We start from the raw sequence: 56118 nt of genomic DNA, 5'->3' as shown, positions 1-56118 counted from the left end.
ATATCGCTATGTACTGAACCGCCAAACGCCATCACGCGTCGTCGTTGGCGGGCGATCGGCGGGCGGCAATCTGGCGGCGGCGATGCTCCTGCGCGCGAAGGACGAAGGTCTTCCTCTGCCAGCAGGACTCATCCATCGATGTGACCGACTGGGTCTTCAGCCTCACCGACGCAGAGTACCGCGCCTGCTCGAAGGACCACATTGCCGCAGCCGCGACCCACGCGCCGGACGGTCGACGGATGTCGATCAACGTTGAGCATGTCGGGCGGCTCGTCGTGCAGCATTACATCGAGGACATTGCCGAGCGCCATCACTGCCGCCTGCTTTCTCTCAGCGAGACGTTCGGACCCTCGATCGACGAAAGAGGCACCGCCGACGTGATCTGGGAGTTCTACCTAGACCGGATCGACGACAAGACGACGCGCTTCACGAACTACGTGCGGTCCTCGGCGACAGCTGGCTGGGAAGAGGCGCTCTCGCGCGAAGGCGTGACTCTCGATCAGGCTCAAAACCAAGCGCAGAAGGTAATCTCCGCACACAACGAGGAGGAGACCCCCCTCTTCGCTAAAGACATCGAGCGGAAGGCTAAACAAGGGCGGTGGCTGAACCCCGCATAGGCGAGAGGTCGTCGCGATTCTCTGCCGTCACGACCTGTCAATCGGCTTCCAAAAAGGCCCCCTATCGGCGTGCGAAAGGGACCCCTCTGCACAGCAGCGTGAGGGATATGGCAAGTCGCGGTCGTCTCAAGGCGCGCTCTGACCGCAGACCTATTTGCCAAAGCCGTGCGTGGCGAGGTGGCAACGGTTGTTGCCGAGACTATGCCGTTACGCCAGGCGGCCGACGCGCGTCGACGGATCGAGGCCGGAGGCGTGTTCGGTCGTATCGTTCTCACAACACGATGACTGATCCAAGCGTATCGGCGGCGACCTTGCCCGTGAAATAGTCGGTGGGTTGGGCTGAAGGTGTGCCGCCGTTAAGGGTGATGTTGATGGCTAAGTCTCCTGATCATGCTGGCGACTTAGGCGGACCGGGGGCGCCCCGGATTGACTTTCATCAACGCCCCCTTGGCGGTCGCTGATCGCGGCTGGATAGCGTTCGCCCACCAGCTCGATCTGCGACAACGCGTCCTCGACCTCATGAAGATCGTCGGCGGACAGCGTGACGCTCGCGCCCCGGCGAATCTCTTGGAGGCGCTGTAGTTTGGTGCTGCCGGGGGGGGCACGATCCGAGACCTTTGCGCCAGCAGCCAACCTGGCCCAAGGCAGGCCACCAATCGAGGCGAGCGCAGAGCCATTCGTAGAAACTGTCACGCCGCTCCTCGTCTCGAAGTGCAACGACCGGTCGTCTGACAGCACGGGGATCGGACCGATCTGCTTCCGCTGGAAAAGCCGCATGGCTTCCGTTTCGTCGTTGGGAAGGAACGGCCGAAAACGCATTTAGCGGCTTCAAAGCAGACGGGCTGCGATCCACCAAAAGCACCAATCACGTCTGCAATGTGCTATTGCAAACCTGTCGATAAAGGCACTCAAGCAGACCGGCGCCCTCTCAGTCTTAGGCGGCGGCTTACGCCCACATCTTACCGGGTGCGCGAGCGTCAGCTAGGTTCAGGCCATGCGTCAGCCGGCGGAGACCAACTCCCACGTTTCACCAGCTTCTTCGCCCTCGTTGTAGTGGACGCATTGAAGGGGTGGCGGCAAAAGCTGGTAAGCCCGACGCTCAGCGGAGGTGTCGAGCAGGCCCGGCAGCTGTTCGGCATCAGCGAGCGTCGGGCCTGTACCATCTTCAGCTTAGATCGGACGACGGTGCGCTACGCGCCCCGGCGTAGTGATGATGGCGACCTGCGGTCGCTGCGGGAGATCGCGGCTAAGCCTCGACGCTTCGGCTACTGACGACTCGGGATCATGCTGGCTCGCGATGGACTGATCATGAACCACAAGAAGCTGCTGCGGCTGTACCGCAAGGAGACCCGAACAGGCCTCCTAAATGTCGCCGCCGACCTGGCCCGCTTGTCATTGGAATGGTGGCCCGCTGCGCGTCGGATTACCCGGCCCGTCTTCGTTGGAATTCGCAGGTAGGTTATCCAGGCCAAGCAGCTCTGTTCGGGCGCGATCGAGCTTCTCGTCAATCGGCAGATCGCTCTGGAAGACGGAGGTCGGCAGTTCGCCGTCTTCGACAACTGGGCTGCTCGCCAACGTTCCGTTCCCCCAAATCCTACATCTCATTGATAAGCCACGACCGCTAGCGCTCGTTCCTCCAACTCCAGCAATGTAAACATCGCATTGTGCCATTTTGGCCCGTGAATGACGCCCCGACTTTTCGCGCGCTCGGCGTTCTGCCGATGCAGCATGGTTCGTGGAACGACGAGTTTCTAGTTCGCGGTTTCGTCCGACGCGCTCCACCATTCCCTTCAACATTGCCGACGATGCCCGCCCAAGCGAGCTATAGCGCCCTGATCAGCTTGATTGCGGGGGCGATCCAGGGCGGGTTGGTGACGATCTGTTGCCGCATGCCGGGGCCGGGCGGCAGCAGGTGGAGCTTTTCGCCATCGCGACCGATCAGTCGGCCGAACGAAAAGCGCCCGGCAGCGCGGGGGACGAGGACGTCGCGGTTGAGCGCGCGGCCGAAATGCTCCGGCGCCAGCGTTTCAAACCACAATTCATCGCCGCTGCGATATTCGCCGATGCCGGCGGTGACGGTGATGGCGATCGCGCCGGGGGGCGGTGCCGGCGGCGCCAGTGTTAGCGCGCGCTTGGGGGCGTGGATTCCGCTGCCATCGAGGATGGCGGATACAGGGATGCCGGTGCGGGTGGGAAGCTGAACGAGGTCGGTGGCGGTCACGCCGAGCGCGGTGGCGATACGGTTCAACCAGCCGACCGAAACCGTGCGCGTGCCCGTTTCCAGGCGGCCGATCGTCTGCGCCGTGGTGGTGGGCACACAGGCTCGGGCGACGTCGTCTAGCGTCATGCCCTTGGCGCGGCGTACTTCGCGAATGGCGGTTATCATCCAACATTCCTAACCAGATCGGTTTTCCGTCCTGTCCTACAGAAGCTGTGTCGTGGCAAGCGGCCTTGTGCGGCGGGCGAGGAGACGGACATGCAGGAACTGGTGGAACGGCAACTGACGGCTGCGAGCGGACGTCGCGTGACGGTGAAACTCCGCGAGTCACCGCTTGGCTGGCTGCGGTCGCGTGGCATGATTGATGCGCGGCAATTCGAGGCGGGTGAGCGGCTGCGCAGCGATTACGAGATGGCCGAGCTTGGCCCCCGTGTGACCATGCGCTGGGCAGCGCGGGTAGATGGGGGCGGGGCAAGCATCGATCCGAGTACGGCGCAACTCGCCGGCAAGCGCCGCTTCGATGCAGCGACGGCCGCGGTGGGGCCCGGGCTGAACGATGTGCTGTGGCGCGTAGTTTGCGCGTGCGAGGGGCTGCCGGCGACGGAAAAAGCACTAGGGTGGCCGGCGCGTGCTGGGCGAGTGGTGCTGACGCTGGCGCTCGACCGCCTGGCGGATCATTACCAACTGCGTTGACCAGCGGCGACGGCGCATGTTGCCGTGGCGGGGCGGCCTCGGTAGATCTGTCGGCATGCGCATCGACTTCATCAAATGCCACGGCTCCGGCAACGACTTTCCGTTGATCGATGCACGCGCGATCACGCTCGACGATGCAAGCTGGGCAGGCGTGGCACGTGCGCTGGCCGACCGTGCAGGACCGGTCGGTGGGGACGGCATCCTTCTCCTGACGCAGAATGCCGGCGTTCCGATCCGGATGCGGATGTTCAATACCGATGGCAGTGAGTCCGAAACGTGCCTGAACGGCCTGCGCTGCGTGGCGCGGGCCGGGTTCGAGGCGCTGGGGATCGACCATGCGGTGGTCGGATTGATGAACTCGCAAGCCACCGTCGAGCGCGATGCGGCGATCGCCCCCGGCGTGTATACGGTGCGCGAGACGGCTGGGCCGGCGGACCTGGACGTGACGGCCTGGCCGCTCGGAGGCATGGGGCAGCAGATCCTAGAGCAGCCGATCGCGATGCTGCCCAGCGAGCGGCGCTTCACAGCAGTGGCGATGCCCAATCCGCATCTGGTGAGCTTCGACGGGTCGATCGACGAAGCGGAGCTTGTGGCGGTGGGCAACGTCTGTGAGGCTGCGCCCGCCTGGCTGCCGCGGCGCGCCAACGTGTCATTCGTCGAGCAGCGTGGCAGCGACCTGTTCGTGCGTACCTTCGAACGGGGGATCGGGCTGACCGACAGCTGCGGCAGCGCGATGGCGGCGTCGGTGTTCGCCGCCTGTCTGGCGGGCCGGGTGGATTTTGGAAGCGAAATTACCGTATTCAATCGCGGGGGTCTGGTGCGGGCCCAGGCAGAACGCGATGGCATGGTGCGGCTGTCCGGCAATGCGACCTGGGTGTATGCCGGATCGGTCGAGGTGGATGCTGCGTCAGGTACGGCGCGCGACCTGATCGTCACCGAGCGCTATGACGAAGAGGTGACGGCATGGGCCACCGCCGTCGTGCGTGGGATCTGACGGGGCGCAGGGCCGGAAGTGGATCAGGGTGCCGCCGCTTGTGCTATTTTCCGCCACCTAAATCAGCTGCGGGCTCTCACCGATCTGGTACAAATTGCTTGACAGCGTCACGCTGTTCGGGTACATATCAGGAACGATGAAGAATTGCGAGTCGGGCGGTCGGCGGAAAGCCAGCCAGGGGCGCGATCGGAGCTGTCGCGGGTGAGGCTGGCGGTCGTAGCTTGCCGAGCCAGTGTCACTGATCGAAGTCGTTCCTGTTCGGATCTGTGCCGTGCAGCTTCGCCCAGAGGGCGTTTGTGCCGGCTTCCTGCGCTCGGTTGACGAATTGTGAAGCGACCAGCCAGCCCTTGATCGGTCGAAGCGGCAGCAAGGTGCCCAGCGCCATGAAGGGCACCGAGGTCACGAGATGTACCCAGAAGGGCGGATCGAACGCGACTTGGAGCCAGACGACGAAGAAGATTAGCGGCAGGGCGATGATGCACAAGGAGAAGAATGCCGGGCCATCGTCAGGAGCGGCGAAACGGTAATCCAGCCCGCATTGCTCGCATCGGTCCGCTACCTTGAGCCAGGATTTGAACATGCGGCCTTTTCCGCAGCGCGGGCATAAGCCTTTCCACCCACATTTGACGATCCAGCGGAACTTGTCGCCTTCGGGCTGAAGCTCTGGTGACGTAGTGGGTTGGTCTGGCATGTCTTACCATGTGATGCGCCTGTGGAAGGGTTACAATTGGCCAAATTGCCCCAGTGCCTTCAAGCGCTTGGTGGCAGGGTACACCGCACCGAGCGTTAACGTCGTCGTTGGAGAAAGTGTCTAAGCAACAGGTTCGAGTAAACTGGTTCGCGGTTCAGCGAGGGAGATCATCATGCTCAAGTCGCTTCTTCGTCGGATCGGTAACCGGAGCCCGGTCGAGATCGGGCATCTGGCCATCAAGAACGTCCGCCACGCTATCGCCGCGCTCGGGCCGGAAGCGCGCGCGGCACGCGCGGCCGATCTGGCGTTCGACCGGCGCTGGGGCACCGACACCAGTGGCGGGTTGAGTACGCGTGAGCTTGGCTATGGCGATGATCTGGCCGAACGTTGCCGGCGGTACGATCCAAGCAGCGAGGCGATGCTGCGCGCGCCGGTCAGCGCATTGGGGCTGGATCCCGCCGAACACGCATTCATCGATTATGGCGCGGGCAAGGGCCGCGTGCTGATGATGGCGATGGAGATGGGGTTTCGCCACGTCGTGGGAATCGAATTGTCCGAACATCTGTGTGAGATCGCCAAATCCAATATCGCCACGTTCGTGGCGCAGCATCCGGGGATGGATCAGGCCGAAATCGTCGCTGGCGACGCGACGGCATACCGGCCGTCGGGCAGGTCGATCGTCGCCTATTTCTACAATCCGTTCGATGCGTCGATCATGGCGGAAGTCCGTACTCGTCTTGAAGAGGCGCTTGGCGTTGGCGCCGAAGCGGTCACGGTGATCTACGCGAACCCCGAGCATGACGCGGTGTTTCGCGATGCGCCACGATGGGCGGCGGGACCTTTGCTGCCCGGCATTTCCACGTTCAGGCTGACGACGTGATGTTGCTCGATGCGATGGTGATCGCCTGAGCCGGTGCAGCGATCGGGACGTCCGTGCGTTTAGCCCCTGGCTACCAAGGAGAATGTGATGACCGACGAGCGCGACATGGACTTACCGCCTGAGGATCTGCCGGTCGGGTCGGTGGACGCCGCCGGCATGGCGATCGACCCTGAAGAGATCGCCCGGCCCGAGCAGCCGCCAATAGATGACGCTAGTGGCGGCCAGGGCGACGGGGGTGGGGATATCGATGATGTCTCGACCGACGAGTTGAGCGTGCAGGGTGGCGCATGATGAGCGACGATCATGAAACGCGCGCGGGCGAACCTGACATCCCGCCGGAGAATGGCAAGCGTCCATCGTTCAGGAAGCCGATCGACGAGCGGCTGGGTGCGGTTGGCACGGGCGGTGGCTATTCGGGACAGGAATATGACAGCGAGGGGCAGGAGGCCTGGCGCGCGGAGCAGGACCGTCGCAAGGGCGATCCCGACGGCGCCGTCGATGGCAGTGGTGTCGGCGCTGGCGGCGGGCCGGGCGAGGATTTCGACAGCGATGCGCAGGCCGGCGGGGAACAGCCGCCGACCGGCAGGTAAGATGCCCGTGACGTGCGAAGCAGGTGTCCGATCATCGCTTGGCGGAAGCGTCATGCTCGCCTAGGCCGACCGAGGAGCAAGACTATGGCATGGTGGAAGAAGGCCGGGATCACCGCCGCACACCGTGCGGAGCAGTCCCGCGCTCGGTTAGAGCTGGTATGACCCAGGCATTGGATATGGGCGACCGGCGGCAGGGTCTAACGGGCTTGGCGATCGCCGGCGCGTTGGTACTTGCGTGGCTGGTGATCCACATCGGCGGCATCTTCTTCTGGACCTGGCATGCGACGACTGCGCCGATCGCGGTGCTGCTGGTGATCGTGCAGGCGTGGCTCAGCACCGGGCTGTTCATCGTTGCGCACGATGCGATGCACGGATCGCTGGTGCCAGGGCGGCCACGATTGAACACGCTGGCGGGAGCTGTCTGCCTCGGATTGTATGCCGCTTTGTCGTACAGCCAGTTGCGCCCCAAACATGGCGCGCATCACCGGTATTCGGGATCGGCGGAGGATCCGGACTTCCATGCCGGCGAACCGCGCCGGGTGCTGCCGTGGTTCGTACGCTTCTTCAGCGGCTATTACACGCACGGGCAGATCGTGCGGATTACGCTCGTTGCGCTAGTGTACATCTTCCTGCTGGACGCGCGGTTGGAAAATATCATTATATTCTGGGCGGTTCCCGCGCTGCTCGCGCTTGGCCAGTTGTTCTTCTTCGGCACGTATCTGCCGCACCGGCACGGAGATGCGGCGTTCGTCGATCATCATAACGCGCGTAGCTCCGATCTGTCGGCGTCGATGTCGCTGCTGACCTGCTTCAATTTCGGCGGCTATCATCACGAGCATCATCTGAGCCCGGGAACGCCGTGGTGGCTGTTGCCACGGCTGCGTGCGACCAGCGCACCGCAGAAGACTGACATAGGAAACGGATAATGGTGCCGCGCGAATTGATCGATACCGCCGAGGTGCCCGGCGGCGAGCCGCTCAGGCTGTTCCGGCGCGGCGCGGATCATATGATCGTGCTCGATCGTAACGAGCTGATGAACAGCCGGATGAGCGGATCGGAAGAGGCGCTGGCGGTGATGACGTGCGAGCGGCTGGCGGGGCGCGCGAAGATCCGCATGCTGATCGGGGGGTATGGCATGGGCTTTACGCTACGCGCCGCGCTCGGGGCTCTGGGCCCCGATGCGCGGATCGAGGTGGCGGAACTGGTGCCGCAAATACTGGATTGGGCGCGCGGGCCGATGGCAGCGCTGACCGCGGGATGCCTGGACGATCCGCGCGTCGAGATCCGCATCGAGGATGTCGCGGCGCCGATCTCGGTCGTGTCCGAGCGCGGCGGGCTGGGGGCGTATGATGCGATCCTGCTCGACGTCGATAACGGGCCCGACGGGCTCGTGCGGTCGGACAATGGCCAGCTATATTCCGCGCGCGGGTTGAAGGCGGCCAAGGCAGCGCTGACGCCGGGCGGCGTCCTTGCAGTGTGGTCGGCCGCGCCCGATCCGCGCTTCGCCAAGCGGCTTGGCGATGCTGGTTTTTCGGTCGATGAAGTGGTCGTGAAGGCGCGGGCCAACGGCAAGGGGCCGCGGCACGTGATCTGGTTCGCGACGCGAGAGTGATCGTCCGATCGTCGAAGAGTTTGGAATCGAGGTCGGCTTCCGACCTCGCGGGACGGCGTTTGTGGGCTTGTAGGGCAAGTGCGGTCGCCGACGCGCCTCAACCTCGATGAATGGCGCAGATCTTGTTACCGTCGGGGTCGCGGACATAAGCCAAATCGACGACGCCCACGCTGCTATCGCGGGGCCCTGGTGCATCCTCGATCGATGTGCCGCCGTTTGCGACGGTAACATCGTGGAATTCGCGCACTTGCGCGGGGGAGTGACATTTGAATGCGATCGTGGTGCCGTTTCCGGCGGTCGCACCTTCGTCGTTGATCGGCTGGCTGACGGCAAACGTGCTGCCATTATGGCGGTAGAACAATCGGATATGGCCGCTGCCCGCTTCGTTTCGGATCGCCTGGCCTGCTCCGAGGACGCCGAGCACCGCATCATAGAAGCGCTTGGAACGCTCCAGGTCGTTCGAGCCGACCATGATGTGATTGAACATGCTTCCTACTCCGTTTTGCACGAGGCTATTGCATTGCGCTGCGCATGGCAGACTCTGAGGGATAACGCCTGTCTCGGCTAAAAGTAAGGGCGCTCGGGTTGCCCCAAACGCCCTTCACCGCGAGCCGCATTGTGGCGGCTCGATCGACCGATGGCCGAATTACATGCCGTTCGACAGGTTGGTGTCCGCGTCGTTGGTGCGCATGTCTTCTGCCTGGTTCTCGCCGGTGGCGCGCACTGCATCCGCCTGGTTCTCGAGCGTGTCGGCAGCCGCCGAGCTGTTCGTGTTGTCGGCCATGTCTTCCATATTGTCAGCCATGGCTTCGCTGTTCGATTCGATGTTGTCGGCAGCCTGTTCGCGCGGGCTGGAGTTGCATGCGCTGAGCGAGATCAAGCCGGCCCCAAGACCGAGAACGAAAATCTTCTTCATTGTGGATCACCCTTTTTATTCCAGAGGCTCGCAAGCCTAGCGGAATAATTGCCGGCCGTCCGCTTTGTTCCGGAAGGCGAACGACGCTGGCGGAGCAAGCGTGCGATCGCGGCGCGCCATCGTCTGACTGCGCAGATACCTTGTTACGGGGACATGAGATGAAATTGTTCGGCTGGAAATCGGCCGGGCGCGAGGAATCGCGGCCGGCATTGTCGCGCGTCGGTGGCACGCGGATGGTGGGAGATGCGACGGGTGGCTATGCAGCGCAGGTGCGTGCGGCCTACCTTGGCAACGCCATTGCGCAGCGTAGCGTGCGGCTGGTGGCGGATGGCCTGGGTGAGGCGCCGCTCACCACATCGTCACCCGAGCTGGAGAGGCTGGTGCGGGCGCGGTCGGGTGGCCAGGCTTTGCTGGCGACGCTGGCGGCGCAGTTATTGCTGCACGGCAATGCCGATGTTCAGGTGCTGTGCGATGCCGCTGGGCAAGTGGCGGAGTTGTTCGCGCTGCGGCCCGAACGGGTGACGGTGGAGCCGGACGCGGGGGGCTGGCCGGTGGCGTACAGCTACCGGGTCGGCGAGCGCGCGACACGGTTGATGGCGGACGATGGCGGCGGCCGGCCAGTGGTGCTGCACATTCGCGGTTTTTCGCCGATCGACGATCATTATGGTCTCGGTTGTCTGGGGGCGGCGCCGGCAATCCCGCCCAGTCGGCCGCCAGTCCCGCCTCGAACGTTACCGACACCTGCCCCACAGGCGCAGTGAGCGCGGGGCACAGTCGAGGACAGCGATCGAGAACGTCCCACGAAGCGTGACCCTGGCGCATTACGATCCGGCGCGCGATTATCAGAGCGGGCTGCAACGCGCGCAGCGTCCAGGTGCCGGGCGGCGCGAGTTGCGGATCGAGATGCCGGCCGCCTTGTCGGCGGACGCTGCCAAGACGATGGCCAAGGCCTTGGTCGCGCGGGGCGAAGCCGCACGCGAGAAGCGCACGGTAACGCTTGGCTGGAGCCACCTGCACGTCATGCCCGGCGACGTCGTGACGATTCGAGGAATCCCCGGCGTGTTCCGCGTTGCCGACTGGTGGTTCGAGGCGATGGTGGTGAAGCTGGAGTGCGTGCGGCTATCGGCGACGACCGCCGCCGCGAGCGCGACTTCCGGGCGCGTGCTGGCCGCACCGGATGCCGTGGCTGGCCAGAGGGTGCTTCACGTGTTCGAGATGCCGCCGCTCGATGACACGTTATCGAGCTCGCCGCGGATGTTCGTTGCGGCGGCGGGCACCGGCGCCGGCTGGCGACAGGCTGCGTTGCTCTATCGGATATCGGGCGAAGAACGGTGGACGCCGGTGGGGCGAACGGCGAGTGCCGCGACGCTTGGAACGTTGGCAAGTCCGCTTCGGGCCGGAGCGACGAGCGTCAGCGACCAGATGAACGACCTTGTAGTCGATCTCGCGCATGAGAACATGGTGCTAGCGGGCGCAGGCTTGGCCGCGTTGGTGGCCGGCGCGAATGTCGCGATGGTCGGCGATGAACTCCTGCAGTTTGGCAAGGTCGAACAGGTTGGCCGGGTCCGCTGGCGATTGTCGAACCTGCTGCGTGGACGACGCGGCACTGAAGGAGCAATGGGACGGCAGGCCATCGGCGACCGCTTTGTCCTTGTCGAGCGCGACACCCTCCTCCTTCCTATCGACCTGCCGCTGTCGGCGGTCGGTGGAACGATCCGCGACATCGCTTCCGGCATTGGCGATTTGGCGGGACCCGCCCAGATCGATGCTGCAGTGCAAGGTATTTCGGTGCTGCCGCCGTCCCCCGTCCATCTGATCAGCCGCGTGTTGCCCAATGGTGACGCGCTGGTCAGCTGGGTTAGACGAAGCCGGAGCGGCTGGCGCTGGGTCGATGGTGTCGATGCGCCGCTCGGCGAGGAGCGTGAAGGCTATCGAGCGACGATCATGCCTGGCAGGGGACCGGCCAGGACGGTGGATGTCGCCGTGTCCGAGATCGTCATTCCTGCAGTCGACTATCTGCCGAGCGCCTGCGTCATTTCTGTTCGTCAGGTCGGCTCGAACGGCGAATCGGCAGCGGCGACGATCGAGCTTCCCATGGTGCAGGAGATCATATGAGCGAGGAAACGAGCGCCCGGCTGCAATTGCCGTTGCTACGCGCGGGACAGGCCCAGAAAGAATTGTTGCATAACGAAGCCCTAACGTTGGTCGACCTTCTGGCGCAGCCCACCGTCATCGGCTTTGCGGCCGAAACCCTTCCGGCAGACCCTGAGCCGGGTGAAGCTTGGATCGTTGGTACCTCGCCTGGCGGCGCATGGTCTGGGAAAGCCGGCTGTATCGCCGGCTGGTCAACGGGCGGCTGGCGGTTCGTCGATCCCGTGGAAGGCATGTCAGCTTGGGTCGCCGAAGATCAACAAATCGCACGATATTCTCGTGGCACATGGTCGATGGGCCGGCTGCAGGGAACGAGCGTGACGATCGATGGCGTTGCCGTTCTTGGCGCTCAACAGCCCGCGATTTCGGATCCCTCAGATGGCGAGATCATCGACGCAGAAGCAAGGGTTAGTATTGCGGCGATCGTGGCGGCTTTGAGAAGTCACGGGCTTATTGCCAGCTAGAGTCAGCGGGCATATTGTTGCCGTTGAGCAACACCTTCTCAGCATTTGTGCGCTTGCGTGGAAACCATCCTTTGGGTAGGGAGTTTGCGCTGTCCGAGTGACACTGACGAAAGGGGATTTTTATGCGGAAGCTTGCCATCACCATGGCGCTTGCCTCCACTGCACTGGCCACACCTGCCCTCGCACGCGATAATTCGTGGTACGTGGGCGTCGAGGGTGGTGCGATGATCGTGGAAGACATCGACTACGACATCACTGGCGCGACTGCCGCTGCTTCGGGCGGCGCTACGGTAGACAGCCACTACGGCTATGACGTCGACGGCGTCATTGGCTACGATTTCGGCCCGGTCCGGATCGAAACCGAAGTTGGCTACAAGAGCGCACGTCTCGACGAATATCAGTCGAGCGTAACGACCCCGGTCTTCTCGGGTGGTGGCGTTCTGGGTGCACGCCCGGCCGGCACGTATGATGCACGCGGCAAGACCACGGCACTCAGCTTCATGGTCAACGGCCTGCTCGACTTCGGTGAGGACGACGGCATTCAGGGCTTCGTCGGCGGCGGTGTCGGTGTCGCTCGCGTCAAGGCAGACGGTTATCGTCTCGCAGGCGGTCCTTTCCTCGATGACTCCGATACCGGTTTCGCTTGGCAGGGTCTTGCTGGTGTTCGCGCGCCGCTTAGCGATCACGTCGATGTATCGCTGAAGTATCGTTTCTTCAACGCAGACAATGTTCGTCTCGTCGACGTCACGGGCCGTCAGTCGGAAGCTCGCTTCCGGTCGCACAGCATCCTCGGTGGTCTGACCTACAACTTCGGCGAGCCTGCTGCTCCGCCGCCGCCGCCTCCTCCACCGCCTCCTCCTCCTCCGCCGCCTGAAGTAGTGGCAACGCCGGAAGTGGTTTGCGCTCCTGGACCGTACATCGTGTTCTTTGAGTGGGATAAGTCGGACATCACGTCGCAGGCAGCATCGCTGCTCGACGGTGCGATCTCGCAGTACCAGAATTGCGGCAACACGCAGGTCATGTTGGCCGGCCACGCCGATAAGTCGGGTTCGGCATCGTACAACGTCGGTCTTTCGCAGCGTCGCGCTGATGCGGTGAAGGCATATCTTACCTCGCGTTCGATCCCGGACAGCGTGATCTCGACTTCGGCATTCGGCGAAAGCCGTCCGCGCGTCGAGACCGCCGATGGCGTTCGCGAGCTGGAAAACCGCCGTGTGGAAATCCAGTACGGTCCTGGTTCGGGCAGCTAATCCCGAATTGGCTGAGTAAGAGAAGGGAGGTCAGCATCTGCTGGCCTCCCTTTTGTTTGTCTCGCGATGATCGTTTTTCGTCGGGCACATCGTGTGCAGCACGGCGGGTATCGCAGCGAGCTACAACCAGTGTCGCAGCAACTCGTCTAATTGGGTGCGCTGCTGCGATCCACAAACCTGCCGAGCTTACAAGCCTTGGTCCCGCGGGTACGCGCAGACGCGCTCCGGCGGTTTGATGGTAGGTCGTGGATAATGTTAGTCCGCGGCCACGCACTACGCGCCCGATCCGCTATAAGCTGGCAATCGACCACGGTTTGGATAGAGCGTCGCAGCTTGAGCGATAATTTCGACTGATGGCGGGTACAATTTCACATGCGCATTACCATGATCGGTTCTGGTTACGTCGGCCTGGTATCGGGGGCATGCTTTTCCGACTTCGGCCATGACGTGATCTGCGTGGACAAGGATGCCAGCAAGATCGCGGCGCTCGAGAGCGGCAAGATGCCGATCTTCGAACCCGGCCTCGACAAATTGGTGGCAGCGAACGTGGCCGCCGATCGGCTGAAGTTCACGACCGATCTCAAGAGCGCTGTGGCCGGTGCGGATGCAGTGTTCATCGCCGTCGGCACGCCTTCGCGTCGCGGTGATGGTCACGCAGATCTGTCCTACGTCTTCGCCGCGAGCCGGGAAATCGCCGAGGCGATTACCGGGCCGATCGTGATCGTCACCAAGTCGACCGTGCCGGTCGGGACGGGCGACAAGGTCGAGGATATCATGCGTGAGTTGGTCGAGGGCCATGAGGTCGCGATCGTCTCCAACCCCGAATTCTTGCGTGAGGGCGCAGCGATCGGCGACTTCAAGCGTCCCGACCGGATCGTCATCGGCACCGAAGATGCCCGTGCCATGCAAGTGATGCGCGAAGTCTATCGCCCGCTCTACCTCAACCACAGCCCGATCCTGTTCACCGGCCGGCGCACGGCCGAACTGATCAAATATGCCGCGAATGCATTTCTCGCGACCAAGATCACCTTCATCAACGAGATCGCCGATCTGTGCGAGGCGGTCGGTGCGGACGTGCAGGATGTCAGCCGCGGCATCGGGTTGGACAATAGGATCGGCCCGAAGTTCCTGCACGCAGGACCAGGTTATGGCGGGTCGTGCTTCCCCAAGGACACGCTGGCGCTGCTCAAGACGAGCGAGGATTACGAGACGCCGGTACGGATCGTCGAGGCAGTCGTGCAGGTCAATGACAACCGCAAGCGCGCCATGGGCCGCAAGGTGATCAAGGCGCTCGGCGGGACCGGCAGCGACGGTGTGAAGGGCAAGACGGTTGCCGTGCTCGGCCTGACGTTCAAGCCCAATACCGACGACATGCGCGATGCGCCGAGCCTGTCGATCGTACAAAGCCTGCTCGACGCCGGCATCAAGGTGCGGGGTCACGATCCCGAAGGGATGGAGCCAGCCAAGGCGCTGATGCCCGACATCACCTATTGCGGTGACGCCTATGACGCCGTGGCGGGCGCGGACGCAGTGGTCATCGTCACCGAGTGGGACATCTACCGCGCGCTCGACCTCAAGCGCGTTGCAGCGGCGATGACGACGCCGGTTATGGTCGATCTGCGCAACGTCTATCCGCCCGAGGATGCCGCCAAGGCGGGCTTCGCCTACAGCTCCATCGGGCGGTAGCTACAAAGCGGCGTTCAGCCAGTCCGGCAGGATGGCATCGCCCAGCGCCTCGACGCGACGATGCTCCACCATCAGGCCAAGCTCCGGATACATGGCGCGCGTACGCTCTCTTGGCTCGCCCAGAGGCGCGACGACGAGGCGGCGATTGACCTTGCTGCGATGATGCATGCGCGCGGTATTTTCCTGGCCGACATAACATCCCTTGGTGAAGCTCACGCCGTGCAGTTCACCCGCATTGCATTCCAGCCAGAGTGTCTTGTCCTGGCCAAGCTCACCAGCGCCTTCGGTGACACCGAGGCGGAGCCGGTGCTCCAGCCAACCTGCTGCCGGCTCACTCGGGGCGGCCAACCAGCGCCAGCCCAGTTCCGGTAACCGGGGGTCGGGAACGCCGCGACCAGTATCGCGCGACCAGTGAACGGCCAATGTCTCCTCGCGGGTGATCGTTATCGCTCGACGCAGCTTGTAAACCGATAGGCGCCTCAAAAGCGCATCCGCGTGGTCCGCCTCGCAATCCACCAGGATGTCGCTGCCGTCCGACCACAAAATGAAGTCGAACAGCGCCTTTCCTTGGGGGCCGAGCAAAGCCGCCCAAGCTGGGAGTGATCCGTTCGTGTCCGCGGTGACCAAGCCTTGTAGGAAGCCACGCACATCCTCTCCCGTAATGCGGAGTACGGCACGGTCGCTAAGGGTGGTTTCGAGCATCATCAACAGGTAGGAACCGGGAGATCTTTTGTCACCCATTGCCCAGCGCTTGCCGCAGGGCCGTCTTTCTCCGATCGGCGCGGAGCAAAGCGGGAGTCGGCAAGCTCGGCCGGACGGAGTGTATATCGTGGCGACCTTCGATCTGATCCTGACTGGTGGCATTGTTCATCTGCCCAGCGGCCCGTCGCAAACGAGTGTCGGCGTGCGTGATGGACGTATCGCGGCGATCGGGGTGGCGGGCGATGCCGGGGAGACGATCGATTGCGCGGGCTTGGACATCCTGCCGGGCGTGATCGATACGCAAGTGCATTTCCGCGAGCCCGGCCTGATGCACAAGGAAGATCTCGAGAGCGGCGCCCGGGCAGCGGTGCTTGGCGGCGTGACGGCGGTGTTCGAGATGCCCAATACCAAGCCCAACACTGATTCCGCAGTCGCGATCGAGGACAAACTCGCCCGCGCCCGCCACCGCATGTGGTGCGACCATGCCTTCTATGTCGGCGCGACGAACCACAATGCGAGGGATTTGGCCGAGCTGGAACGTTTGCCGGGCACGGCGGGGGTCAAGATCTTCATGGGCGCGTCTACCGGCGACCTGCTGGTGTCCGAAGATGCACGGCTGGCCGAGGTGCTCGCCTCAGGCCATCGACGCGTTGCAATCCATGCCGAGGACGAGGATCGCATGAACGCGCGTGCGGGCGAGCGTGTGCCGGGCGATGCGAGTTCGCACCCCGTATGGCGCGACGATGAGAGCGCATTGCTGGCGACGCGCCGGATCCTCGGACTGGCGCGGGCAGCGCGGCGGCGCATCCATGTACTGCATGTGACGACGCCGGCCGAACTGGAGCTTCTCGGCCAGCACAAGGACATCGCAACCTGTGAGGTGACGCCGCAGCACCTCACATTAGCGGGCGAGGACGCTTATCCGCGGCTCGGCACGTTCGCGCAGATGAATCCGCCGATCCGCTCGGGTGCGCATCGTGACGGTCTGTGGCATTGGTTGGGGCAGGGTGTGCCCGACATCCTCGGCTCCGACCATGCGCCACACACGCTGGAGGAGAAAGCCAAGCCGTACCCGGGCAGCCCAAGTGGTATGCCCGGCGTGCAGACGCTGCTGCCGCTGATGCTGAACCACGTCGCCGCGGGAAGAACGACGCTCGCACGTGTGATCGACCTGACCAGCGCCGGCCCGCAACGCGTGTTCAACATCATCGGCAAGGGGCGGATTGCAGTCGGCTATGACGCCGATTTTTCGATCGTGGATCTCAAGGCACAGTGGACGATCCAGGATGAATGGCTGGCGTCGCGCTCAGGTTGGTCGCCGTTTACCGGCATGGAGATAACCGGGCGGCCGATCGGCACCATCGTTCGGGGTCACCGCGTCATGTGGGACGGTAGCATTGCCGACACTGCGGTCGGAGAACCGATTCGATTCGAGGGCATAGCGTTCGGATGAGCCTACGCCTTCAGTGGCAGCCCAAGACTATTCACCGGTGGGAGAGGGTGCAGGCGCTAGGGACCTACCGGCGAACGGCCATGACGTCACATGCCCTGCGAACAGAGCCCACCAGATGATCACCGGCTGAAACAGCAGCCGCGGCACATGATACCACAAGCTATGGATCTGACCGGCCACGAGCAGCTGGTCCGACGCGTGTTTGATGTTGGCCGGATAGACGCACAGCGCGTAGGCCGCGAGCATCACACCGGCCCACCATCGCCATCGCGGTCTGAGCAGCGCGACGGCTCCGGCAATTTCGCAAATACCGGTGACGAAGATGATTCCGGCGGGGAAGGGTACCCAGGGCGGTGTGATCTTCAGAAAAGGCGCCGGTATCGTGAGATGCGCCGTGCCAGCGATCAGATATGCCAGAACGAGGAGCCAGCGCAGGATTACGCGACTGCGCTCAAGCCGGGGTGACAGCATCATCGTCCACCGTGCGCAAGGCGCAGGTCGGCCAGGCGCACCGGTCGCACCGAGCCTAGAACGGGAACCACTTGGATGTGTGGCTGAACTTCATATAGCCGACGTTGACGCCCTGCCGCCATCCTACGCCCAAGCGGATCGGGATCACGACCTTGTCGCCCATCCGCAGGTAGGTCGCTGCAACCCCACCGATGAAGAACAGGCGCCCTTCACCCGCGGCGAAACGCTTTCGGTACAGATCCTCTGTGTCGTAGAGGTTGTACACGAGGACGAAGACCTTGCTCGCGTCCCCGCCGACATCGATGCCAAGCGACGGCCCGGTCCAATAGACTGGCTGACGGCCCTCGATCTTGTGGAACATCTCGCCTTTACCGTAGCGCAATCCAACCACGAACGCGCCGCCGGCCTCTCGCCCCGCAATGTACGCATTCGGCTCGCCCTGATCCTTGAGAATTTTCTCCAGCATGCCGGCAAGCCCGGACGTCCCCTTGCCCAGCGTGGCCTCGGCGGCACTGAGCAATTCGGTTCGGCTAAACGTCTCGCCGCTCGCAGCTTCGGTCTCGGCGCCCCGGCGTGCGACCTCTTGCTGTGTATCGTTCTGCGCCGTGGACGGTGCCGCCGCCGGGGCGGGGCGCTCGCGCGGCGGCGTATAATCGGGATAAGTGGGCGCTTGCTGCGCCGGAGGACGGGCGCGTTGTGCGTCGGAGGGGGCAAGATCGGCATCGACCGCCTGGTTGGGATCGATCGTTCGAATACTGTCCTGTGCCACGCCCGCCGACGAACCCAGCAGGAGAGCCGTCAGCACGGAGATGGAGAGTAGCCGATGCATGATTGTTCTCCGCAGGTGCCCGAAGGACGCACTAACGCGCACCAAGGTTGCCAGGCAATGAACCATGCAGGCGCACAATGCCAACGCGCTTCGATCAATGATGTTAGATCGGGCCAGATCGACCGTTGATCACGGCGCAGTGCCCCGCTATAGCGACCGCTTGCCGCCAGGTCCGGAGACGTGGGTGAGTGGCTGAAACCAACGCTTTGCTAAAGCGTCGTACCTCTTAAAGGGTACCGAGAGTTCGAATCTCTCCGTCTCCGCCACCTAGTCGTAACCCCGTGATATTGACCGATAATTTGAGCCAATCGGGCTCGAATTCGCGGGAATCCGCGCCGTTCGAATCTCGTTCGGTACTGCGGAGAGCCAGGGAAAAACCAAAATTACCCAGTTCTCCGAATTTTTCTCCGGGGCCATTTCGTCTGGTACCGAATGAAAGAGTACCGAAGGTTCAAGCGACTTGCCGCCCACTTCCCGTACTACGAAGGAATTTCGCCAAGCCTTCTGGCGGGCAATAGTGCGCGCTTTCTCTGCAACGATGTGGCGTAGTACCGTTACGCTTTTTGAGAAAGCCATGCCTCATTTTCCCTGCCGCTCCTCATCTGACAGCGAACGAGGGCAGATATGGCCTTAGCTGGACCTTTGCTCTGCGAGTTATGCGTCCCTTTCTAAAGGGTTGGGGTGTTTTTTCCCTGCGCGCCCGGCAGGGAAACGGCAGGGAAACCGCAGTGAAGTCCAAGCACCGCATCGCTGATGTTAAAATGTAATCTTAGACAGGTGAAGTTGTGCCCATCGGAGATCACGCTATCGATGTTGACAATGAAAGTTAGCCAGCCTCGCTGAAAGCAAACACTAAAGATGTGAGTAATGACTGTTGACAATGAATAATCGTGTTGACTACGAAAGTGGTGGGCGTCATTTGGGAAACGTGCACCTACCAGAATCAGTGTTGCCATAGCCATTCGCCGTGTGTATCGATGCGCTGTCGAGAGCGTGTTTTAGGTCTACTTTTAGTGGACCGCTGCTTCTCGACGCAGGCACTCTCTCCGACGCTCAACAGTGCAACGAATGCACCTGCGCGGAGAATAAGCAATGGTACTGCAAGCAGCTGGATCGGACGTCGGACAGGCGTCTCCCGATCTACAGCAACTTCAACATAACCTGAGGATTGGCATCGTTTACCGTCCGGTGGACCAGATCCACGGGCACGCACGGAAACTGCGCAAGCGGTCAAGGCGGTGGAAAGCTGGGATGCAAGCGTCGATCAGTCGCTTCGGACTGATTCTACCGATCCTGATCGACCAGGACGGTACCATAATTGGCGGCGAAGGCGTTTTCGAAATCGCTAAGGAATGCGGCTTCACCGAAGTGCCGACCATCCGCATCGATCATCTGGACGAAGTGAATACTCGTCTGCTGCGGCTCGCCCTCAACAGGATTGCTGAGGAGAGCAGTTGGGATACGGTCGAACTGACTGACGAGTGGCGTGAATTGCAGCCCCTTACTATCGACCTTAATTACGAGGTGTCGGGTTTCACAACGCCCGAGATCGACAGTCTGCTGCATCAAGCACCGAGCAAGGAGCAGGATGACGCGGATGATCAGCAGTTCGAGGTTGGCGCGCCCGGCAGCGAGGTCTCGCAAGTGGGCGACCTCTGGGAGCTTGGCGACCACCGCGTGCTCTGCGGTTCATCGCTCGAAATGGAAAACGTGCAACGCCTGATGGGCGATGACCTGGCACGCATGGTGCTTACGGATCAACCGTACAACGTGAAGATACAGGGGAATGTTGGGGGCTTAGGCAAGCACAAACACCGAGAGTTCGTTCAAGCCAGTGGAGAAATGAGCGAGGCGCAGTTCACCGAGTTCCTGACAACGAGCATTGCCACGCTTTCCGCCTTCTGTCGAGACGGTGCGCTACTTTATCTTTTCATGGATTGGCGGCACGTTCACGAGATCATGTCCGGTATTCGGTCCGCCGATCTGACGATGATCAACATGGCCGTATGGGCAAAAACTTCGCCTGCACTCGGCGCCTTTTATCGCTCGCAACACGAGCTTTGTTTTATCGCAAAGAAGGGCAGGGCGAAACACAAGAATAACATCGATCTGGGTCGATGGGGCCGCACGCGCTCGAACGTGTGGTCGTATCCCGGCATGAATAGCTTTGGGGCTGGCCGAGACGAGCAACTTGCAATGCACTCCACCTGCAAGAACGTTTCGATGCTGGTGGACGCAATCCGCGACGTATCTGATCGCGGCGAAATCGTGCTCGACGGCTTTTTGGGCAGCGGTTCGACGTTGATTGCGGCTGAACGAACTGGGCGTTTTTGCCGCGGGCTCGAACTCGACCCACTTTATGTGGACACCATCCTTCATCGCTGGGAGCGCGCAACGGGCGGCACCGTCAACTTGTACGGCACCAATGAGACGATGGATCAGGTCGCGCAACGCCGCGCCTTAGCGAAAGTCATTGTCTCGCCCCGGGCCCGCACGCGCCCCGCTGCCTAATCCGACAGCCCTGTCACCAGCTTTCGAGGTTCATCCAATGCCTTTCATTCCTATTCGGCCGGCCAGTCCTTCGGCCCCAGTTTCGCCGCCCGCGCGGAAGCGAATTGTTCAAGTCGCAGACCCCGGGTCGTCGCCGTCTATCGACAGCACGTCGGGCAAAAAGCGGCCCCATCACAAGGTGGATCCCGCTAGTTCGAACCTCGATGAAAACGGCGATTACATCATTGGCAAGAACCGTCCGCCCAAGGCTACCCAGTGGACGAAGGGGCAGTCGGGAAATCCGCGAGGTCCCGTGAAGCGGGAGACTCTGAGTGCGCAAGCACGGCTTGAGCAGACCGTTCTAGCGCCGTTCACCGCGACGGTTAACGGCGAGGCTGTTTCACTCACCCTGGATATGTTTGCGGTCCAGTCGCTAAAAAGCGCGGCTGCCAAAGGATCGGTTAGGGCCGCGCAGATCCTATTAGACTTCTATGTCACGATAATTCGGAAGGTCGCTGACCACGAGCCCGGGCCCGAGATTGAAAGTTGGGAGCGGGAAGCGATCGACCAGCTGCTGGCAGAGCTGGATCTGCCTAAGAGGCCCGTTATCCGTCAGACTAACCGAACGGACATGAATTGAAGATACTTCCTGACCTTTCGCCCCTGGCCCGGCGCGCATTCGCCCAGGACGTCACGCGTCGCTCGCTCGGACACTTCCACGCCGAGGCGTTTCGCATCCTGCATGGCGGAGAAGAGATTTCCCCTGGCAATCATATCGATGCCATGGTGCATTGCCTTGAGCAGCTTGCGTCCGGCAAAATTAGAAAGCTGATCATCACACTGCCGCCGCGACATGGCAAATCCGAGTTAGTCTCAGGTGCGTTCCCGGCATGGGTGCTCGGCAACGATCCTAGCTCGAAACTGACCATCGTAAGTTATGGCTCGGAGCTCTCGAACAGCCTGTTCAATAATGTTCGGACCATCGTCAAGGATGACCGCTATCGGCGCCTGTTCCCCGATGTGTTGATACGCAAAGGTCAAGATCGCGCCGATCATTTTGTGACAGCAGGCGGCGGCGGGGTCCGCGCGACTTCCAAGGCTGGCGCGATGACCGGGTTGGGCACTCATTTTCTTATCGTGGACGACTTTCATAAAGCCAATGAAAGCATGTCGGCGGTCGAGCGGGATAACGCTATCGAGACGTTCCGCACGACCTTCTTCAACCGCTTCGATAATTTGAACGACAGCCGCATCGTTATCGTTATGCAGCGAATTCACGATAACGATCTGGTCGGCTGGGCGCTGCGCACGCCCGGCTGGCATCATTTGAACCTGCCTGCCTATGCGGTTGAAGACGAAGTCATTCCGATCTCGCGTGGTCGGGTATGGCATCGTCGCAAGGGCGACGTACTGGCACCACTCCTTATTTCTGCGGAAGAACTGGAGCGCAAGCGCGCCGAGATGGGTGAACGAGGGTTCGGCGCGCAGTTTCAGCAAGATCCTACTATCGCTGAAGGTGCGCTGATCGATTGGAACTGGTTCGGCCAGTATGGCGTCCGCCCTCCGCGCGGCTTCTTCCACAGGATCGTACAGAGTTGGGACCCGGCGACCAGCGACCGGATCACATCGGATTACTCGGCAGGTCTGACCTGGGGGTACCGTGACGGTGAGTGGTATCTGCTCGATGTCATCCGCGCGCAATTGCGGTTTAACGAACTTACCGATCGAGTTATCGCGTGGCACAAGTTTTGGAGAGCAGATGCCCTCGTTATCGAAGGCGCGTCCATCGGCATCTCGCTGTATCAAGTAGTGAAGAAGGCGCGACTTCCGGGAATCATAAGAGCGCCTACGCCTAAGGGAAGCAAAGAAGACCGGCTCGCTAAGGCGACCGTCCAGCTTCAGGCAGGTAATTTTTTGTTACCGGAGGCGGCGCCATGGCTCGAGGCGTTGCGGAAGGAGCTTCTTGGCTTCCCCGATGCGACCAATGATGACCAGGTCGATGCACTAAGTCAGTTCGTGGAGTTCGCCTTTCAAACAGAAGCTTGGGTCAGGGCCGAACATGATCGCTCCGGCCGAAAAATGAACGTGACGCGCACAGAAAGGCGGCCCCGCTACTACGATGGTGATGTTCCTTCCCCTGGATCATCTTATCCGCCCGCAGAATAGCGGGCGCCGCCATCAGGTCAGCGGCGCTACCTGCGAAATGGCCGCTTGAGGGGATGGCCGCTGTAACCGGTCGAGCGCGACGACCATCGCTGTCGTATCCCGCTTACAATAATCGAGCAGACCGCGCCGCAGCTCTTCTCGGCGTTCGAGCGTCGTCATCTGCTCGATTGCTTCCAGATAGGCGTTCTGCGCCTCGACCCCGGACTGCGCGCCGGTCAGCGATCTGTAATCGAGTTCGGGGGCTAGCGTTGGCAGCACAGCCTTGATCGACCAGCTGCCGCGCATGTCCCGGTGATAATAGTGCCGGCGGGCGACAGGCAGCAGGTCGACAAGCCGATCTGCAAGGGAGCGAAGCGCGTTTTCATATGCCGGGAAAAGACTTGCGAGGTTTAGCAGGCATGAGCGTTCGAAGCTCGCGTTCCACGCTACTACGGCACCAGTGGATGGCAGCATCGCTAATGCTGCGGCACAGGCTCGTCTGGGATCGGTGCCGTCGGTCGACAGAAACTCGCGATGCTCCACTTCACTATCACCTCGGTCTACATGCGCCGAGAATTGAAACGTGACCTGCTGATATGGGCTGGTGCCGACCCAGCGCGGGATCGCTAACGCGATCGTCTCGAAATCCAAAAACGTCCTCGGAAAAGCCCAGTCACCGGTATCGCGGCAAACTCCTTCGGCATCGTGGTATGCAATGCCGGTCACGGTTGCAGCCCGAACTCGCTCAAGCAGCGGTTGAGAAATCCGATCCTTGCCGACCAGAAGCAAGTCCTCGATTCCTTCGCTCATCAGCACGCGGGCAAGTGCCTTGCCGCCAACTCCGGGCAACAGGCTGGCTGGCCATTCCGGTGCTTGCGGCAGGTCGCGGTAACAATACGCCTCGAACGAACACTGGAATGGATCGCTGCAGTGCGCGCCAACAGTAAGCGCGGGTTCGGGGCCATCCAACGTCATGTTCGCCGCCGTGACAACGCCATCTCGGCTATCGATGATCGCGCTAACGATCTCGCCGGCCTGCTCGTCGATAAACAGTCCGTGGTAATTTCCCTGCTCAAGCAAAACAAAGTGCGTGTCGATCACGCGGATCGATGCCTTCGATACGGGCACGCCGCATCCACGCATGACCCACAGCTGGGTCGCAAGATCCGACCGTTGGTACGGCTTCACCCTCGTTGTGCTTTTCACTTCGACGACGTGCCATCCGTCACCGTCCGGAATTAGCAGATCGACCCGGACCACCACACCTTCATGGATGAAGGTTGCTTCAAACAGCGGCCTGCGCTCGGATGCTAAGAGCGCCGCGCGCGTTGCATCTGCGGCTGCCGTCATTCCGCCAGCGCCGTCGATTATGACACCATCGGGCAGCAGCGCGCACGCGACATCGCCAACGTCATGCCCGACGCGAAAAACATGCCTCATGCTATCGCTTTCAAGCGCCGCTTCCGGCTTGAACACGGATAGCCAAAGCCGCTTGGGACATTGCTCGAAGATAGCGATCCTTGACTTCGATAGGCCGGACCGTCGCCGTGGTTGAGGCCCCTTTAGGGTCTCGTCTTCGACTGTCATGAGCTGGTAAGCTGCTGAGGGGGGCGCCCCACTGTGGGGGCTTTAGTCGCGTAAAGGCCTTTCAATCTATGCGGACGCACTAGTGCCTTCGCCGCGCCCGTCTCGGATCTCGCCTTCATCAAGCTGCTATAGCCTGGCCGGGTGCTGTCAAACCAAATGCACCGCTGATTTCCTATTTGGTTAGAGCGACAAATTGATCAGCTTCACTGTCGATTTGTTCCGCCTAAGGCCGGCCTATGTTCTCACTGTGGCACCGGCTTCGGATCGAGTTTACGACCGGTCGCCGCCCAAACGAACCAGATTCTGGTTAGTCTGACAGTACCCGCAGCGGGCTTTCGGTCCCGTACTATTTCCGGCCTGGAAATTCCAAGGAAAGCGCGGCGCCGCGCTCCGAGGCCCAGTCGGTCGTCGCCCTGATCTGGCGCGCAAGACCCGCGATCAGGGCCATGCCCGTTCCGAACCCGGGAGCGGCTGCCTGCCCCTTTGCTGGCAGCCCCTTTCCGTTGTCCCAAATCCTGACCTGAAGCCGGCCATCGTTCTTCCTGGCCGTTACAACGATCAACGGCCCATCGGACTGGCCCTCTCCTAAAAATGCGTATTTTAGGCTGTTGGTGGTGAATTCGTTGAGAATAAGCCCAAGTGGGATAGCCATGTCGCTGTCGATTTCTACATCCTCGATCTGTACGTCCAGGCGGACGGCCGCTTCCTCGTGGAGCGCGAGCAGCCCTTCCAGGAGCTGGGTGACGTAGGGTCGCAGCGGCAGTCGGTCGGCGTTCCTCGCCGCATAGACCTGCTCATGGACTAGCCGAAGCGCATCAATTCGACCCTTTATAACGGCGAGTTCGTTGCGAACTTCCTCCGAAGACGCCTTGCTCATCCTCAATCGGACGAGGCTGGTGATGGTGGCGATATTGTTCTTGATACGGTGCTGTAGCTCGCGAAGCAGTGTCTGATTTTCGTCGGTCGCTTGTTTCAAAGCATGAAGCTTGTGGAGCCGATCGATTACTGGCCCGAGAATGGTGGCGTAGGTACGCAGGAACTCGGTATCATGCTCGTCAGGGCTCCAGGGCTGGCGGCTGTCCACCTGTAGTAGGCCATACGCTTTGCGACCGAGCAGGAAAATTGGTACGTTGACGACGCCGACCACGCCGGCCTCCTTCATGAAACTGGGAAACTCGAACCGGGTCTCCGTGCTCATGTCTGGCGTGATGACCGGTACACCCTCCTTGATCGCGAAAGTTTCCGAGGAATGTTCTCCCATTGGCAAATGAACCTCGCCGACGACGCCGGGCTGCCAACCAACGCCCGCCCGGACGAGCAGTGTCTGGCTATCCGTTTCGATCTCCAGAACCTTCGCCAGGTCGGTGCCGAGCGCGTCGCCGATCAGGCGACAGGCCTCCGTCAGCACCGCGTCCAGATCTTCGCTTTGTTGGGCGAAGTCCCCGAAATCGGCGAGGATACGCTGTCGCCGCTGCATCTGCTCGAAGTCAGCCATAAGATCCGTTCATTGTTTGATCCGACAATCGCCACTCAATACAGGCAACGCGGAAACTTGCGGGACGCTGTGGGGTTGGAAGCTGTAGGATCAGTGGCTTGGGCTGCCGATGACAGGTCGGAGTTCCAATGTCGAACAAAGCATTAAGTGGCCGCAGAGTTCTAGTGGTCGAGGATGATTTTCTCCTAGGGATGGATTTGACCTTCGCCCTGGAGCAGGCCGGCGCCCAGGTTGTCGGGCCTGTAATGAGTGTGGAGGAGGCGCTTGCTGCGCTCGATCCCTTGCCCGATATAGCGACACTCGACGTACGACTGGGGGATAAAACATCGTTTCCCGTCGCCGATGAACTGACGCAGCGCGGGGTACCGTTCGTATTTGCGACGGGAACGGCCAGCATGATCCCCGACGTTTATCGATCCCGACCGCTGTGCCAGAAACCTGTTTCTCACGCTGCTCTTATAAAAGCGCTTACCGACGTGCTCGACACGTAGGTATGAGCATTCTTGCGCTCCGAAGTCGGTCGTATGTTGAACGACGCGATGAGGGGCAGGCGCATCACTGGTGCGTGAACAGAAGATCGTGCAACGATCCACCCAAATCTTCACGTCCATAAAGAACATCAGGTGGATGGCAGCTATCCACCGCCCATTCCTGATAGCTGCCGGTCCGCTCACCAGCACGCATTGCCGTTCCTGATGGTTCAGTGTGCCTGAAAGCTGACGCTCGGCTGATTTAAATCGGTTGCAGGTTTTCGGGAAGCCACAGTGTGCCTAACCGTCGTCTTATGGGTCTAACCCAACGAAGAAGGCCAAGCGGTCTTACCTTGATCAGCGTTCAAAGAGTCGTCGTCGAAATTGCCAACTGTTAGCCGTTTCGACACCGCTAACCGTTCCTGAGTGCAGGCGGGGGAGGCCATGGCGTCAATGACCCCGGAGGGCTTGGAGCAGCGTTCCTTCATTGCTCGCCGGGCGGTAACAACCCGATCGCCATACAGGACTGTCAGCGATGCATGGACGGCTTTAGAGCAGACGTTCGTCGCCGAAGCCGACGCTTGCCGCTCAGCCCTTTCGCGCTTTTTGCTGTAGGCGAGATCATGATCGTAAACTTGAGACATGGTAGGCACCTCGCGCTGCGCGCGGAAGCTAATCCCAGCGTTCTATCGTCACTGTGCTCGCGGCATGGGTAGTAGCGACATGGCAGCCTACTTCGATACCGGTACGGGAGATACACCGTTCGGGCCGCCCTGGTCCGCGCAATGATCAGCTCGGCGCATCTGACCAAACGCGGGCTATAGAACCATACGTCACTTACATCAGGCTTCGATCCGGTCTTGTCAGACTAACCAGAGTCTGGACGGCCACCGGTCGTAATCTCGACTCCCGGCCGGCCGCAAAGCGAGAACATGCCGGACCTTTTGCTGAACGAATCGACAGTGATGCTGATCATCTTGCCGCTCTAACCAAATAGGAAATCAGCGGTGCATTTAGTCTGACAGTGCCATGTCCGTCGAACAGCGCGCCGCCTAGTGGGCAGTCAGTGCCGCAGTTAAGGTGATGGATGCGCATTTTGATTGTCCCCTTGTCCGCTGTCATGGCATTCGTGCTGTAGGATAGAACCGATCGTGGGCGGTAAGTTGTTGCTTGGAAGGCAAAAAGTCTTGAAGTTTTTTCAGTAATCTAGGTTGGCATGTGTGCATCGCGCCGCTCCTTTCGTAATCGCGCTTAAGACCCACTGCGTTTTACTCCGAGCCAGGCGTCACCAAGAGCTACATCCCTTCCTGAGCGGCACGCTGCCAGTGTTAGTCCCGCACGACTCGGCTGCAACGCCGGCTTTAATTTCTCGCTGGAGCCATCATCGACGGTGCCCAGCGGAGAAGCTTATCCAGCGGTTGTAGCGGTCTCCCCCTCGCGAATTATCAAGAAGACGGCCTGATCGAAGATGGTTCCAAACGGGACCTTGAATGTGCTTGTATCTGCAAACGCATGGAACAGCATCGCCGGTCATTGGGTTCTTCGCGCGAAGCAGGGAGCCATCCGAATGATCGTCTTGAAATGCAAAGCATACCATCTCACAACGCCGCTGCAGCATAACGTTGCACGGCATAGCGCATGAGCGCGCCACGCTGGCCGAGCACGCTTTGGATCGTTCGGCACGGGGAGAGTGCGGGGAACGTGGCGCGCGATGAGGCGCACGCCCGCGGCGCCGAGCGTATCGAGCTGTCCGCGCGGGACGTCGACATCGCGTTGTCGCCGCGCGGTAAGACGCAAGCGCGCTTGCTCGGCGAATGGTTCGCCGCGCGGAACGCGGATGATCGTCCCGAGATCTTGCTTGCATCACCCTATGCCCGTGCGCAGGACACTGCGCGTGTGTTCCGCGACAGCCGCGGCGCCGCTGGCGACGAACCGATCTGCATCGACGAGCGCCTGCGCGAGAAGGAATTCGGCGTCCTGGACGGCTTGACGACGACCGGCATCGCATCAGTCTTCCCCGAACAGGCTGAGTTCCGACGCGTCCTCGGCAAATTCTACCATCGCCCGCCTGGCGGCGAGAGCTGGTGCGATGTCATCTTCCGGCTGCGCTCGCTCATCGACACGATCACGCTTCATTATGCCGAGCGCCGCGTGATGATCGTCGCGCACCAGGTCGTCGTGCTGTGCCTGCGCTACATCCTTGAGAACCTCTCCGAGGAAGAGATACTCGCGATTGATCGGGAGGGCGACGTCGCCAATTGCTCGGTGACAGAATACCGCTTCGACCCCGGCAGGGGACGCGAAGGGAAGCTGGTCTTGGAGAGCTACAATGTCGTGACGCATCTCGAGGAAAGCAGCCCCTCGACCGTCACCGCCGAGTCCGATGCAGCCGCCGGAGTCCGAGGATGACACACGAAGCTACCCCGATCGACAGCGCCTGGATCGCGGCCAATCCCGTGCCCGTCCACAGCAGCGGCACCACCAAGAACAGTCGTGGCCGCGTGCTCGCGATCGGCGGATCGCGGATGGTGCCCGGCGCGCTTCGTCTCACCGGGGAAGCGGCGCTGCGCGTCGGTGCGGGCAAACTGCAGATGGCAACGGTGGGCTCCGCGGCGGTAATGCTCGGCCTCCTCGTGCCGGAGGCTGCGTCGATCGCGGTTGACGAAGGTACTGGCGGTGAAATCGCTCCCACGCTGGGCCCAGAGCTCGCAAAAGCATTGTCCGAATGCGACGCGGCGGTGATCGGTCCAGGCATCGGCGACGCCGATGTCGCCGCGGAGCTCTTGCGACAGGTGATGTCTCAGCAGCGCGACGATCTGGTGCTGGTAATCGACGCCATGGCGATCGGCGGCCTGCGCGACCTTCGCAGTGAAGCGGCGCATTTTTCCGGCCGCCTTGTGCTGACCCCGCATTATGGCGAGATGGCCGTGCTGTCGGGCCGGGATGAAGACGCCATTGCCGCCAATCCGGCAGCCGTCGCGCACGATGCTGCGGTCAAGTTCAGCGCTGTCGTCGTGCTCAAGGGCAGCAGTACGGTGATCGCCGATCCTGAGGGTGCCCTGCTGCACTATGCGGGCGGCGGGACAGGTCTTGCGACCGGGGGGTCGGGCGACGTCCTGGCAGGGGCGATCGCCGGCCTCATCTCCCGCGGCGCGCGCCCGCTGGTCGCCGCCGGCTGGGGCGCCTGGCTGCATGGGCAGAGCGGCCGGCGCGTCGCCACGACGAGCGGCCCGATCGGCTTTCTCGCGCGCGAATTGCCCGACGAGTTCCCGCGCCTCCTGCCCCAGTGACCGGCAACGGCCTTCACCGACATCGAAACGGTCTTATAACCACGGCTTCCGCCTTGATCCGATCGTCCGCAGCCTGCTCGACACATGCTCTACAACCTACTGATGCTGCAGATGATCCGGCATCTCCACGTGGACGTGCAAGCGACCTTGGCCCTGATCAATCGGGCCACGACCGTGCGCATCGCCGATGCCATCGACGAGGGCGAACTTCGCGCCCAGCTCGACCATGCGCGCACGCTGCGCTTTACCAAGAAGGAGCTGATCTGGCTCTGTCAGACCAAATACACCGCTAATTCCCTGTTTGGTTAGGGCGGCAAGTTGATCAGCATCACTGCGGATTTTTGTAGCTAAAGGTCCGGCTCTGTTCACACCGTAAGCCGGCCCGGTGTCGAGATTACGACCGGCCGCCGTCCAAAGGAACCAGATTCGGGTTAGTCTGACAGTACCGCGCAACGAAGTGGGCAAGGGTTCCTTTGCCTTCACCAAGGAGCGGAAGGAGCCGCTCAAAAATGCGAGCCACGTGCGAAATGCCATCGCGCGCTTAAGCAGGTCAAGGATGTCACTGACGAGGAGCGCGACGCCGCGTGAAAGCGCATCAAGGCGGCGGCGAAGAAGTTGGCATGGGCGCGTCGGAGAAGAGTTGGCGCGAGATCGGAAAGTAAGCGGTTGAGGAGTGTCCGAGGAGATCGGCACTGCGCGTCCAGCTTCAATTTGGCATTAGTGAGGCAGCCGTTGTTGTCGCGCTTGGGTGGGTAGCGGCCTGTCCGCTTTTTTGGCGGCGATCGGCGATAAGGAACCGTTCGTTCAGGTGGCCGGGTAATGGCGCACGAACATATTAACATAACGCCGGTTCGGGAACTGTCGTCGTCACCAGTCGTAGAGCTGGCAGCTTGACGGTGAGGACGCAGACGATGGCGAGAAGTGCAAATCGAACCTCGGGGAGGCTATTCGGGCCCAGAGCGCATCCGATGTATCCAGCACTCTTGCCGATCCCGATCATCTGCTTCGTCGGCGCGCTGATCACCGATTTCGCCTATATCGCCAGCGCCGAGATGATGTGGCTCGACTTCTCGTCCTGGCTCCTGCTCGCCGGCTTGATCGGGGGCGGCGTTGCGGGTTCCTTGCTGATCGTCGAGTTGGTCCGTGCGCATGATCGACGCGCGCTTTTGCCACACTTCTTCTTCCTGCTCGCCGCTTGGATGGCGGAGGTCTTCAACTCGTTTGTTCACTCGCGTGACGGGTGGACCGCCGTCGTACCGACGGGATTGTCTCTTTCCATTGTCGCCACCGTGCTCGGCCTGCTTGCCGGGTGGTTCTGGCAATCCGCTTACCGCCGTTCGCCGGAGATCGTAAGATGACCCGCAGCTTTATCGTAACCCTTGGCCTCCTGCCCCTTGCTGCTTGCGGCAGCGGTCAAACGATCAACCCGAACAGCCAATATGGTGCCAATCCGCTGCTACCTGCGCCGCACGAGCAGCTCATAGCGGACGTTGGTGTGTTCGAGACGGTCGGCTGGCAACGCAGCGAGACGCCAACCGTCCCCGCCGGCTTCCGGATTGCGGCAGTTGCGCAGGGCCTGTCCAACCCACGCAACGTGCTGGCGCTGCCAAATGGCGACGTCCTAATCGTCGAATCGCGCAATGAGGGCAGCGAGCCGGCCCAGCGGCCAAAGGACCCGATCCGAGACTGGATCATGTCGCGGGCGCACTCGCAGACCAAGAGCGGGCAAGCACCACAGGCGAGCAATCGGATCACACTTGTCCGAGATGCGAACGGCGACGGTCGGGCCGAGCTCCGCTCGGTGCTCGTTGATCATCTGAACGCGCCGTTCGGTATAGCGGTGCTTAACGGTGCCCTATTTGTGGCGAACACCGACGCGATCGTCCGCTACCCGTTTACTCCGGGCGAGACGCGGATCACCGCACCTGGCGTAAAGCTGGTCGATCTGCCCGCAGGCTCGATCAACCACCATTGGACTAAGAGCCTGACGGCAAGTCCGGACGGATCGAGGCTCTTTGTCAGCGTTGGCTCCAACAGCAATGCGATGGAGCGCGGGTCGGATGCCGAACGGGATCGGGCAGCTATCCATGAGGTCGACCCGCAGACCGGACTAATGAAGACGTTCGCGACCGGCCTCCGCAATCCTAATGGCCTCACTTTCTACCCGGGATCTAATACCCTGTGGACGGTGGTCAATGAGCGCGACGAACTCGGCCCCAACCTCGTTCCCGACTACATGACGTCGGTTCGTCCCGGAGGCTTCTACGGCTGGCCATATAGCTACTATGGCCAGCATGTGGATCCGCGCGTGCGACCGCAACGTCCCGACCTAGTTGCCCGCGCAATCCGGCCAGATTATGCGTTAAGTTCGCATGTTGCCGCGCTCGGGCTGACCTTCTACACGGGCGCTAGCTTCCCGGACCGTTTTCGCGGCGGTGCGTTCGTCGGCGAGCACGGCAGTTGGAACCGCACCGATCCTCACGGATACAAAATCGCCTTTATTGGCTTTCGTGGGGGGCACCCGACCGGCATTCCGCAGGATTTCGTGACCGGCTTCCTCAAGAATGGGAAGGCTCACGGCCGGCCCGTTGGCGTCGCAGTCGATCGGACTGGCGCGTTGCTGATCGCAGATGACGTTGGCAACACCGTCTGGCGCGTGAGCTACGCCGGCGATCGAGTGGCATCGCATTCGCCGCCTGCATCGGGCGCTGGTAGGCTGTAGCGAACTACGGCGGGTGCATCCGCGAAATGTTCGTTGATGAATCGTAGGCCAGATGACGATAGCGGAGCGCCTTGACGCGCCGACCTATCCCGCCTCTGCCAGATATTGCCTGTCAACCTCCCTGAAATACTTTAGCGCGGGTGTTGGACGAACGACGCCAGATATTGCACCGGCGTGCCGGGCATCGACGGCGACAGTGCCTCCAGTGCCAGCGTATCGTACCGCAGCGGCCGCAACCGCGTCGCGGTCGACGTGCTGAATCCGCGATGCTCCGACCGCTCGTGGCTCTCAGTAACAATGACGATCGACGTCTGCCGCGCGCGCTTCTCGATCTCGGCCGGGACGTCCGAGGCCGCCTTCATCGGGGCGCATCCGTTGGCTTGATAATCCGTACTGGTCGCTGCGATCAGGATTTACCCGCCGAACAGACTCAACGTTTGCCCGTTGCTTCCGTCGCCCAGCGTATGTCTGGGATCGATCGCTGCCAGCTGTTCCAGGTTAGACGATAGCTCGGCCAAGCTGGCGGCGGTCACTCATTCTAGCTGCCTCACGAAGCGGACGCTCCGCGCCCCCTGCGCGTCCTTTGCCGTTCCCGAGGCCCCAGCGTCCCATGGATCAGCAGGAGAGCGATGCGCGTGGCGGTGGCGGTAGGCATGAACGCTGCTATCAAGCGACGCGTCAGCTTTCCACCGACTATCGTGGTTCAGAACGCTGCCATGGCAGCTATTCTCGTATTCTATCCGAAACCGGGCAGTCCGCAATCGGCCTACGAAGCTATTGTCGGAACCCGAATGAACGACAGAAGTCGCGAGGCGGCGAGAGCGCGCAAATGGCGGAAGTTGTGAGGTTGTTAATAGGCGTAGGACAGGCTCAGAGTAATATAGGGCTGAACCGTGCCGTGATCTGCGCGATCTCCACCAAGAGCGCGCAGGCGGTTGTCGCGGACGACCGCGAGCGCCTCCGCACGCGCAGACCAGTGACCGCCTCCAACGGCAAGCGGGGCTTCGATGGCAAGGCCGGCACTACCATATACGCGGCTCCCGCTGTCACTTTCGTAGAAGCTGTTCCAGCCTACTCCGAGCGCCGCAGGGATCGACAAGCGCGGCGCATGTTCGGCTTTTCCTAAATCCCATCCCGGTTCGATCGTCACCTGTGTATAGAAGCCGCCGCCGCCCTTCGGGCGCCAAGTCGCCGCAAAACCAGGCTTGAGTGACCCCAAACCTGCGGCACGATCCAGGGAGAAGGCTGCGCTCACCTCGTGCGTCGTGTCGGACACGCCGTTGGGGCTCGTCTTTACCGTGTAGGTGGCGGCACCGCTTAGCCCGGGCGCAAGTCGCGCAGCAAGGCCAACAAGATTGTTGCTTTCATACCAGGCGTGGGGCGATGTAGTTTCGTCGCTTACCGGCGCATGGAAGCCGTTCGAGCTACGCAGCATCAACAAGGTCGTCGCGTTTCCGCTCGGATCGCGTGCGAGTTCGTAAACGAGTCCGATCTGCGCGTGGATTGGCACTCGATCGAGACTGACCGCATCGTCGTCGTAGCTGCCGCGCACGAAGTCGCCATTGCGAACATCTAGCCCGATCACCGGGTGCAGCCGGCCACCGCCCACCGTGACCGAACCGAGGCTGGCATCTTCGGTGTCGGGGATCGGTACCTCGCGGTTGTCCTGTGCAAAGGCGGGTCCCGACATCAGGCATGTGGCGAGGATGAGGTGTTTCATCATGTCTCCTGCAGGGGTGTCCGGAAGTATTTCCGGTGGTTAGGTCGTGGCCACGAGCGACTCGCACGTCGAGCAGGATCGCTCCGATGACTTAGACTAGCGCTCCCCACCCCCCTGTTCCGCGGAGCGTTGCGGGCCGTGGCGGCCAGGCGGCGGGAAATCCATGGCGTTATCGACGCCCTTCTTCCAACCACCAGCCGAATTCGCAGGGACGTTGATCAGAGGCATATCCGCGGGGACCGCGTGCGCCGAAGCCCTTGATCAGACCCTCGCTCCCTCGGCTTGGAGCTCTCGTGCGTTCCTGCGAAACCACAGCAGCTCCGCGGCGCCGAGTAAGATTTGAGAAAAGGCGAGACCGAGGCCGGCCTTCTTGAGGCCATGATCATTTCTCCGATGAGGTTAGGCGTCGGCTGATCCCGGCTTTGACAGGCCGCGGTGGAGCTGCGCGTCCGTCGTATCAGGAAGCGCGTCGGCCATTGCGCCCATCAGCTTGTTCTTGAGGTTTGGCAGGACCTTGTCCTTGTCCGCCATCAGCGCGTCGAAGGCCGCTTTTGCGACGTCGGCCGGATCGTCCTTGTTCTCGGATGCGCCTGCCTTGGTGTCCATCATGTCGGCACGCTCGAAGAAGTTCGTCTGGGTTAGGCCGGGCATCAGCACCGTCACGCCGACATTCGTGTCGTTGAGTTCGTTGCGTAACGCCTCGCCGAACCAGCGCAGGAACACTTTGGTAGACCCGTATACCGCCTCGAATGGATCGGGCATCGTCGCCGCGATCGATGAGGTGAAGAGCAGCTTCCCGCTATCACGCGCGACCATGTTCTTGCCGACGAGCTTGGTGAGCTGCACCGCGCTGCGGCAGTTGAGGTCGATCATTCTGAGCTCGGCCTGAAGGTCGGTTTCGACAAACGCGCCGCCCAGCCCAATGCCAGCGTTGACGCAGAGCACGTCCACGGGCCGGCTCCCGATCGCCCGGTACAGGCTGTCGACTCCGTCCTCTTTCGACAAATCGGCGGCGTGCGTGGTCACCATCGCGCCGCTGTCGCCCGGCAGGCTACGCGCGGCACTCGCGAGATGCGCCTCGTCTTCGGCGGCGATCAGGACATCGTAACCGTTGTCAAGAAACTGTCTCGCCAGTTCATAGCCGATGCCGTTGGAGCCTCCAGTAACGACGGCGAACGGACGGTTGTCGGTCTCGAACATGATTGCTCCTCAGGTCAGGCGGTTGGTGTTAATGTTCAGGCTGGCATTTGCGCAATGCTGGTGGGCTCGGTCGTCGGGCGGCTAGGCGAACGTCTCAGGAGGGAAGCATCGTGAACGCAGTGGTCGCGATGCCGTTCCGAAATAGTCGATGTTTATCAATAGCTTGATCTGTGTTAATAGGCGTAACTTGGCTGGATTTAAAAGCGACATCAGCATCCAATTGGCGGATCGCTGACGCTTATGGGGCGGTTCGCCCACGCGGAGAAATCGAGGACGCCCACGCTCTCTCGTCCGGCGCCGGGCGCAACGGAAGACACGATTCGTCTGACTAACGCGGAGCGGAATACGATCCTCGGCAACAACACTGTGGAGAGTGCCGCCACAGCTGGTGGAGAGCAGGGCGTGTCGTTGAGCCGCGGGCGGGCCATTCACGGCGAGATGGGCGTCATGCTCGGCTCCAACGGCGCGCGCGGCGTCTACGGGATCGCTGAGGTTCCGCTGGGCGACAACGCCGGGGCTGTTGTGTCTTTTGAAAGTAGTCGCTTCAGCCGGGTGCGGCGTTAGTCCTTGTTGGAGAGTGCGCAGACTTCGTGCCGCCGGTGTCCGCTTCGCTGACGTGCAGCGCAAACGACCGCCTAACTGATTTGGCGACCAACTTCGAAATGCCGCAGCTGCTCGGTCCAGCTGGTGGGCAGGTCAGCGGTAAACGCGAGCCGTCTGGCATCGAGCGTGGCGGGCTGCCGACCAGCTAGCACATCGTCGATGATCGAAGGTGCCAGGAACGCCAGGCGGACGATGCGGGTGACGTAGGATTTTACGACCCCCTCGGCTTGTGCCAGTTCCTGGACGGTGATCTCGCCGCGTTGAAGCTGCGTCCACCAGCGCTGCGCCTTGACCAGAAGCTTGATCATCGAGGCGTCAGGTGGTGCGGCTGCGATAGCGCGACCATCGTTCTGCACAATCCGAAGCCTGTGGCCTGTCCGCGTCAGCCGTGTCGGGCAGGTGAGAAGCAAGGTAGCCTCGTCCTCGGCGCTCGTTGCCACCGACAGGTGTTTCGCCATCGCCGCGGTCACGAGCTCGATCTGCAGCATGGTGGGATGCACGATCACCTTGGCGACCAGCGCGCGCAGCATCTCAGGATCGCGGCACCGTATCGCCGCAGCAGCGGTACATGCGGCGCCGAAAACGCGCGCCAAGTCCGCCGGCGCGAGCGGGATCGACGCGCGCGCCATAAGTGCGATCGGATCGTCGAACGCGGCGGCCAGAGCTTCGACGGTTGCCGTCTCGATCTCGCGTGCCGGGATACGCAGCGCCTTGCTGTCGCTGACCCCGTGGTGCGTCGAGTGGCTGACGTAATAACGGTAGCGCACCTTACCCTTGCAGGCATGCGCCGCGATCAGCTTCTCGCCAGCATCGTCGACGATCAACCCGGCAAGCAGGCTGCCGCTCGCCGTGTTCACAGCCCGTCGCAAACCCGGCACATGGCCGGCGAGCATAGTCTGTGTCGCGTCCCATACATCCTGACCGATGATGGCCTTGTGCAATCCCTTATGGCGCTGGTCACGGTGCGGGATGTCCCCCACATAGATCGGGTTCTTGAGGATGGCGTAGATCTGCCCGCGGCTGAACGCACAGCCACCAAAGTCGCGACCGTTGGCCATGCGTCGGACAGGCGTGTGGATCCGCTCGGCAGTGAGCTGGTCAACTACCAGACGGACGTTGCCGAGATCCAGGTAGCGTCGGTAGATGTCGCGCACGATGTTGGCATGAGGCTCGACGATCTCCAGTGTGCGTCCGTCAGGCCGGTAGCCAAGTGGCGGGACGCCGCCCATCCACATACCCTTTGCCTTCGATGCCGCGATCTTGTCGCGGATGCGCTCCGCGGTCACCTCGCGCTCGAACTGCGCGAACGAGAGCAGCATGTTGAGCGTCAGGCGTCCCATGCTGGTGGTCGTGTTGAACGACTGAGTGATCGAGACGAACGATACGCCAGCCTTGTCGAACACCTCGACCAGCTTGGCAAAGTCGAGCAGCGAGCGGGTCAGCCGATCGACCTTGTAGACAACGATGATGTCGACACGACCAGCGGCAATGTCGGCCAGCAGGCGCTGCAGGGCAGGGCGCTCCAGCGATCCGCCGGACAGGCCGCCATCGTCATAGATATCGGGCAGGGCACTCCAGCCTTCGCTGGCCTGGCTCAGCACGTAGGCGGCACAGGCCTCACGCTGCGCGTCGAGCGAGTTGAACGCCTGCTCCAGCCCTTCCTCGCTCGACTTGCGGGTATAGATCGCACAGCGCACCCGGTTCATGCCGCCAGCCTCTTCTTCAGCCCGAAGAAGGCTGGACCCGACCAGCGCGTCCCGGTGATCTCGCGGGCGACCTCCGATAGCGAGCGCCACGCGCGGTCATTCCAGCGGATCACGCCATCCTCACCGATCGTCACGATGTGCGCTGTGCCATCCCACTCACGGATCAGCCGGGTGCCGGGCCGGGCTGCCTGGGTGACGGTCTTTGCGCTCCCGAGCTGGGCGAGCCGCTGCTGACTGACACGCGAGAGTCCACCCAGCGCTTGCGCCTGCAGCTCGTACCCGAGCGCCAGCCGCAACATGCTCGGGCTGATCAGTGGCACGGGAGATGCCTTCAACGCGCGCCACGCGTCACGCAGTTGCGCTGACGACATCGTCGTCAGCGCAAGCATCTTGTCTTCCAAACCCGCCATTACGCGGCCACCGCCGCGATGCGGTAGCAGGTTTGGTCACCGCGCTTGGACTTCTCGAGTGTGTGCCCTTTCTTGCGCAGGCCGGTCAGCGCTGCGCGGGTGGTGTGCGGTAGCCATCCTGTGGCCTCGATCATGTCGGCAAGCGTTGCACCTTCTTCGCGCCGGAGCAGCGCCAGCACGGAACTGGCCTTGGTCACCCGCGGCGTGTCCGGCTGGGTGGGGCCAGTGACCTCGGCTTCACCCCCGTCGTTGCTTCCATCGCCGCCGGCGATGCCGATCGCGGCATCGCCGCCGGCGATGCCGATCGCGGCATTGCCGGCGTCAGTGATGAACACGCCGTATGCTATATCAGCCTCGGTGCGGCGTACCGCTATCTTGTCGCGGGTCTCACGTTCTTCCGCCAGACCGTGCTTGATCAGCCCGGTAATCGCCTTGGTCATGCGTGCACCAGCACCGCTTACACTTTCTGGGACAGGCAGCAGGCTGCCACTGTCGCGCTTGGCAGCGCCTGACAGAAGAATGGCGTCGAGATCGGTCAGTTTGGTCATGGAGGGTGGTCCTTGTTCAAGGTGAGCAGCACCTTGCTGCTCCCACCATCATCAGCCCCGCGGATCTTCATCGGCGGGGCGGGGCGGCTCCATCCGGGCCGCGATCCAGTACGCCGACATTTGCTCTGCATGCAGCGCAAGTCCAGTGGTTTGTGAGTGATCGACGCGGTTAAGGCCGCCGGGCTTTGTCGCATGATCTATACTGGGCCGCAGCGTCCCAACGATAGCATCTTCATCATGCCACAGGTTATGAAGTGGAGGACGGCGACGGAGCTATTGCCCATAGACTCCTGCATTCCCAGCGTCCTGCGGGCAGATTGGCCGGGTATCGTAGTCGACCTTTTACGTCGACGTCTCGCTTGGTAGCCATGCTCGTGGGTCAGCGCGATCGAGCGTCACGTGGAAGACAGAGCTTTGTGCTCCGTTGGGCAGCACTAGCTCGACATGGCGCGGGTTGTAGGCGCGCCCCCGTCCCGTGTGGCTAACTATGATCGTCAAAGGGATCGCAATGCCCGATCGCGAGGATCGGGTATGGTCATCTGCTCTAACTCATACCGATATCCGGTACTGACAGACTAGCCAGAATCTGTTTCGTTCGGACGGCAACCGGTCGGAACCGCGATTCCGGCCCGGAGCCACAGCGAGAACATAGGCAGATTTTCACTGAACAAAGTGACAGCGACGACGATCAACTTACTGCCCTAACCAAATAGGAAATAAGCGGTGCATCAGGTTTGACAGTGCCCACCAGGGCGCCGCGCTAGCACCCATCGGAGCGTTCGCCGATACGATCATGGAGCGAGTTGCAGTGCCGGTGCGTTATTGAAGAGACTGGAAAACGATTTTGCCGAAGACGATGTCTCCCAATGCGAAACTCCGGGCTGTCAGCCCGCATATCTTGGCCATGCAACGGATGTGTCAGGATGGCCGTGCTGACAGGGTAACTAGCTTCGATCTGGGCGAGCTAGGCGTAGAATTGTGTGCCGCCGGTGATTCGGTCTGGCTCTTCGCGCGCCGGCCAGCAAAAGGCGGAATTGCGCTGCGCGCTGCTTATTTGGCAGGGAACTTTACCTGCAAGAACGTTCAGCCGAAACCCGGCGAGCTGGCGCGGGTGGTTGTTCAAAGCGCTGCGGGAAAACATCTGATCATTGTGCGCAAAGGCGGCGATGCGCTGGAGCATCTGCGCGTTACAGTGACCCTGACGCCCGCCGTGCCGCTGCTGATGCCGTTCTCTCCGCGCGATCTCTATCCGCTGGATGCGAATGACGACCCCCTTGGCGCACATGGCACGATCGAGGCGACACAGCGCCGGCTCAACACCGCATTCATTTATTTCCGCCTGGACGAACCAGCCTTTGGCAACGTCCTCTATGTTCAGAACCTGACGGCGCTTAACCCTTATTTCCTAGCCACCGATACCAAGCCCGAAAGCGTAGTCGGCGGCGAGTGGCCGGAGCTCGGCTATTTGCTGCCGTCCGCTACCTCCGCCGATCATCCGCTGCCTGCGGGCGAGCCGGTCACCTTGTCCGACGCGATCCTCGTATTCCGGCACGATGCGCCGCCGCACGAACGCGAATCGGCGCGCCAGTTCCTGCAAATGCTGGGCGTCGTTTACCGCATGCTCGAACTACCGCACGTCGCGTATCGCGACTGGATCGATCGCGCCGAACGCACTCTGCGCGATCTCGACGGCGCGCCTGAGGCGACGATCGAGCATTACGGCCACCGCTACGTCCATCCCTACACCGCCGCCGAATACCCCGACATCATGGTGCAGATGTCGATCATCACCACGATCCATGACTGGGGCAAGTGGTGGGGTGAGCCACATCCGCTGGAGGCCGCGTTCAAGGCGGGGCTGGAGAAGTTCTACGATCCCCAGCTGAAGTCGCTGCGCCGCTATCTGCCCAATGTCGGTGCCAACAAGGATGCCGATGCGGTCGACAGCTGGTATCTCTATCATCCGATGATCAATCTCGGGCATCTCGCGCTCGACGGCGACGAGGAGGCGCGCGCGCTACTGCTTAAGTCGATCGACTTCGGCATCGAGGCGGCACATCATTTCGACTATAAATGGCCGATCCAATACAGGGTGACCGATTTTTCTGTAATCACCGAATGCGCCAAGGACGGACGCGGCCAGACCGATGTCGGCGGCATCTATGCCTGGTCGATGCTCCAGGCCTTCGAACTGACTGACGACAAACGGTTCCTCGACGAAGCGCGTGCCGCGATCGACGCCGCCATGGGCCTGCGCTTCGATGTCAATTACCAGGCCAATCTCACCGCTTGGGGAGCCGCTGCCTGCATGCGCCTGTGGCGCATCACCAACCAGCGCGTCTATCTCGAACAAAGCTACGTCTATCTCGCCAGCTTCTTCCACAACAGCGTGATGTGGGAGAGCGAGCTGGGCCATGCCGCGCAGTACACCAATTTCATGGCCGTCACCTGCTTGCAGGACGCGCCCTATATGGCAATCTACGAATGCTTCGATTCGTTCGCCGCGTTCGAATGCTATCTCGCCGATAGCGGCCCCGATCTTGAGCCCGCCGCGCGCATGCTGATCTCCGAATTCTGCCGCTACGCGCTGTATCGCGCCTGGTTCTATTATCCCGATGCGCTCCCGGCCGAAGCAGTCTCGCCCGAGCAGCGCGAGAGCAACGGACATATCGATCGCAAACTTTCCTTTCCGGTCGAGGATCTCTATGTCGATGGCCAGCAGGCCGGGCAGGTGGGGCAGGAAGTATATGGTGCCGGCGCCGCCTTCGTGTTCGCCACGCGCGCCTTCCACCATGTCCAGGACTCGCCATTTCGGCTCTATTGCGACCACTTCGTGCGCAGCATGGAGCGCACCGGCGATCGCACGCTGACGCTGACGCTCGATGGCGGCGACACCTGCACGGCGGGACTGAGCGTCGTGCGGCTCAAGCGCCGCAAGCTGACCGAGATGCGCTTGGCGACTGCAGGTGGTGACGTGCTGCGGCCGCATGCCAGCTCCGATGATCGCATTGATTTCAACGTGCCGGCCAATGGCCGCATCGTGCTGACCTGGGAGTGAAGCCATGACCGACCGTAACAGCGTAGCCGGCAAGCGCGTGCTGGTAACCGGCGGCACCGCCGGCATCGGCCGGGCAACCGTCGCTATGTTCGCCAAGGAAGGCGCGCACGTGATGACCTTCGGGCGCCATCAGTCGAGCCTCGATGAATCGCTGGCCGACGCGGCCGGTGTCGCTGGCAGTGCAGAGGGCCTGATCGCCGACGTCGCCACTGCCGAGGACATGGACCGGGTGTTCGCCGCGGTTGACGATAAGCTTGGTGGCATCGACTTGCTTGTCACCTGCGCTGCGATTGGCGCCGAGCCGCTATATGAAATGGCCGAAGATGATTGGCGCCGGGTGATCGAGACCAATCTGATCGGCACCCTCGCCGCAGCGCGTCGCGCGATACCGCGGATGGAAGCGCAGGGCGGCGGCCAGTTGATCTTCGTCGGATCGATCAGCGTCGACATCAAGAAGCCCGGCGAAAGCGTTTATGCCGCGACCAAGGCGGGCATCCAGGCCTTCGCCGAAACGCTGCACAAGGAAGTGGCCGACAAGAACATCAAGGTCAGCGTGATCGAGCCCGGATCGGTCGCCACGCCGATGCAGGAATGCAGCGACGACGAGAAAGCGAAGGCGATCGCTGATCACGAGATGCTCTTTGCCGATGACGTCGCCGAGGCGATCCTGTTCGCCGCGACGCGTTCCGCCGGCGCCGATATCGTCAATCTGAGGATCGAACCCGTGCGTCAGAAAACGCACTGAGCGGGCACCTTTCCGACAAACCAGAAAGATTTTTGGATGAAGGCTGCACTCAAAACCGCGGGTGGACGGTTCGAGGTCACCGAAGTCGAACGCCCGATTATTCCGTCGCGCGATTTCGTGTTGGCTCGGGTGCGCGTCGCCGGCATCTGCGGCACCGATCTGCGCCACTGGCAAAAGGCCGAGCCCGAACTCGAATGCCATATCGTCGGTCATGAGCTGGCCGGCGAAGTGGTAGAAGTCGGCGATGGCGTGTCGCGCTTCAAGCCGGGCGACCGGGTGGTCATCGAAACCGTCATGGGCGACGGCATCTGCGATTATTGCACAGTGCAGCGCTACAATATCTGCGAGCATCTGTACGATGTGCGGACCAAATATGTCTCGCGCGCGTACGGCGAATTCGTCTGTGGGCCGGAAAGCAAATTCTATCATTTGCCCAATCATGTCAGCTTCGAGGAAGCGGCGCTGATCGATACCTTCTCGGTGTGCCTGCACGCGCATCACCGCGCCGCAGTTGAGGTCAATCAGAAGATCGTCGTCATCGGGGCGGGGCCAATCGGGCTCGGCCAGTTGCAATTGGCTAAGCTCGCCGGCGCCGATGTTCTGATCGCCGATCCCGTCGGCAGCTCGCTCGATCTGGCGCGCGAGCTGGGCGCCAACGAGACGGTTGACAACGGCCAAGACGATCTGGTGTCGCGCGTAATGGCGTTCACCGGCGGGCGGGGCGCCGATGTGGTGTTCGAATGCGTCGGCGGCGAGCATATGCCGGAAACGCTGCCGCTCGCCACCAAGTGCGTGCGGCGGGGCGGTGCCGTGGTGGTCGTTGGCGGCTTCGACAAGGGCGAGATCGCCATCCCTCTCGAATGGCAGCGCGTCCAGATGTCCGAGATCCGCATCATCATGAGTGCGAGTTTTGCGTATCACGATATCTATCCGGAGCAAGGGACGGTGCTCGAATTGCTGGCGAGCGGGAAGCTGAACGCCAAGAAGCTGATCACCCACCGCTTCGACCTCGACCATATCAACGACGCGTTCGAAACGGCCGCGGCCAAGGAGCAAACGGGAGCGGTGTTCGTCGCGATCACGATCTCGTGACCGCACGTTTTCGCATCGGCACCTATGCCAACGGGGGCGGGGCAGGGCTGTGCACGCTGCAACTTGGCGAGGATGGCGGCTGGACCGTGGGGGCGGCGGATGACGGCGTGCCCAACGCCTCCTTCGGCACCCATTCCGCGCGTCATGGGCTGTATTATTTTGTCGATGAGCAGTTGGTGGGTGCGGTCGGCGTGTACCGCCCGGGCGCAAACGGGCTCGTACCGGTAGCGCGTGTCGCGACCCTTGGCATCGACCCCTGCTATATCGCGCTCGACCGCGACGAAAGCCTGCTCGCCATTGCCAATTATGGCAGCGGCAGCATCGTGGTGTTCCGTCTCGATTCTGAAAGCGGCCTGCCGCTCGAGCACCCAGCGCTCCGCGAGAACCTTGGCAGCGGACCCGTTTCCGAACGGCAGGAGGGGCCCCACGCCCATTGCGCGTGCTTCAGTCCGGATGATCGCTGGTTATTCCATGTCGATCTGGGCACGGATCAGATCCTGTCCTATCCGCTCAACCCGCGCACTCGGGCGCTCGGCGAGCGCAAAATTGCTTTCGCCGCGCCCCCTGGCAGCGGCCCTCGGCATCTGGTCTTCCACCCGATCCTACCGCTTGCGCTGCTCGCCAGCGAGCTCGCCAGCACGCTCATCGTGTTGCAGGTGGCAGGTGGCCGGCTGATCCCCCGGGAGACGATGTCGACGCTGCCCAGTGGGTATGGCGGCGCGAACATCTGCGGGCATCTCTCGCTGAATGCGGCGGGCGACCGGGCTTATGTCACCAATCGCGGGCATGACAGCGTCGGGGTCTATAGCTGGAACGAGGCCGGTATCCTCGCGCCGCTCCAGCACGTGCCAAGTGGCGGCCCCTCGCCGCGCGCCTTCGTGCTGCTTGAGGCCGAGCGGCAGATGCTGCTCGCCAACGAGCAGGACGGGACGGTCACGCCGTTCGCGCTGCAGGCTAACGGGACGCTGTCCGCTGCGGGCGCACCAATCAGCGTGCCGGGTGCGGCTTTTCCGTTCGTGATGGCGCACTGACGGCGGATGGCCGCCACCACCCGGTCGATCTACACGCTCAGTCCACAGGCCGATGTGAGCGCGGAGGAGTGCGAGCGTGGGATTCGGTTGCTGGTAGTCGAGGCGGCATTTTCCGGCGGCGCGACCGCGCTCACCACCGGCGTCATCCTCACCGCCTTCGCGCTGCATCTGGGCGCTTCCAACGTGATGGTCGGAATCTTGGCCAGCGCACCGTTCCTCGCGCAATTGCTGCAGCTGCCCGCTATTCTGCTAGTCGAACGGCTGCGCCAACGCAAGCGAATCGCCGTGCTGACCAGCATCGGCGGCCGCCTCATGCTGGGAGTGATGGCGGTGACGGCATTCTATACCGGCATGGAGCCATTGCTGGTGTTTTTGGCCGCGCAGTTCACGTTGTGCGGCCTGGGCGCAATCGGCACTTGCGCCTGGAACGCTTGGCTGCGCGATCTCGCGCCCGAAAACCGCCTCGGTCAGGTGTTCGCGAGGCGCACCGTGTGGCTCACCGCGATCAACCTCATCTTCGGGCTGAGCGCCGCGCTGGCGCTCGATTGGACAGGCGAAGGCTCGCGTGCACGAAGCCTGGTCTTTGCCGGTATGTTCGCGGCCGGCTGCGTGACTGGGCTGCTCAGCGCTCGCGTCGTCAGCGGCATGCCAGAGCGGACGATGCCGCCGCCGCCCGCCGAGCGCGTTCGGCTTGGCGAACTGTTGCGCCAGCCGCTGCACGATCTGAATTTCGTCCGGCTGCTGGTGTTCGTCGGCAGCTGGCAATTCGCCGTCAATCTCGCCACCCCGTTCTTCACCGTCTTCACCGTCCGCCAATTGGGGCTCGATATCAGCTTCGTCATGGTGCTGAGCGTGGTCAGCCAGATCGCCAATATCTTGGCGCTGCGCTCGTGGGGCGCGCTCAGCGACCGCTTCGCCAACAAATCGGTGCTCGCGGTATGCGCGCCGGTCTATATCCTGGCGATCGTCGGGATGATCGGAGCATCGCAGTTTGGCGATCGCGATCTGATGAAGGTCTGGCTGGTCGTGCTTCACCTACTAATGGGCGCTTCGGTGGCAGGCGTCACGTTGACCTCGAACAACATCGCGCTGAAGCTCTCGCCGCGCGGCAGCGCCACGGCCTATGTCGCGGCGAGCGCCACCGTAACCGCGGTGGCGGCTGGGCTGTCGCCGATCCTGGGCGGGCTGCTCGCCGACTTCTTTGCACTGCGCAGACTCGAACTGCTGGTGCGCTGGTCGGGGCCGCACAACGTGGTCAGTCTGCCGCTTGTATTGACGAGCTGGGATTTCTATTACCTGATCGCCGGGCTGCTCGGGCTGTACGCCATCCACCGGCTCACGTTGGTCGCCGAACATGGCGAAATCGAGCCGCGCGAGATGATGAGTGCGGTGTTAAGTGAAACGCTGCGCAGCGTTCGCAACATCTCCAGTGTCGCTGGCTTGCGCGATGCGACGGCGGTGCCGGTCTCGCTGCTTCGTGATGCGCGAATCAGGTTACGGCTGCGCCGTGTGCAGGGTCGCAGGTCGGAAGACTGACGACGGGGCAGGTTCACCCTTCCGGCATCCAGCGTTTATGTAGAAAATGGCGTGTGCCGCCGGGTGGGCGATCGGCGATGGGGGTGATCACAGTCCGCTCCGCCGATCCCATCACAAACGGCACAATCTGGTGGAAAGCGGATGGGCCGGCCTGATCGTCACGTCCGGGAGAAATTGACATCCTCGATCGGTACCGCCTCGAGCCGCCATCGTACAAATGCTACCGCATCAGCACCGATGAGTTCTTGCACTTGATGGACGTTCCGGGACGTGACGTGTAGCCCGCTCCGCCGGCGGGAAGCCCTCGGTTCTGCGCATGAAGGCCAGTGACCTCCGCACATGGTGCAGGGAACTGATGATGTCTCCGATGGTCCACCGAAACGGCGGCGCCGCTGTAAGCACATCTAATCGCATCTTTTGTCTCCGGGACCGATGAACGTCGGTTCTTCAAGCCGAGTGCATCGTTATCTTCTGGCGCCCCTTCGAAATCGCGCCGCATTATCCCATTGCGGACATGGATGGGTCCTTTCGGCTACTTCGCCCGTTACCCCGAAAAGGACCTAAAAGATCATGGCGAGCGTTGCAAAGAAGGACATCATCGCTATCGGCGGCTCCGCAGGCAGCGGGGCGGTCTTGAAACGGCTGTTGAGCGATCTCCCGCGCGACCTGCCCGCAAGCGTGTTTGTCAGCACGCACATTCCGGCCCATGCCACCAGCTTCCTTGCCGAGATGCTGGACGGAAGCGCCGCCATGCCCGTCACCCGTGCAGTAGACGGACAGCCGATCGAACGAGGCCGCGTCTATGTAGCCGCGCCCGACCGGCATCTGCTGTTGATCGATGGCACCATCCGTTTGGGGGAGGGGCCGCGCGAGAACATGGCGCGCCCTTCCATCGATCCGTTGTTCCGGTCCGCAGCGCTCTCCTACGGACCGCGCGCAGTCGGTGTGGTGCTTACGGGTATGCTCAACGATGGTTCGGCCGGGCTTCATGCCATCAAGGCATGCGGCGGAACGGCGGTCGTGCAGCACCCGCTTGACGCGGAGGCCGATCAGATGCCCCTCTCAGCGCTTGAGGCGACCGAGGTCGACCACGTTGCCTCGGCAGCGGACCTCGGCCACCTGCTTTCGAATATTGCGCAATCGGATGCTGGTGCAGGGATATCGCCATCTGATGGCCTCCGGCTGGAAGTGGATATCGCGGCGGGCGTGCGCCTGGGCAGCCACGCGCTAAAGCAGATTGCAACTCCAAGCCCGCTCTCCTGCCCGGAGTGCCAAGGCGTGCTGTCGGAGGTGAACGGTAGCCGGCCGCTGCGCTATCGCTGCCAGATCGGGGACGCTTACACGGCCGAGACCCTGGCCGCGAACATCGACGAGGTGGACGAGGCGATCCGCGTGGCGATGCGCGTCATGGAGGAGCGAGTGACGCTCGTGGAGCGCATGGCTCTCGATGCGCGTGAGAGCGGACGCAGCGCCGTCGCCGAGCTCTATGAAGCGCGCGGCGAAGAGTACCGCCGCTATGCCACGACGTTGCGTGACGCGGCCATCACTTCCATGCGACTGGGCCACGTGCCGCGCGACCGGAGTATATGATTGAATCCGCTTCATTAATGGCCACTCAGCGCCTACGTTGAACCGCCTAACGTGTGAGGTTTGAATGGCAGGCGTGAGCGAGGTCGCGGAGATCATTTCGGAGGCGGGCCGGACCGACCTAGAAGAGACGTCGATTCCGGTCGTAGGCATCGGGGTGTGTATCAGGTCACTCCGATCGCTCGAAACGCTGTTTGCCGGCATAGAAGCCGATGTTGGCGCGGCCTACCTCATCGCCGTGCGCCAGCAGGAGGGGCTGGACGTCGGAACCGTGGTCGACGTGCTTTCCCGCCAATCGCGGCTGCCGGTCACGATTGGGGCGGGCGGCGAGCGGGTCGAGCGCGACCGCATCTATGTCGGCGGCCCCGACGACATGATCACACTTAGCAACGGATATCTCGGCGTCCGTCCCGCCGCAGAGCCAGTGGGACATCGGGGCACGATCGACTCGATGCTGATTTCAATCGCCGAGCATGCCCACGACCGGGCAGTCGCAGTGATCCTGAGTGGCCTCGGTGGCGATGGTACGGCAGGCGTCACCGCGACCAAGAAGTTCGGCGGTCTTTCCATCGGCGAGGCAGGAACCGGTGACGACCACGCCGGCGCGCAGGGCGGGATCGGCCCGTTTGGGGCGGTTGACCTGCACGTTCCGATCGGCCGCATCGCAAGCGAGATCACGCGCTATCTCGGCAACGTGGCGCTGTTGGAGCGGGAAGGCCGTGAGGTCGCACCCGAGCAAATCGAGGCGCACGTCGCCCAGATCACGACCATCCTGCGCAACGTCACCGGCCACGACTTCCACGGCTACAAGCGCGGTACGTTCCTGCGCCGCGTCCACCGCCGGCTGCAGGTGCTTCATCTCGAGAATATCGAAGCTTATGTCGGCAGGCTGCGCAGTGATCGTCAAGAGGTACAGGACCTTTTCCAGGACCTGCTGATCGGGGTCACCCAATTTTTCCGCGATCCGCAGGAGTTCGAGGTCCTTGAAGGAGAACTGCCACGCCTGTTCGAAGGGAAGGGAGCTGACGACCAATTCCGCGTGTGGGTACTCGGCTGCGCGACGGGCGAGGAGGCCTACTCACTGGCAATCCTGCTGCGCGAGCATATGGCGACGCTGGCCCAACCGCCGCAGGTGCAGATTTTCGCGACCGACCTCGACGCGCGAGCACTAGGGCTCGCCCGCGCCGGCCGATACACCGACACGATCGCGAACCATGTCCGTGCCGACCGGCTGGAGCGCTGGTTCGTGCGCGAGGGCGATACCTATTGCGTCTCGAAGGAGCTGCGAGAGATGTGCATCTTCTCGCCCCATAATATCGTAAAAGACGCGCCCTTCTCGCGTGTCGATTTGCTGTCGTGCCGCAACCTTCTCATCTACCTGAATGCGGATCTGCAGAATCGTGTAATTCCGATTTTTCATTTCTCAATTAGACCCGCGGGCGTGCTGTTCCTGGGTTCTTCAGAGAATATCACCCGACACCAGAAGTTGTTCGCGTCAATCGATCGTCGCAGTCGCGTGTTCCGAAGGTTGGAGACAGCGACCAGGGTCATCCCGGACTTTCCCCTCAGCCTGCGCCCACGCGCTGCTGACCTTGGCGACATCGCGCGCGCCGAGCCGGCCGCTGCCTCACGGCTGACTGCTGCCGTCAGCCGGCAGGCCGAGGTTATCGCCGAGCGCTACGCCCCCGCTTATGTCGTAGTCGACCGTCAGTTTGACGTTCTGCATTTCTCCGGGCGAACCGGGCGCTTCCTTGAGCCAGTCGCAGGGGTAGCGACGCTCAACCTGATCAGCCTGATCCACCGTGACCTGCGAACTGAACTCCGTTCCGCGCTGCACCGAGCCCTGTCCAGTGGACAGCGGGTCGAGACGCCGCGCCTCCTCATTCAACAGGATGACCGGGCTACCGGCGTGAACCTAACTGTCGAGCCCATCGGCGGCGGAGACGTGACCTCGCTCATCGTTCTGTTCCAGGATTTGGGCGCGTTGCCGCAGGGCGTGGCTCACAGCGAGGGAGGGGCAAACGACGAGCATGTCGAACGGCTCGAGAGCGAGTTGCGTCTCACGCGGGACCGGCTGCAGGCGACGATCGAGGAGCTGGAATCGACCAATGAGGAACTCAAATCCTCAAACGAGGAGTATCAGTCGATTAACGAGGAGCTGCAGTCGGCCAACGAGGAAATGGAGACTTCCAAGGAGGAACTGCAATCGGTCAATGAGGAGCTTCAAACCGTCAACGGCGAACTCGGGCACCGTGTCACGGAACTCGGCCGCAGCAACTCTGACCTCAAGAACCTGCTGGAGGCGACCCAGATTGCGACCTTGTTCCTCGATAACGATCTGCGCGTCCGCAGCTTCACGCCGTCATCCATTGAGATCTTCCATCTGCTCGAGACCGACGTCGGCCGTCCGCTCGACCACGTGGTGTCGCGGGTCGCCTACCCCAACCTTCAGGAAGATGTCCGGCGTGTCCTGAAGACGCTGGCCCCGATTGATCGGACAGTGGTCGATCCTCTCACTGGGCGCCACTTTGCCGCGAAAGTGCTGCCTTATCGCAGGGTCGATAACTATATCAGCGGTGCGGTTGTGACCTTCACCGACCTTACCGCGGTCCACCAGGCCGAAATGGCGGTGCGTGAAAGCGAAGAGCGGCTTCACTCGCTCGTTGAAGGACTTACCCAGCTCGTCTGGCGCGCGGTTGACATAGGCAACTGGACCTGGGCGAGCCGGCAGTGGCAAGAATATACGGGCCAGTCCGAGGAGGACAGCCACGGGCAGGGCTGGATGGTGCCATTGCACCCCGATGATCGGTTGCTTGCTAAAGAGGCGTGGAGCGCGGCGGCCGAGCAGGGCGGCTTTCAGGTAGAGTACCGGATCCGACGTACGAGCGACGGAGCCTATCGCTGGTTCCAGACCCGTGCCACGCCAATTCGGGACGAACATGGTGAAACAGTCGAATGGATCGGCACCTCCACTGATGTCAATGACCTTCGGGACTTGCAAGGAAGGCAGGGCGTGCTGGTGGCAGAACTCCAGCACCGCACCCGTAACCTCATCGGCGTAGTGCGTCAGATGGCGCAAAAGACGGCTCGCGGCAGCAGCAGCCTTGACGACTTCCGAGACCGGTTCCGCGACCGACTGGACTCGCTGGCGCGGGTTCAGGGACTGCTCTCGCGGCTTAACGAGCATGATCGTGTCACCTTCGATGAACTAATCCGCACCGAACTAGCCGCGCACGGGGTTGAACCGGGTCAAGACGGCCGTGTCACCATCGAGGGTCCGAGCGGGATCCGACTACGCTCGACCACGGTCCAGACCCTCGCCATGGCGCTGCACGAGCTGGCAACCAACGCAGTCAAATATGGCGCCCTGGGACAGCCGGAGGCGGAACTTGCGGTCCGGTGGCGTATCGAAGTCGATGCAGCGGGGGCGCCCGGCGATCAGCCGTGGCTGCACATTGATTGGCGCGAGAGTGGGGTGAAGATGCTGCCACAGGCAACTACTTCCCCGGGGGGCGGGCAAGGCCGCGAGTTGATCGAGCGGGCGCTACCCTATCAACTAGCAGCGCGTACAACCTATGTCCTTGCAGGCGATGGCGTTCACTGTTCCATATCCATGCCTGTATCGGCGACTAACGAAGCTAATGAGGTGGACAATGGCTGATCGAAGCCTGCAGGCGTGCCGTATCCTCGTTGTCGAGGATGAATATCTGCTCGCCGACGAACTCGCGCAGGAACTGACGGATGCAGGCGCGGAAGTACTTGGGCCAGCGCCGACGATCGAACTGGCGCTACAGGCGTTGAAGGAAGGACCGGCTCCGGACGGCGCGATACTCGACGTGAACCTGAGCGGCGTGTCCGTCTTTCCGCTTGCCGACACTCTGATCGAGCGCGGGGTGCCCGTGGTCTTTACCACCGGCTACGACCCCGATAGCTTTCCGGTACGTTTTGCAAACGTGCCGAAGTGCAACAAGCCGATCAACATTTCCCGCATCACTGCGGCAATCGGACGCGCAATCCATCCGTAGATGGCGTTGTAGGCGAAATGTCGATCAGTGATCAAATATTGTCCACCGGCTTCTCGGCGACCGGCACCGTGCGAAGCAGCTCGGTGAGTTGCTCAGTATGGATCGGCTTTCGAGCCGGGCCACCGCTGCCAAACCAATTGGCAGCGCTTCGCGATTAAAACCGTCACAAAGGTGAAGAAGACTCTTCGTTGCTACCGCGCATCGGCTACGTAGAAGGCCAGTTCCCCGCGGATTTCTCGTCGAGCAGCACGCAGTCGATCGCTGGATCCTGTGCGAGCCGGCCAATATCCCGCCATCGATGTCCATTTCAATATCGGTTCCGTACGTCGCGTTAGGGCGCCCTCCGCGACGACGCACGTCTTGTTGTGGTGAGTGCAATCAATCCCCGCCAGCATCAGGATTGATGTCACGGCCCGCCTTGGTCAATTTCTCAGCTTTGTTCGGGTCGTCCTTACCGACGATGTCGGCGGTCGTCTTTTCGTCCGGGTTCTGCTTCTGAATGTCGCTGGACGGGTCTGCACCTTCGTCGTTGATGGCGGGTTCCTCGGCGGTCACGGGCATTCCTTTCGAATTGTGATCAGGCGTCCTATGGTTCGATTGGACGCCCGGGATAAACGCCGCTCAGCCCAAAGTGGGTCCACAGCCTTCGGTGGGCGCGATGGCTGTTGCAGCTTCGCCGAAGGCAAGTGGCACGCGTTTTCTCAAGCGGCAGCCCACAAGGGCTTCTGCCGCTCAGCGAAGGTGTCCCCCACGAGGTACGTAGAGTCGAAGTCGCCGATGCGGGTAAGCTTCACCCAATCGTGTATGTGCACCATTCCATTGGTTAGCGTCACAACGTCGCGAAGCGCCTTCAGGGTACGGTTCACGTGTACTCCTGTCAGCGAGGCGGCATCACCAAGCTGCTCTTGCGTGATCGGGAAGGCGTATGCCTGCAAGGCTTCGCGGTCACGACCTGATCGGATCGACATCTCGCAAAATATGTGAGCAATCCGGGTTTGAGCGTTACGTCGACCCACATTCACGACCCATTCCATCAGGATGGCGGCATCAAGCATGCAGTCGCGCCAGAATGCCTCGGCGATTGCTGGGTAGCGAGCGGCCACTGCCCGAAGCGCGGAATGTGGAACTCGCAAGATCACCGTTTCGCAGAGGGCATTCAGCCCGCCGATACCTAGTGGCCGCACAATGGAGAGCAGGTCGGCCATGTCGCCTGGCACATGAAAAGCGGTGATCTGCCGCGTGCCGTCGGAGGTTTGCCCAAAGCGACCGATCATGCCCTCGATGACGAGGCAGGCGTATGATGTTTTTTGACCGATGTGCAGATAATCCTGCCTTGAGCGCAGGACCACTTCCTGGGTCGGCAATGCGAGGATTGCCTGCTCCTCCTCCTCCGTGAGGACCGAGCGGGTCATTAGGCGATCTACGAACGGCTGTAGGCATGTGGTTGAACGATTCATAGCCACTCTCCCGGTTTGCAAACGGGAGCTCAATAAAACATTGAGTCTTTACCGCGTGCGACTCTTCTGACGGTTAACGCGTTGTAATAACATAGATCACGGTTAAGTTCTAACCTGGCAACCGTCAGCTGATCTCAACGATCTGCCGCACCAGTCCAATAGCTAGCCTCGCTTGATCAGCCGCGCCATTGTGGCGACCGCACTGCCCGACGAGACGGGCTTTTCCAAGCGCTCGACATTCGCGAACTCGGCGGGAATGCTTTCCTGATCGTACCCTGTGACGAAGGCGAATGGGACGTTCGCCGCAAGCAAGGCACGGGGCAGATCAAACGAGCGACCTGAGCCCAGATTGATGTCGACGAGCGCGCAGTCTGGTCTATCTCGGGTGAGCATCACGATGGCATCCTCCGGCTCGGGGCAAGGACCTAGTACCGTGGCGCCAGACTTCTCCAACACGCCTTGGAGATCCGTCGCGAGATAATAGTCGTCTTCCAAGATAAGGACTCGGGCTTCCGCCAAGATCAGTTTGTTTGTCATCGGTGTCATGGCTTCAATCCGCCCGTCTCAAGGATGCTTGCCCCCTGCATAAGTGGGAACGCGATATGGCAGGCTATGCCTCCCGGTCTGAGCTCGATTGAACCCGTACCTCGCAGTTCATATGGCACGCGTCGCGAAATCAGATCGGTGCCAAAGCCTTGCCGCAGAGGTGCCGCTCCTAATACTGAAACCCCGGATTCGACCCATGAGATCGAAAGCCATGGTCGCGATTCGCGCTCTTCCGACTGCCAGCTAATTGCAATACGGGCCCCATCACGTGCGAGCGCCCCAAATTTTGTCGAGTTAGTCGCCAACTCGTGGATAGCAAGGGCGAGGACCTCGGCTGCTTTTGGGGCGAGTTCTACGTCAGGTCCGGCAATACTGATCTGATCCTCATCAACGGCGTGCACTAGGAGCTCATCTCGGATCAAGGCGTCCAGATCGACCCCCGCGTCGACCCCGCGCGTGAGCAGGACCTGTGTACGTGCAAGCGCGCCGATCCGACCTTCCAGATGCTGGATGAAATCCTCAGCGCTCTGCCCTTCTTCATGAGTCCGGCGGACCATCGAGCGAACGACCGCAAGGATGTTGCGCACCCGGTGCTGAAGCTCTGCGAGGAGCGTCGATTGGCGCTCCTGGGCGCGGTGCCGTTCGGTGACGTCCTGACCGATCTTGAGGAAGCCGGTGGTTTCGCCGACGTCGTTCCTCAGCGGTACGGCAAACCCCTCGATGAACGCTCTCGCACCATCCTTGCGCAAGTGCCATCGAACATCGGGTGCGCGCCCTTCGCTCTGGGCGTTCGCTCGCTCCGCTTCGGGGACGGCGGCCGCCCGATCCTCCGCTGTGTAGGTGATCTCCATCGGTAAACCGAGCGCCTCCTCGGTTGACCAGCCGAACACGCTCTGCGCACCCGCATACCAGCTGTTGATCTTGCCTGAGGCGTCGGCCGTGAAGATGGCATAGTCGCGAGCGCTATCGATGATGAGGCGAAGCCGTTCCTCATTTTCGCGAAGGCGGTCCACCGCCATTCGGCGTTCCGTGACATCCGTCGCGGCACCGCACCATTCAACGATCTCGCCATCCTCTCCGAGGATCGGCGCCGCGCGCGACAGCGTCCAGCCGACACCCCCACCGGCGAGCATGACGCGGTGCTCGAGCTCGAACATGGACTTTTCCCGTATCGCCTTTTCGATCGCGCCGAACACCATCGGCCGGTCCTCTTTGAGGATATAGGTGTGCACCCAGTTCTCGATCGGTTCGGCGGTGGTGACGAGAAAGCCGCGGCCATCCAATTGGTACATCCGAGCCCAGTCCGGGCTCATGCGGTAATTGGTGTAGCTGCCAGCGGTCGCGAGCGCGCGAAAGTGTTGCTCGCCTTCATACAGCGCGCGCTCGGCTTCCTTGCGTGCTCCGATGTCGTTGAAGAGAATCGCGACACGATGATCCTCGGGTTCGCCGATACGGAACGCGTTGGCATCGTACCAGGTGTCAAGCGCTTCATGCTCGCATCGCTCCGGTTGGCCGGTCAGCGCGACACGGCCGCACAGGTCAAACCAGAACTGGTCATGATCGGGACGCAGCTCGCGCATGCGCTTGCCGGTCGCATCCTTCAGCCGCGTTTGCTTTTCGAAGGCGGTATTCACCTCCTCGAAGACGTAATCGATCGATCGTTGGTCTTGGTCAAAGAGAACCTTAACCACGCAGAACCCTGACTCGATCGACTCGAATGCTGCGCGATAGTTGCTCTCGCAGCCGCCGCTCCGGGCGGGCATCACGGGTTCGTCGGCCATTTATCTGCAACGCGGCACAACGCACTTGGATGCAGGAGCATCGGCGCACATTCGCTGAGGACGTGTCGCATGCGAGCATGCCGGGTAGTGAGGTGGCCTACATTTCTGCAGACGCGCTCAATAAGTTGCGTCCGATCGCCGGCAGGGGGGCATGACTCTGTGGCTTGAGAGTTGCTGATTTCACTGGTCATGTGCGAGCGCAAACGTCTTCTGCATAAAATAGCGCGAATTACCCGGCGGACAGTTAGCGACGACGCCAACAAGGCTGTAGCCCAGCTTTTCGTAGAAGCCGGGTGCCTGAAAACTGTACGTGTCGAGTGAAGCGCCAATGCAGCCGCGAGCAATCGCGAGCGCTTCGGCCTGTTGCATGATCGCCGAGCCCAGAGATGCGCCGCGCTGGCCCTCGGGCACGAAGAGCAATTCGATACGCAGCCAGCCGAACAAGGTCGATCCCCACAGGCCACCGATTGTCGAGTCACTCTCATCCTTGAGCAAGACGGCGAGCGGACCCGTTGCGCCCGGCGCGACGTGACCGCGATTGAACGCCGCCAAGCCTGCCAATATCGCTGCCCGGTCCGCATCCGTCGGTGTGTCGGGGACGACGAGCCAAGGCCGGTCGATCACACGGCGACCCATTGGTTGAGCATGATCCGGCGC

The 56118-nt window shown here is 61.9% G+C and carries 57 protein-coding genes, 1 tRNA gene and 1 pseudogene (2 of these 59 cut by a window edge); 36 read left to right on the top strand and 23 right to left on the bottom strand.

The genetic code is table 11. From position 1 onward, the window contains the following. The 3 genes from NV382_RS10350 to NV382_RS19700 form a co-directional block, all read left to right on the top strand. Nucleotides 1-256, top strand: partial view of an alpha/beta hydrolase gene (locus tag NV382_RS10350; RefSeq protein WP_260596674.1) — the 3' end only. It extends 479 nt beyond the left edge of the window; the window shows 256 of its 735 coding nt (coding positions 480-735); the start codon falls outside the window, past its left edge; its stop codon occupies nucleotides 254-256. Continuing rightward, nucleotides 240-617: a hypothetical protein gene (locus tag NV382_RS10345; protein ID WP_260596673.1), complete on the top strand. Its 378-nt coding sequence runs from the start codon at nucleotides 240-242 to the stop codon at nucleotides 615-617. The genes NV382_RS10350 and NV382_RS10345 overlap by 17 nt, the downstream gene beginning before the upstream one ends. Nucleotides 618-782: 165 nt before the next feature. Then, on the top strand, nucleotides 783-902 hold the full coding sequence (locus NV382_RS19700; protein WP_418066680.1) for a zinc-binding dehydrogenase: 120 nt from the start codon (nucleotides 783-785) through the stop codon (nucleotides 900-902). 90 nt (nucleotides 903-992) lie between these two features. On the opposite strand, the gene NV382_RS10340 is transcribed toward NV382_RS19700, so the two are convergent. Both NV382_RS10340 and NV382_RS10335 read right to left on the bottom strand, forming a co-directional pair. Beyond that, the gene (locus tag NV382_RS10340) at nucleotides 993-1436 is read right to left on the bottom strand and encodes a hypothetical protein (RefSeq protein ID WP_260596672.1); all 444 of its coding nucleotides are present in this window, start codon (nucleotides 1434-1436) and stop codon (nucleotides 993-995) included. 1003 nt (nucleotides 1437-2439) lie between these two features. Continuing rightward, nucleotides 2440-3003 carry a helix-turn-helix domain-containing protein gene (locus NV382_RS10335; RefSeq protein WP_260596671.1) on the bottom strand — a complete coding sequence of 188 codons (564 nt, stop codon included), beginning with the start codon at nucleotides 3001-3003 and terminating at the stop codon, nucleotides 2440-2442. Nucleotides 3004-3093: 90 nt separating this feature from the next. Between NV382_RS10335 and NV382_RS10330 the strand changes: the two genes are divergently transcribed. Beyond that, on the top strand, nucleotides 3094-3528 hold the full coding sequence (locus NV382_RS10330) for a DUF6456 domain-containing protein (protein WP_260596670.1): 435 nt from the start codon (nucleotides 3094-3096) through the stop codon (nucleotides 3526-3528). Nucleotides 3529-3583: 55 nt separating this feature from the next. Further along, nucleotides 3584-4522 carry a diaminopimelate epimerase gene (dapF, locus tag NV382_RS10325; protein ID WP_260596669.1) on the top strand — a complete coding sequence of 313 codons (939 nt, stop codon included), beginning with the start codon at nucleotides 3584-3586 and terminating at the stop codon, nucleotides 4520-4522. A gap of 235 nt (nucleotides 4523-4757) precedes the next feature. Here the strand turns inward: dapF and NV382_RS10320 are convergent, their stop codons facing one another. Beyond that, on the bottom strand, nucleotides 4758-5213 hold the full coding sequence (locus NV382_RS10320; protein ID WP_260596668.1) for a DUF983 domain-containing protein: 456 nt from the start codon (nucleotides 5211-5213) through the stop codon (nucleotides 4758-4760). A gap of 172 nt (nucleotides 5214-5385) precedes the next feature. Here NV382_RS10320 and NV382_RS10315 point away from each other — a divergent pair, with 172 nt between their 5' ends. The 5 genes from NV382_RS10315 (at nucleotide 5386) to NV382_RS10295 (ending at nucleotide 8295) form a co-directional block, all read left to right on the top strand. Continuing rightward, on the top strand, nucleotides 5386-6093 hold the full coding sequence (locus NV382_RS10315; RefSeq protein WP_260596667.1) for an SAM-dependent methyltransferase: 708 nt from the start codon (nucleotides 5386-5388) through the stop codon (nucleotides 6091-6093). Nucleotides 6094-6180: 87 nt separating this feature from the next. Then, complete coding sequence (locus tag NV382_RS10310) at nucleotides 6181-6384, top strand: hypothetical protein (protein ID WP_260596666.1); 204 nt, start codon at nucleotides 6181-6183, stop codon at nucleotides 6382-6384. Next, complete coding sequence (locus NV382_RS10305; protein ID WP_260596665.1) at nucleotides 6384-6683, top strand: hypothetical protein; 300 nt, start codon at nucleotides 6384-6386, stop codon at nucleotides 6681-6683. The genes NV382_RS10310 and NV382_RS10305 overlap by 1 nt, the downstream gene beginning before the upstream one ends. 158 nt (nucleotides 6684-6841) lie before the next feature. Continuing rightward, a complete protein-coding gene (locus tag NV382_RS10300; RefSeq protein WP_260596664.1) occupies nucleotides 6842-7609 on the top strand; it encodes a fatty acid desaturase in 768 nt (255 codons plus the stop codon). Then, a complete protein-coding gene (locus tag NV382_RS10295) occupies nucleotides 7609-8295 on the top strand; it encodes a spermidine synthase (protein ID WP_260596663.1) in 687 nt (228 codons plus the stop codon). The genes NV382_RS10300 and NV382_RS10295 overlap by 1 nt, the downstream gene beginning before the upstream one ends. Before the next feature lie 97 nt (nucleotides 8296-8392). Here the strand turns inward: NV382_RS10295 and NV382_RS10290 are convergent, their stop codons facing one another. Both NV382_RS10290 and NV382_RS10285 read right to left on the bottom strand, forming a co-directional pair. After that, complete coding sequence (locus NV382_RS10290; RefSeq protein WP_260596662.1) at nucleotides 8393-8782, bottom strand: VOC family protein; 390 nt, start codon at nucleotides 8780-8782, stop codon at nucleotides 8393-8395. A gap of 159 nt (nucleotides 8783-8941) precedes the next feature. Beyond that, the gene (locus tag NV382_RS10285) at nucleotides 8942-9211 is read right to left on the bottom strand and encodes a hypothetical protein (protein ID WP_260596661.1); all 270 of its coding nucleotides are present in this window, start codon (nucleotides 9209-9211) and stop codon (nucleotides 8942-8944) included. Between the two features lie 158 nt (nucleotides 9212-9369). Between NV382_RS10285 and NV382_RS10280 the strand changes: the two genes are divergently transcribed. The 5 genes from NV382_RS10280 (at nucleotide 9370) to NV382_RS10260 (ending at nucleotide 14762) form a co-directional block, all read left to right on the top strand. Further along, nucleotides 9370-9972, top strand: coding sequence for a phage portal protein (locus NV382_RS10280; protein WP_312026734.1), 603 nt, complete (start codon nucleotides 9370-9372; stop codon nucleotides 9970-9972). A 46-nt stretch (nucleotides 9973-10018) separates the two neighbouring features. Next, complete coding sequence (locus NV382_RS10275; protein ID WP_260596660.1) at nucleotides 10019-11326, top strand: phage tail protein; 1308 nt, start codon at nucleotides 10019-10021, stop codon at nucleotides 11324-11326. Then, nucleotides 11323-11826 (top strand): DUF2793 domain-containing protein, encoded by a 504-nt coding sequence (locus tag NV382_RS10270; protein WP_260596659.1) that lies wholly within the window; start codon nucleotides 11323-11325, stop codon nucleotides 11824-11826. The genes NV382_RS10275 and NV382_RS10270 overlap by 4 nt, the downstream gene beginning before the upstream one ends. Nucleotides 11827-11948: 122 nt before the next feature. Next, nucleotides 11949-13076, top strand: a complete 1128-nt coding sequence (locus NV382_RS10265; RefSeq protein WP_260596658.1) for an OmpA family protein — start codon at nucleotides 11949-11951, stop codon at nucleotides 13074-13076. A 372-nt stretch (nucleotides 13077-13448) separates the two neighbouring features. Further along, complete coding sequence (locus tag NV382_RS10260; protein WP_260596657.1) at nucleotides 13449-14762, top strand: UDP-glucose dehydrogenase family protein; 1314 nt, start codon at nucleotides 13449-13451, stop codon at nucleotides 14760-14762. Here the strand turns inward: NV382_RS10260 and ygfZ are convergent, their stop codons facing one another. Further along, nucleotides 14763-15503 carry a CAF17-like 4Fe-4S cluster assembly/insertion protein YgfZ gene (gene ygfZ / locus NV382_RS10255; protein ID WP_260596656.1) on the bottom strand — a complete coding sequence of 247 codons (741 nt, stop codon included), beginning with the start codon at nucleotides 15501-15503 and terminating at the stop codon, nucleotides 14763-14765. Between the two features lie 85 nt (nucleotides 15504-15588). On the opposite strand from ygfZ, the gene NV382_RS10250 reads away from it, so the two are divergent. After that, nucleotides 15589-16917, top strand: coding sequence for a dihydroorotase (locus NV382_RS10250; RefSeq protein ID WP_418066793.1), 1329 nt, complete (start codon nucleotides 15589-15591; stop codon nucleotides 16915-16917). A 27-nt stretch (nucleotides 16918-16944) separates the two neighbouring features. Here NV382_RS10250 and NV382_RS10245 read toward each other — a convergent pair whose 3' ends face one another. Beyond that, a complete protein-coding gene (locus NV382_RS10245; RefSeq protein ID WP_418066679.1) occupies nucleotides 16945-17391 on the bottom strand; it encodes a DoxX family protein in 447 nt (148 codons plus the stop codon). A gap of 52 nt (nucleotides 17392-17443) precedes the next feature. Beyond that, nucleotides 17444-18217: a DUF1134 domain-containing protein gene (locus tag NV382_RS10240; protein WP_260596654.1), complete on the bottom strand. Its 774-nt coding sequence runs from the start codon at nucleotides 18215-18217 to the stop codon at nucleotides 17444-17446. 174 nt (nucleotides 18218-18391) lie between these two features. On the opposite strand from NV382_RS10240, the gene NV382_RS10235 reads away from it, so the two are divergent. The 4 genes from NV382_RS10235 to terL all read left to right on the top strand — a co-directional run bounded on the left by NV382_RS10235 (nucleotide 18392) and on the right by terL (nucleotide 22873). Beyond that, a tRNA-Ser gene (locus NV382_RS10235) sits at nucleotides 18392-18483 on the top strand. 985 nt (nucleotides 18484-19468) lie between these two features. After that, entirely contained in the window at nucleotides 19469-20728 is a 1260-nt protein-coding gene (locus NV382_RS10230) for a DNA modification methylase (RefSeq protein WP_260596653.1), read from the top strand. 37 nt (nucleotides 20729-20765) lie between these two features. Next, nucleotides 20766-21347 (top strand): DUF5681 domain-containing protein, encoded by a 582-nt coding sequence (locus NV382_RS10225; protein WP_260596652.1) that lies wholly within the window; start codon nucleotides 20766-20768, stop codon nucleotides 21345-21347. Continuing rightward, nucleotides 21344-22873, top strand: coding sequence for a phage terminase large subunit (terL, locus tag NV382_RS10220; protein WP_260596651.1), 1530 nt, complete (start codon nucleotides 21344-21346; stop codon nucleotides 22871-22873). The genes NV382_RS10225 and terL overlap by 4 nt, the downstream gene beginning before the upstream one ends. 12 nt (nucleotides 22874-22885) lie before the next feature. Here terL and NV382_RS10215 read toward each other — a convergent pair whose 3' ends face one another. Together NV382_RS10215 and NV382_RS10210 are read right to left on the bottom strand one after the other, a co-directional pair. After that, the gene (locus NV382_RS10215; protein ID WP_260596650.1) at nucleotides 22886-24328 is read right to left on the bottom strand and encodes a DUF2779 domain-containing protein; all 1443 of its coding nucleotides are present in this window, start codon (nucleotides 24326-24328) and stop codon (nucleotides 22886-22888) included. Between the two features lie 457 nt (nucleotides 24329-24785). After that, entirely contained in the window at nucleotides 24786-25934 is a 1149-nt protein-coding gene (locus NV382_RS10210; protein WP_260596649.1) for a sensor histidine kinase, read from the bottom strand. 128 nt (nucleotides 25935-26062) lie between these two features. On the opposite strand from NV382_RS10210, the gene NV382_RS10205 reads away from it, so the two are divergent. The 7 genes and pseudogenes from NV382_RS10205 to NV382_RS10180 all read left to right on the top strand — a co-directional run bounded on the left by NV382_RS10205 (nucleotide 26063) and on the right by NV382_RS10180 (nucleotide 32416). Continuing rightward, entirely contained in the window at nucleotides 26063-26425 is a 363-nt protein-coding gene (locus NV382_RS10205) for a response regulator (RefSeq protein WP_260596648.1), read from the top strand. Nucleotides 26426-28042: 1617 nt separating this feature from the next. Continuing rightward, nucleotides 28043-28813, top strand: a complete 771-nt coding sequence (locus tag NV382_RS10200; protein ID WP_260596647.1) for a histidine phosphatase family protein — start codon at nucleotides 28043-28045, stop codon at nucleotides 28811-28813. Further along, nucleotides 28810-29694 (top strand): NAD(P)H-hydrate dehydratase, encoded by an 885-nt coding sequence (locus tag NV382_RS10195; protein WP_260596646.1) that lies wholly within the window; start codon nucleotides 28810-28812, stop codon nucleotides 29692-29694. Before NV382_RS10200 ends, NV382_RS10195 begins: the two co-directional genes overlap by 4 nt. A 21-nt stretch (nucleotides 29695-29715) precedes the next feature. After that, nucleotides 29716-30000 (top strand): annotated as a pseudogene (locus tag NV382_RS10190) (nicotinate phosphoribosyltransferase); the annotation flags it as partial. A 79-nt stretch (nucleotides 30001-30079) separates the two neighbouring features. After that, nucleotides 30080-30364, top strand: a complete 285-nt coding sequence (locus tag NV382_RS19695) for a DUF6582 domain-containing protein (protein WP_418066678.1) — start codon at nucleotides 30080-30082, stop codon at nucleotides 30362-30364. 298 nt (nucleotides 30365-30662) lie between these two features. Then, complete coding sequence (locus NV382_RS10185) at nucleotides 30663-31052, top strand: DUF2231 domain-containing protein (protein WP_260596645.1); 390 nt, start codon at nucleotides 30663-30665, stop codon at nucleotides 31050-31052. Next, entirely contained in the window at nucleotides 31049-32416 is a 1368-nt protein-coding gene (locus NV382_RS10180) for a PQQ-dependent sugar dehydrogenase (RefSeq protein WP_260600379.1), read from the top strand. Before NV382_RS10185 ends, NV382_RS10180 begins: the two co-directional genes overlap by 4 nt. Before the next feature lie 131 nt (nucleotides 32417-32547). On the opposite strand, the gene NV382_RS10175 is transcribed toward NV382_RS10180, so the two are convergent. The 3 genes from NV382_RS10175 to NV382_RS10165 form a co-directional block, all read right to left on the bottom strand. Further along, nucleotides 32548-32778: a hypothetical protein gene (locus tag NV382_RS10175; protein WP_260596644.1), complete on the bottom strand. Its 231-nt coding sequence runs from the start codon at nucleotides 32776-32778 to the stop codon at nucleotides 32548-32550. Between the two features lie 488 nt (nucleotides 32779-33266). Beyond that, nucleotides 33267-34136 carry a hypothetical protein gene (locus NV382_RS10170; protein ID WP_260596643.1) on the bottom strand — a complete coding sequence of 290 codons (870 nt, stop codon included), beginning with the start codon at nucleotides 34134-34136 and terminating at the stop codon, nucleotides 33267-33269. Between the two features lie 399 nt (nucleotides 34137-34535). Next, nucleotides 34536-35336: an SDR family NAD(P)-dependent oxidoreductase gene (locus NV382_RS10165; RefSeq protein WP_260596642.1), complete on the bottom strand. Its 801-nt coding sequence runs from the start codon at nucleotides 35334-35336 to the stop codon at nucleotides 34536-34538. Between the two features lie 240 nt (nucleotides 35337-35576). Here NV382_RS10165 and NV382_RS10160 point away from each other — a divergent pair, with 240 nt between their 5' ends. Then, entirely contained in the window at nucleotides 35577-35900 is a 324-nt protein-coding gene (locus NV382_RS10160) for a hypothetical protein (protein ID WP_260596641.1), read from the top strand. Between the two features lie 71 nt (nucleotides 35901-35971). Here NV382_RS10160 and NV382_RS10155 read toward each other — a convergent pair whose 3' ends face one another. From NV382_RS10155 to NV382_RS10140, 4 genes are all read right to left on the bottom strand, one after another. Continuing rightward, entirely contained in the window at nucleotides 35972-37645 is a 1674-nt protein-coding gene (locus NV382_RS10155; protein WP_260596640.1) for a recombinase family protein, read from the bottom strand. Further along, nucleotides 37642-38055, bottom strand: a complete 414-nt coding sequence (locus NV382_RS10150) for a DUF2924 domain-containing protein (RefSeq protein WP_260596638.1) — start codon at nucleotides 38053-38055, stop codon at nucleotides 37642-37644. Before NV382_RS10150 ends, NV382_RS10155 begins: the two co-directional genes overlap by 4 nt. After that, complete coding sequence (locus NV382_RS10145; protein WP_260596637.1) at nucleotides 38055-38603, bottom strand: DUF3489 domain-containing protein; 549 nt, start codon at nucleotides 38601-38603, stop codon at nucleotides 38055-38057. Before NV382_RS10145 ends, NV382_RS10150 begins: the two co-directional genes overlap by 1 nt. 964 nt (nucleotides 38604-39567) lie before the next feature. Then, the gene (locus NV382_RS10140) at nucleotides 39568-39783 is read right to left on the bottom strand and encodes a hypothetical protein (RefSeq protein ID WP_260596636.1); all 216 of its coding nucleotides are present in this window, start codon (nucleotides 39781-39783) and stop codon (nucleotides 39568-39570) included. Between the two features lie 12 nt (nucleotides 39784-39795). Here NV382_RS10140 and NV382_RS10135 point away from each other — a divergent pair, with 12 nt between their 5' ends. The 8 genes from NV382_RS10135 to NV382_RS10100 all read left to right on the top strand — a co-directional run bounded on the left by NV382_RS10135 (nucleotide 39796) and on the right by NV382_RS10100 (nucleotide 51677). Further along, the gene (locus tag NV382_RS10135; protein WP_260596635.1) at nucleotides 39796-41661 is read left to right on the top strand and encodes a hypothetical protein; all 1866 of its coding nucleotides are present in this window, start codon (nucleotides 39796-39798) and stop codon (nucleotides 41659-41661) included. Nucleotides 41662-41665: 4 nt separating this feature from the next. Further along, the gene (locus NV382_RS10130; protein WP_260596634.1) at nucleotides 41666-42406 is read left to right on the top strand and encodes an SDR family oxidoreductase; all 741 of its coding nucleotides are present in this window, start codon (nucleotides 41666-41668) and stop codon (nucleotides 42404-42406) included. A 36-nt stretch (nucleotides 42407-42442) separates the two neighbouring features. Further along, nucleotides 42443-43498 carry a zinc-dependent alcohol dehydrogenase gene (locus tag NV382_RS10125; RefSeq protein WP_260596633.1) on the top strand — a complete coding sequence of 352 codons (1056 nt, stop codon included), beginning with the start codon at nucleotides 42443-42445 and terminating at the stop codon, nucleotides 43496-43498. After that, on the top strand, nucleotides 43495-44529 hold the full coding sequence (locus NV382_RS10120) for a lactonase family protein (RefSeq protein ID WP_260596632.1): 1035 nt from the start codon (nucleotides 43495-43497) through the stop codon (nucleotides 44527-44529). The genes NV382_RS10125 and NV382_RS10120 overlap by 4 nt, the downstream gene beginning before the upstream one ends. 6 nt (nucleotides 44530-44535) lie before the next feature. Beyond that, on the top strand, nucleotides 44536-46065 hold the full coding sequence (locus NV382_RS10115; protein WP_260596631.1) for an MFS transporter: 1530 nt from the start codon (nucleotides 44536-44538) through the stop codon (nucleotides 46063-46065). Between the two features lie 570 nt (nucleotides 46066-46635). Continuing rightward, entirely contained in the window at nucleotides 46636-47655 is a 1020-nt protein-coding gene (locus tag NV382_RS10110) for a chemotaxis protein CheB (RefSeq protein WP_260596630.1), read from the top strand. Between the two features lie 73 nt (nucleotides 47656-47728). Continuing rightward, the gene (locus NV382_RS10105) at nucleotides 47729-51313 is read left to right on the top strand and encodes a CheR family methyltransferase (RefSeq protein WP_260596629.1); all 3585 of its coding nucleotides are present in this window, start codon (nucleotides 47729-47731) and stop codon (nucleotides 51311-51313) included. Continuing rightward, nucleotides 51306-51677 carry a response regulator gene (locus NV382_RS10100; RefSeq protein ID WP_260596628.1) on the top strand — a complete coding sequence of 124 codons (372 nt, stop codon included), beginning with the start codon at nucleotides 51306-51308 and terminating at the stop codon, nucleotides 51675-51677. The genes NV382_RS10105 and NV382_RS10100 overlap by 8 nt, the downstream gene beginning before the upstream one ends. A 378-nt stretch (nucleotides 51678-52055) precedes the next feature. On the opposite strand, the gene NV382_RS10095 is transcribed toward NV382_RS10100, so the two are convergent. From NV382_RS10095 to NV382_RS10070, 6 genes are all read right to left on the bottom strand, one after another. Beyond that, entirely contained in the window at nucleotides 52056-52232 is a 177-nt protein-coding gene (locus NV382_RS10095) for a hypothetical protein (RefSeq protein WP_260596627.1), read from the bottom strand. Between the two features lie 146 nt (nucleotides 52233-52378). After that, nucleotides 52379-53089, bottom strand: a complete 711-nt coding sequence (locus NV382_RS10090; protein WP_260596626.1) for a Crp/Fnr family transcriptional regulator — start codon at nucleotides 53087-53089, stop codon at nucleotides 52379-52381. A 207-nt stretch (nucleotides 53090-53296) separates the two neighbouring features. Then, the gene (locus NV382_RS10085; RefSeq protein ID WP_260596625.1) at nucleotides 53297-53680 is read right to left on the bottom strand and encodes a response regulator; all 384 of its coding nucleotides are present in this window, start codon (nucleotides 53678-53680) and stop codon (nucleotides 53297-53299) included. Continuing rightward, nucleotides 53677-55461 (bottom strand): PAS domain S-box protein, encoded by a 1785-nt coding sequence (locus tag NV382_RS10080; RefSeq protein ID WP_260596624.1) that lies wholly within the window; start codon nucleotides 55459-55461, stop codon nucleotides 53677-53679. The genes NV382_RS10085 and NV382_RS10080 overlap by 4 nt, the downstream gene beginning before the upstream one ends. Before the next feature lie 180 nt (nucleotides 55462-55641). Next, entirely contained in the window at nucleotides 55642-56013 is a 372-nt protein-coding gene (locus tag NV382_RS10075; RefSeq protein WP_260596623.1) for a GNAT family N-acetyltransferase, read from the bottom strand. Nucleotides 56014-56081: 68 nt separating this feature from the next. Beyond that, a protein-coding gene (locus NV382_RS10070) for a hypothetical protein (RefSeq protein WP_260596622.1) crosses the window boundary here: on the bottom strand, nucleotides 56082-56118 show its 3' end. 644 nt of this gene lie beyond the right edge of the window; only the last 37 of its 681 coding nucleotides appear in the window; its start codon lies off the right edge, out of view; its stop codon occupies nucleotides 56082-56084.

Origin of the sequence: Sphingomonas endolithica (assembly GCF_025231525.1) — a bacterium.
In the GTDB taxonomy this organism is placed as follows: domain Bacteria; phylum Pseudomonadota; class Alphaproteobacteria; order Sphingomonadales; family Sphingomonadaceae; genus Sphingomonas; species Sphingomonas endolithica.
The sequence above is the reverse complement of the archived record's forward strand: the minus strand, read 5'-3'. Positions and strand labels throughout refer to the sequence as shown.

Coding starts and splice junctions, on each gene's coding strand:
- NV382_RS10345 (WP_260596673.1), top strand. CDS start 240: ATGTCGATCAACGTTGAGCATGTCGGGCGGCTCGTCGTGCAGCATTAC.
- NV382_RS10340 (WP_260596672.1), bottom strand. CDS start 1,436: ATGCGTTTTCGGCCGTTCCTTCCCAACGACGAAACGGAAGCCATGCGG.
- NV382_RS10335 (WP_260596671.1), bottom strand. CDS start 3,003: ATGATAACCGCCATTCGCGAAGTACGCCGCGCCAAGGGCATGACGCTA.
- NV382_RS10330 (WP_260596670.1), top strand. CDS start 3,094: ATGCAGGAACTGGTGGAACGGCAACTGACGGCTGCGAGCGGACGTCGC.
- dapF (WP_260596669.1), top strand. CDS start 3,584: ATGCGCATCGACTTCATCAAATGCCACGGCTCCGGCAACGACTTTCCG.
- NV382_RS10320 (WP_260596668.1), bottom strand. CDS start 5,213: ATGCCAGACCAACCCACTACGTCACCAGAGCTTCAGCCCGAAGGCGAC.
- NV382_RS10315 (WP_260596667.1), top strand. CDS start 5,386: ATGCTCAAGTCGCTTCTTCGTCGGATCGGTAACCGGAGCCCGGTCGAG.
- NV382_RS10310 (WP_260596666.1), top strand. CDS start 6,181: ATGACCGACGAGCGCGACATGGACTTACCGCCTGAGGATCTGCCGGTC.
- NV382_RS10305 (WP_260596665.1), top strand. CDS start 6,384: ATGAGCGACGATCATGAAACGCGCGCGGGCGAACCTGACATCCCGCCG.
- NV382_RS10300 (WP_260596664.1), top strand. CDS start 6,842: ATGACCCAGGCATTGGATATGGGCGACCGGCGGCAGGGTCTAACGGGC.
- NV382_RS10295 (WP_260596663.1), top strand. CDS start 7,609: ATGGTGCCGCGCGAATTGATCGATACCGCCGAGGTGCCCGGCGGCGAG.
- NV382_RS10290 (WP_260596662.1), bottom strand. CDS start 8,782: ATGTTCAATCACATCATGGTCGGCTCGAACGACCTGGAGCGTTCCAAG.
- NV382_RS10285 (WP_260596661.1), bottom strand. CDS start 9,211: ATGAAGAAGATTTTCGTTCTCGGTCTTGGGGCCGGCTTGATCTCGCTC.
- NV382_RS10280 (WP_312026734.1), top strand. CDS start 9,370: ATGAAATTGTTCGGCTGGAAATCGGCCGGGCGCGAGGAATCGCGGCCG.
- NV382_RS10270 (WP_260596659.1), top strand. CDS start 11,323: ATGAGCGAGGAAACGAGCGCCCGGCTGCAATTGCCGTTGCTACGCGCG.
- NV382_RS10265 (WP_260596658.1), top strand. CDS start 11,949: ATGCGGAAGCTTGCCATCACCATGGCGCTTGCCTCCACTGCACTGGCC.
- NV382_RS10260 (WP_260596657.1), top strand. CDS start 13,449: ATGCGCATTACCATGATCGGTTCTGGTTACGTCGGCCTGGTATCGGGG.
- ygfZ (WP_260596656.1), bottom strand. CDS start 15,503: ATGGGTGACAAAAGATCTCCCGGTTCCTACCTGTTGATGATGCTCGAA.
- NV382_RS10245 (WP_418066679.1), bottom strand. CDS start 17,391: ATGATGCTGTCACCCCGGCTTGAGCGCAGTCGCGTAATCCTGCGCTGG.
- NV382_RS10240 (WP_260596654.1), bottom strand. CDS start 18,217: ATGCATCGGCTACTCTCCATCTCCGTGCTGACGGCTCTCCTGCTGGGT.
- NV382_RS10230 (WP_260596653.1), top strand. CDS start 19,469: ATGCAAGCGTCGATCAGTCGCTTCGGACTGATTCTACCGATCCTGATC.
- NV382_RS10225 (WP_260596652.1), top strand. CDS start 20,766: ATGCCTTTCATTCCTATTCGGCCGGCCAGTCCTTCGGCCCCAGTTTCG.
- NV382_RS10210 (WP_260596649.1), bottom strand. CDS start 25,934: ATGGCTGACTTCGAGCAGATGCAGCGGCGACAGCGTATCCTCGCCGAT.
- NV382_RS10205 (WP_260596648.1), top strand. CDS start 26,063: ATGTCGAACAAAGCATTAAGTGGCCGCAGAGTTCTAGTGGTCGAGGAT.
- NV382_RS10200 (WP_260596647.1), top strand. CDS start 28,043: ATGAGCGCGCCACGCTGGCCGAGCACGCTTTGGATCGTTCGGCACGGG.
- NV382_RS10195 (WP_260596646.1), top strand. CDS start 28,810: ATGACACACGAAGCTACCCCGATCGACAGCGCCTGGATCGCGGCCAAT.
- NV382_RS10185 (WP_260596645.1), top strand. CDS start 30,663: ATGTATCCAGCACTCTTGCCGATCCCGATCATCTGCTTCGTCGGCGCG.
- NV382_RS10180 (WP_260600379.1), top strand. CDS start 31,049: ATGACCCGCAGCTTTATCGTAACCCTTGGCCTCCTGCCCCTTGCTGCT.
- NV382_RS10175 (WP_260596644.1), bottom strand. CDS start 32,778: ATGAAGGCGGCCTCGGACGTCCCGGCCGAGATCGAGAAGCGCGCGCGG.
- NV382_RS10170 (WP_260596643.1), bottom strand. CDS start 34,136: ATGAAACACCTCATCCTCGCCACATGCCTGATGTCGGGACCCGCCTTT.
- NV382_RS10165 (WP_260596642.1), bottom strand. CDS start 35,336: ATGTTCGAGACCGACAACCGTCCGTTCGCCGTCGTTACTGGAGGCTCC.
- NV382_RS10160 (WP_260596641.1), top strand. CDS start 35,577: ATGGGGCGGTTCGCCCACGCGGAGAAATCGAGGACGCCCACGCTCTCT.
- NV382_RS10155 (WP_260596640.1), bottom strand. CDS start 37,645: ATGAACCGGGTGCGCTGTGCGATCTATACCCGCAAGTCGAGCGAGGAA.
- NV382_RS10150 (WP_260596638.1), bottom strand. CDS start 38,055: ATGGCGGGTTTGGAAGACAAGATGCTTGCGCTGACGACGATGTCGTCA.
- NV382_RS10145 (WP_260596637.1), bottom strand. CDS start 38,603: ATGACCAAACTGACCGATCTCGACGCCATTCTTCTGTCAGGCGCTGCC.
- NV382_RS10140 (WP_260596636.1), bottom strand. CDS start 39,783: ATGCTCCAGCGCATCGCCGCCTTTGCGCACAATGATCAGATGTTTTCC.
- NV382_RS10130 (WP_260596634.1), top strand. CDS start 41,666: ATGACCGACCGTAACAGCGTAGCCGGCAAGCGCGTGCTGGTAACCGGC.
- NV382_RS10125 (WP_260596633.1), top strand. CDS start 42,443: ATGAAGGCTGCACTCAAAACCGCGGGTGGACGGTTCGAGGTCACCGAA.
- NV382_RS10115 (WP_260596631.1), top strand. CDS start 44,536: ATGGCCGCCACCACCCGGTCGATCTACACGCTCAGTCCACAGGCCGAT.
- NV382_RS10110 (WP_260596630.1), top strand. CDS start 46,636: ATGGCGAGCGTTGCAAAGAAGGACATCATCGCTATCGGCGGCTCCGCA.
- NV382_RS10100 (WP_260596628.1), top strand. CDS start 51,306: ATGGCTGATCGAAGCCTGCAGGCGTGCCGTATCCTCGTTGTCGAGGAT.
- NV382_RS10090 (WP_260596626.1), bottom strand. CDS start 53,089: ATGACCCGCTCGGTCCTCACGGAGGAGGAGGAGCAGGCAATCCTCGCA.
- NV382_RS10085 (WP_260596625.1), bottom strand. CDS start 53,680: ATGACACCGATGACAAACAAACTGATCTTGGCGGAAGCCCGAGTCCTT.
- NV382_RS10080 (WP_260596624.1), bottom strand. CDS start 55,461: ATGGCCGACGAACCCGTGATGCCCGCCCGGAGCGGCGGCTGCGAGAGC.